The organism is Bacillus sp. F2HM, assembly GCF_019266135.1.
In the GTDB taxonomy this organism is placed as follows: Bacteria; Bacillota; Bacilli; order Bacillales; family Bacillaceae; genus Bacillus; species Bacillus safensis.
The window spans coordinates 115,344-164,480 of sequence record NZ_LRMO01000019.1 but is presented as its reverse complement, the minus strand read 5'-3'; the positions used below and the strand labels follow the sequence as shown (position 1 = coordinate 164,480).

Here is a 49,137-nt window from a genome sequence, read left to right as displayed (position 1 = left end):
CCAGGTTTTGTCCCGTCTTGATCTTTCGGTTCTTCGGTTGTGCCATCATCTGGCTTTGATTCACCTTCAGCAATTTGTAAATCTTTTAGTGAGATAGAAATCACTGATTTGTAATCACTTTTAATCGATTTTGAATGATAATCTTGCTGGAAATTTCGTCCACCTATGATATATATGGTATCCTCAATCGTTACAGCACTTGAACCTACTCTAGCTTCAGGTAAATTGATCGAGCTTCTTTTCACAGAATTCGTTTTAGCATCATAAAACTGTGTGTATGGTGATAATAGACTGGCTCTGTCATCATACTGACCTCCAGCCATGAACAATTTTCCCTGATATGTTGTAAATGCAGCCCCTAGTTGATAAAACTTTAACTGTGATTTTGTTTGTACCCATTGATTTGTTTCAATGTTGTATTCATACACTTGGGAATTTTTGTGATTACTAACTGTTCTTTCTCCACCTGTAGCATAAATTTTGTTGTCAACGACTTCTGACATAGACATACCAGTAAATTGCTGAGGAAACATTTTTAATTGTAGCCATTTATCTGTTTTTGTATCATAACTATAAAAATTATGTTCTTGATAAGGACTTTTATTCGTTGCAAGAATATAAATCTTATCATTTACAACACTTGCACTTATGTCACCTTTTGTCACAGCATAGTATGGTATATTAATCGGTGTTTTTGCCCATGTATCTAATTCTGCATCATAAATATCAATCGTATTTGTGCTATCTTGATATGCTCCTCCAATGACATATACTTTTTTACCTATCGCCACTGCCGTACTATCTGTTCTTTCTCTAGGCATGTCAGCTTTTGAGCTCCACTCATTTTTGTGAGGATCGTACATGTAGGTATTTTTATTACTATATGCCTTTTCACTACTTCCCCCAAAAACAAAAATCTTCCCATCTACTACTGCGGAACTAGAATGAAGTCTCTCTTCCGGTAAGTCTGCTCGCTTCGTCCACCCATTTGTCTCAACTGCATGAGCTTTTAACGGATGGATTGTGACCATCATTAAAATAGTCAAAAGCACTAAAAATAAACCTTTTTTCATCGTTTCTTTCCTCCATATCTTAAATATCCCCCCTTTTATCGACATATTTGTAATAAAATTTAATTTTTATCATTGTACACCAGAACAAATATCCTCAAATTGCACCTGTTATTTACCCTCACACATACATCACCGGTGTCGATATTTTAATAATCTTTCCGCCGCGACGATAAAACCTTGGGACGCGGCGGCTTAAGGTGGCGATGACTTCGTAGTTGATCGTATTGAGCATTTCGGCGATTTCATCGACAGAAATTTCTCCGCCCTTTTGACGACCATATATGACGACTTCTTCGCCTTGCTTTGCTTTCATTTCTCCTAAACTGATCATGGTCATATCCATTGTGACGCGGCCAGCAATCGGCATTCGTTTTCCTCGGAAAAGCATGAATCCTCGATTGGATAAAGCACGTGAGTACCCATCTGCATAACCGATTGGTATGGTTGCTATCACTTCATCAGGTTTTGCTACATAGGTTGCCCCATAGCTGACGGTTCTTGGCTTTGTCACCATTTCCTTCACGAACGCAATCCTTGCTTTTAAACTGAGAGCGGGCTCTAGCTTAACAGCATCTAAACTCTCAATGTATTGCGAAGGGTACAGTCCATATAGCCCGATGCCGAGCCGAATCATATCTGCGCTAAATTCAGGAAACGCGATAGCAGCCGCTGTATTGTTCATATGTACTGTGGGCAGTGTAATGCCTTGTTTTTTTAAGAAACGAAGAAAATCAATAAAAATGCTGTGCTGCAGCAGTGTGAAATCAGGGTCAGGCTCATCCGCAGTGGAGAAATGCGTAAATATTCCATCCCACCTCAGGTTTTCACTCTTTTCAAGCGCCTCCACCACCTCTAACAGCTCTTCCTTTGTCCGTACACCTAATCGTCCCATCCCTGTGTCAACATTGATATGAATCCCAAGGCGATGCTGACTTTCTTCTTCCGCTAAGATCTCATTTGCTTGAACAATCCAGTCTTCTCGAAGGCCGGATAGGTCAATTCTCCAGGCTGCAGCCCTTTTCACACAGTCGAGCGGGGTAAATCCAAGGACCAGAATCGGTGCTTCAATTTTTGCTCTCCGCAATACAATGCCTTCTTCCAAGCTGGCAACCGCAAGCTCTGTCGCACCGCTTTCTAGTGCCTGCCGCGCTACTTCAACTGAACCGTGTCCATAAGCATTCGCCTTTACGACAGCCATGATCTTACTTTTCCTTGGAATATGCGCTTGAATGGCTTCGATATTTCTTTTAATCGCGTCAAGATTGACCTCGATCCAGACTTCCCTGCAAAGCTTTTGCATGTATGTTTCCTCCAGTCATTTCGATATCAATGTTCGTTTTCGTGTCTAGTCTATCTTTATTCATTTTTGAGAAAAACATTCAACCGCAATGATTGAACCAGCCTTGTCTTGATTGACATAAAAAAAGAAACCACCTCAAATGGTGATTTCTTCTTTATGAACAGGCATTTCATTAATCCGCAGATTTCATCATTGAATCAATTTCATGATAAATCTCTTCCAGATTTTCTCGTTCAGTCAAATACTCGGCAGTGCTCTTACAAACAGGCACATCAAATGTCAGAAAGGTGAGCGTGATCGTTGATGATTCCTGATCATTCATAGTTAATCTCAATTCAAGTGTCGAGATCTCTTCATTATTATCAATCTCAACAGATTGTTCAATCGGCACACCATCTTCTAACATGTCAACTTGTTTCAACTCTTTCAAGGAAAGCTCAGTGACTTCAAACTTGAATTTTCGAGATGAGCCGCCAGGTTGGTGTGTAATAAAGCGCATTACCTTTCGCTCATCATCAATCGCAAAGCCTTTATCAACATTTTGTGAAAAAAGGTATGTGGAAGCCTGAAAACCGTCTTCTTGAAAAAGCATCATCATTTTATCTAATAATATGTTTGGATCATTCTTTTCTTTTTGTCTTTGCAGCCTACCCGCTATCCATAAAATGACCATTGCACCGATGATGCTAAAAACCGTTCCCAGCCCATTACCTACATCTACGAAAATAGTAAAGCCTAAAATAGCAACAATAAAAGCGATTACAATGCCTATGATGAATATCACTCCATGCTCCTCCTGTCATGACCCTCATTGTTATATTGGTTTAATCAAGTATAGCATCTGGATTTTGATCGAAAAAAAATCTACTATAGACTAAACAGATACTATATTCATTTCGCTTTTAAATAGAAAGGATTTTTATGATGAACCTCTACACGACAGACGAAATCATTGATGCTCTTTTTAAAGCCTGGTCCTCTCAATCTAGTTCAAAATGGAGTAAAGACAACCCGGCCAATGGACAATGCGGTGTCACTTCTTTAGTCGTCCATGATCTGTTAGGCGGAAAAATAAACAAAACCGCATTACCCAACGGATGGCACTTTTACAACGTAGTGAATGGAACAAGAATCGACTTTACTTCTTCACAATTCTCTGAGGAAATCGTTTATATGGATGTACCTTCAAATCGAGAAGAAGCATTTGAAGATACGAATGAGGATCAATATCGATATTTAAAGGAACGAGTCCTAAAATATTTAAACATATAATATTCATGAAAACAGACCATAAGAGGTCTGTTTTCATTGCAGTTTGATAAAGTGTTTAAAAGATAGGCAGTAAGAATTCACACACCTTATCTTCGCCTTCTTCTTCTTTATATCTCTCCATTATAGGTGCCTGACGCATGTTTAATCGATTGTTTTGGATCATTTGAGGCAATTGTCTCCAAAACAAATTCACTTTTTCAGTTGTATGTGTCACCGTAAACACAGCATACTTTCCTCCTTCAAAATGGCCAGTCTGAACCATTTGATCTTTTGAGAAATCTCTATTTGTCATAAGCATGAGGTCGTATCTGCATTTTTCTGATGGAATTTTTCCAGGATCATCTTGAGGAACACCATATATGCCATATTCCTTTAATTCATCATTTAAATGATGTTGCTTCATCCATTTTTTAAATCTCTTCATCATCTCAAAATTCTCTTTGCTGCCATATGATCCGATATTTCTCATATACACCATTTTCATATTCGTTAACATTTCAATTTTGTAATTCATGATTTCCCTCCAACTCGTATTGGAAGACTGGCCAATCATTCCTTACAAACAACGGTAACATCCTTTAAAATAGAATGCAGTAGGATATTAAAAATAATGTAGTGTATGATGGAAAATACATATGGAGGATTTGCGATCTAGCTCATACATGAAGTAATCTCATTTTCTCCATTAAATATCAATTTTTTTAAATAAAAAAGAACGGACTATAGCCGCTCACTTGTTATTGATTTTCCTTTGAAGATTTAGCACCGAGAAAGACGCCAATTAAATAGATGATTGTTCCAAAAAACAAACCATTTAACAAACTGATAAACAACATCTTACAAACCAGGCCAACATAGTAAGACGCTGGCGTCCCTGGAAACACAGCCATATTGAACAGGCTAATCATAAAGGTTAAAGCAAAGGATATAATGAAAATCCTTCGAAATAATGTTGATTTTAACATTGTCACTTTACTTCCTCCTCAATATCTTTTCTATGGAAAAAATATTCTTTATTCATAGCATATATTCCGTCTTAAAATAAAAAGCCCTTAAGGGGCTTTTTATTTAAGCAGTATAACCGATACTTGCAGTATGACCTCTCCTAGCTTCATCATGACTTGCTGTCACTTCAGATGTAAAATAACCAACAACACTGATAACGCTGATCATCACGAATACAACTGATAACGTTTTAAATTTCATACTGACAGTCCCCCCGCTTCACTTGAGTTTGGAAATAAAGAATTTTCTCATAAAAAAGCATCGCATTGTCTTTATCTCCCATTTCATTATAATATTTTGCAGCGTCTTTTGCTAAATCTTCTAGATCAGGATACATTGACTTTATTTCTAGCAATTCCATTATTTTTTCCAACTGCTCAAAATTGTTCTCAACGTATAGTGATCTTAAAAATTTGAATATCAATAACAGCACATGGTCTTTCAGTTTTTCAGATAGTTCTATACCGTTATTTAAAGCATATATACCTAAATCCTGTTCTTTCTTTTTGAAGTAGGCTTTTGACAACATAATGAGTGGGTCTAAGATTCTATTTAAATGCTCGTATCCCTGTTCTCTAAATGCTCGAATTGAGTCATTAAAATGAATAATTGCTTGTGCTATTTCTTTATTATGAAAATAACTCAACCCTAAATTATAGAGTGCTGATCCTTTTAATCGTTTTGTTGAGTTGTCGGCGGCTTTTTCTAGTGCGTGTTGAAAATGGGGTATTGCTTTTTCGGGGCAGCCCATATCTATATAGTTTAACCCGATCACAAAAGAACATTGTATTTCTCTTACAGTGTATGTATCTTTTTCTCGATAACATTGTATCGCCTGTGCGATATGGTGCATGGACATGTGGGTTTGTTTCATGTGGTAATAGATTTCAGCCATCTTGTAATTGAACTCGGCCCGTTCAATATCGTCGCTGACAAGAGACAGCTTTTTTTCTGCCCGTTTATAGAAGGTAATTGCATTTAGGTATTCATAGTTTTCAAATTCATACATGCCGTAGAAAAAATTGAAGTAATACTCGAGCAATCCTGTTAATTTCTCTTGGTCCCTTTTGATCTTCATTGCGAGCTCCTTGAAGTTGGCCCGCTCTTTCCCATTTTCTAAAGGATTCAAGTAATCAAGCATTAATTTATGTCTGAACTCCATGAGTGAGAAATACAATAATAAATCTTGATTTTCTTCCATATGATCAAGCATTGATTTGATTTCCTCTTTATATGCTTCGGCGTCCGGTACGTTAAATCTTTGAATATGATAATACCATTCATTGATTTTCAAACCGACGTGAGAAGAAAGCACTTTCTCCATCAGCCCTTACCCCTTCCTCTATTTTCCCTATAATGACATATATTATCATTTTATGAACCATTCGACACCGAAAAGAAACCGCAAAAAAGCCCTATAAAGGGCCCGTGAATGATAAGATAAAAAGACTTCTATTCATAAATAAGCACCCAGTATTCCGCCCCAGGTTCTCCTTCTTCTACAACAGCCTTCCAGCCTCTTTTTTGATAAAAAGATAAAGCTTTGTGATTTTCGGAGACACATTTGAGGGTGACCGGTGTTCCCAAAACTTTTATCGCTTGTTTGAGCAGCAGATCGCCAGCCCCTTGACCAGCAGCTTCTGGATGTACAAACAAGAGATGAATAAAACGATCTGGTACATATAGAGAAATGAATCCAAGGATTTTATTGTTCTCCTCAGCTAAGAAAATTTGCTCTTCCTGCGTATCTTGATCAAAATCTTGCAGATTGAGTTCTTCTGTATTGAGCCAGTGAAAGCTCTGGCGCCGTGATTCTAAATAGATTTGTCTTAATTGTGGATAATCGATCGTTTTTGCTTCTCGAATGAGCAATAGAATTCCCCCGTTTTTATTGAAATGTGAAGCAGCATTATTTAACTCGACACTTCTCCTTCTTTTCTACCAAGTTTCATAGATAACTGAACGCCAATCATTAACGAGACGATGACAAGCATTGCCACAATGGAAGCATCAAAATGTCCGCTTAGATCGAAAACCAAGCCAATGAAAAACGGACCGAATCCACCCACAATGTACCCGCCCATCTGCGACATCGCAGACCAGGTTCCGGCTTCCTCCGGAGTACTCGTCTCCATAATCGGGAGCATAAGCGCTAAAGGGAATAATCCACCTGCACCCATACCTAGGAAAATGACGGCTGGCAAGATCGGCATTGGCAGAAGAAGAAAGATAAGGCCAATGAGTTCAGACAGACTGCATAAGATGAGAAATAATTTCGGTTTTCCTAATCGAGTAACGACCGCTGGAACGAGTAGTGCCACCGGTATCTGAATGAGTGTAAATATGGTCAAGAGCATTGCAGCATATTGCGGACTGTTGCCAAAGCTAAGAGCAATCGGTGAAATCCATGCCGTCAAAGAATAAAACATACTGGACATAAAGCCAAAGAACAAGGTGAATTGAATGGCCTTTTTGTTTCTCAACGGCAATTTTAACGGCAACGTTACATGATCACTCTGCTCATTTTTGCGAACTAAACCTATCCATAGAATAAGGGCAATCACCCCTAGAATAGCCCAGCAGGACAATGCAAATGGAAGGTGATGCTGACTGCGCAGATAAATTGGAATGGTGAAGCCGGAAGCGAGCGCTGCACCAATCGTCATCGAAATTGAATACACACTGACGATACCAGGATTTCTCGGGAAATATTTTTTAATGAAACTAGACAATAAAGGACCTGCGAAGCTAATCCCTACCCCTCCAGCAAACGCAGTCATGAGCAGGATAGCAACCGATTGGCTAGTACCACGCAGTGCAGTGGCAATCGTGATCAGAAGAATCGAGAAAAACAGCGTTCTCTCTAAACCAAAACGCCGGCTGAGTATCGTTGCAACGGGAGCAAATATTCCCATACAAAGGACAGGCAAAGTGGTCAAAAGACTTGCTGTCAGTGCGTTTACGCCAAGCTCTGATTGGATCATGCTCATCATGGAAGCCACGGACGTAATGATCGGACGTAAGTTTAAAGCGGCTAAAAATAAAGCGGCTAAATAATATATTTTTTTCATCAATACCCTTCTTTCTCTCTCATCTTGTTAAGGTTACTTTGAGTATAAATCTGCCGCATTCATTGATCAATACAATAAATCGTATTATGATGATAGGAAAAGACTATCATTTATGAAAGGTGGACATATGGATACCCGGCATATTACCTATTTTATGGCTGTATTCAACCATTTGCATTTTACAAAAGCCGCTGAGCAGCTAGGCATATCACAGCCTACACTTAGCCAGCAAATTCGACTGCTTGAAGCAGAAGTTGGGATGCCGCTCTTTGATCGAATCGGCAAAAAGGTCGTTGCTACCGAAGCCGGTTCGCTGCTTTATCAATATGGCATGAAAATGCTTCAAGCTGAAAGAGATGCAAAAAATGCGATGAAAGAACTATTATCGGAAAAACGAGGAACCGTTCGTCTCGCAGTTCTCCCATCAGATCTTGATTTTCAGCTGGTGCCACTTTTTGTAGAATTTAAAACACTTTATCCAGAAACTAATCTGAAGGCATATTCAAATATCTTTGTTCGTGAAGAAGTTCTTTCGCATAAAGTGGATCTCGGCATCGGACTGCGAGGGCCTGCGGATAAGCGTCTCGTTCAAATTCCACTTGGAAGTGAGCCTTACGAATTATTTGTTCATTCAGAAAGTGATTTGGCTCAAAAGAGCGAAGTGTCATTAAAAGAGCTGACTCACCATGCGTTGGTCATGTATCCGAAGGGATATCTAGGAAGGGATTTAGTAGATGACGTATGTAAAGAACAGGGTGTTGAACTGGACACTGCCATGGAGGTTGGGTCCGCGTTTTCGCTATTGCAGCTGGTTGAAGCCGGGATCGGTGCAACCATTCAGCCAAGAGGATTACTAAAACAACATTCGACGTGGCCTAATATTGTTTCGATTCCTATTGCTGATCCAGCACCTGTCCGGCACTTGGAATTAATTTATTATGCAGATCGATTTGTCAGCAAAGCACAGCAGCAGCTATCTGAATGGCTGATAGACTTTTTCAAATCAAGAACAAATTAAAAAGTGAGGTTAACACATGAAGAATGCAAACAACATATTTACAAGAACAAACCGAGTTGTTATTCGCCAATTCGATAGACAGGATATTGAAGCGTTTTATCAATACCGAGCAAATCCCACAATTGCAATATTTCAATCCTGGGAAAACTACACATACGAAGATGCTGAATCATTTGTTCAACATCAATATCGAGTTCATTTATAAAAAAGGAAAATCCAAATCCGTTTTCATTGATCAACTCAAACAGTTTTTCATGAATTAGATTAAAAAAAGCCCTTTTCAGGGTCTTTTTTTGGATTCGGTCTGATTGATTAGCTTTCGTTTGCCAACATGTATGCTGCAGTTTCATGCATATCTTTCAATCCTGATCTCTGTGCGTACTCGGCCACAGTGATCGCACTTGTCGTCAGAAGTTCTATTATATGTTCATCCATTCCTGGCCAAGTTCTCCCGCCTGCTTTTTCATACGCATGGATAAGTTTTGTTAATCCTTCTTTCCCAAAGAGAAGTTGATGCGACAAAAAATCTGCAGATACATCACCAACCCCCACTTCAGACCAATCAATCACACCCGTCACACATTGATTTTCATCAATCAGAATGTGGCCAGGATGCAAATCTCCATGCTTCACTCCCACAAAAGGCGGCCATAAAGAATCTTTAGCTAGCCATTCTTGCCAGCGCTCCCATAAACCGCTGTTAATGGTGTATTGCGATTTGACACGTTCCATTCGCTGTTTCATTGATCCTCTTAATTCATGAGCACTGAGCATCTCCACACCGATCGTTTTAAAAGGCTGTTGATCTAAAGAATGTACATTCGCTAGAACTCTTCCTAATGATTCATAATAAGCTTGCGGTACTTTCGTTTGGTCAAAACTCCACACATATGATTGCTTCTCCACATCAATACTAGCCGCCGGTACCCCCTCTAATTGTTTATAAGCAATCAGACTTTCTGTAAAGATAGACCACTGAGGGACCTGAAATTGAACCTGTTTTCTAATATGATCTAATGTCTTTTTTTCTTGTAAGGTATGTTTCATTGATTCTGGTCTGCGAGGCACTCTTAATATCCATTGATCACCATGTAAATCTTCGACATGCGCGACACGAAAATCAACACCTGATTCATTTATTTTAATGGTATTCTCTGAAATGTCTAATCCGTGATGATTGGCTAACTGCTTTAATTCTAGTCTATTCATATTCATTCCTCCAATTGCTCATTTAGTCATGATCAATAGGCATCAAGAATATCATCACAAAAAACCACAAAAGGCTACTTTATGTGGTCAGAGTAAACAAAGCTAGACTTATGCCATTCTTTGTATTATAAAAACATACAAAAAAGACAGAACAATTATCTGCCTGTCTTCTAGTGAAATTGCATACTTTCCCGCTGAAGATCATTAAAAATGTGCAGACTACCCCGTTTACTCCGTTTGATGAAAACAGAGCCTTTGAACATATGAAATTACTGATTGTTCAAAGTTTGCTGGCGTAATCTTCCTGCATGCATCATCTTTAACCATCCTCCTCTTTATCATATAAAGTTACTATACTTTATTTAAATATGACTTTCAATAAGATTACAAAAAGAAGCCCTTTTCAGGGGCTTTTATTCTTTCACTATCGTTTTTTCACTGGATGAATGTCTTCTCCCAAAAAAGCGGTATTAGGCTCACCACTATTTTCTAGGAACTCCGCTCTTTCTTTCAGCTCTTGATTGATAAGGTCATTTCTTGGCATATCCGGGTTTAACAGAAGGATGGAGTGAATCGTTGTCGCTGCTTCATATAAAACATGTTGATCTTTTATCTGTTTGATGCATTGTTTCATACGATCGAAAAACCATTCAATCTCTTCAATTTCTTCCATCGGATAATGTGCCATTTTAAAGAGATTCTGCTGACGAAGGTCTTGTCTCTCAAAAATTTGTTCAAGCTCTTCTTTACTGACATACAAATCCGAGGATTCCTCATCAATCTCTACTACCTCGACCATCACATCTTCAGCTGTATATAACTGCTCAATAAAATCATCGAAAGTATCCGCCAGCTTAAAATTGACTCCCATTTCTAAATCAAAATAGTGGATAGGGGGGTGTTCCTTCGTTTTTCGATAATCCATTGCGATCCATGTATCTTCCTCTCCGCTGATGATCACAAGTCCCTCCGGCAGCTCCAATTCATCACTTAACTGAAGACTATTCATGATGCCATCATCTTTGGCGATTCCTCTTAAATGGTCAAATTGAACATGATCCTCAGCCCATGAATTCGGCTGTTCCGTTGGGAAAGCATTACGAACTGTAAAACCACCGTTCCATTCTAAAATGAGCTTTTTATATGTATCAGGTAAAGTGACACCAAGTCTTCCCTCTGCTTCACGAATTTGTTCCTCATCTATCTTTTCTAACGTGAAAGGACTCTCTTCTTCTTTCTCCCAGAAAGGTTTCAAAGTGGATGCCTCCCTATATCTATTGAGGTTAGTATAACATTGACCAACTGTTCATTTGCTCATTCTACTTCATAAAAAAACAGACTATTAAAGTCTGTTTTAATCTTGTCTATACGTTTTCAGAGGTTGTATTTCGATCAATCATAGTCGTGTTTCGATTTGATTTTTGATGTTCCTCCATAGTTGTATTCCGAATTGATTTTGTTTCAATGAGTTTCAAAGTTTCTGCTGTTGAAACACTTAACAATACAATGGATACAATGACTAGTAATTTTTTAATAATCATACAGACACTCCCCTTTTTGAATATCATTTTGAGCTTTAAGAGCCTTTCTATAATATTCGACAGCTTTTTCAAAGTCCCCCTTTTTTTCAGAAGATAATCCTATACTTTGAGCAAATGCCTCGACATAGACATATAGTTGCTTTTCCTCAAAATAATCTAGCACTTCTTGAATTGCTTTCTCATTAGCATCTATATAAATCGCTTTTAAAGCTTTAAATAACATCAAACACAACGAATCATTTATCTCTAAGGAGCACTTAAGACCATCTTCTACGAGTGGAGCGGCTTCATCATGTTGACTAGACTTATACAACGACCAGCTTAAACTAAATAGGGTGATTGGTTTTATTTCAATACTTCGTGGTGTAATAATGTCTAAAACTTCTCTGTAGCGTATGATTGCTTCAGTGTACTTTTGTTGTCGATCATATGTATTCGCTATGTTCAATAGAATTTTAGCAATTAACATATTATCGGCGAGCTCTTCTGCTATAGAAAAAGCTGTATTTAGATGCTTTAATGACTTGTCATATCGCTTGAAATCATCATAATTTCCTGCAATAACAATCAAGCTTTGTATTTGGCGAACTTTATATTGTTCATGCTGCTTATAGATGTCTAAGGCTTTTATAATATGATGCATAGAAACATGCGTTTGTTTCATTATATAGTAGGCTTCAGCCACCTTGAAGTGAAACTCCGCTTGCTCAATATCATCGACCACCAATGCGAGCTGCCTTTCAGCGATCTTATAATATTGGATAGCCTGTATGTATTCTTTCTTACTAAACTCATGCATTCCTCTAAAAAAAGCATTATAGAATTGCAGCATACCAGAAAGTTGATGATTTGAATTTTCGATTTTATCAACCAAATCAGAAACAGAAGGCGATCGTTTTTCTGAAGGTTTAATATAATCGAGCATAAGCTGATGTCGAAAACACATCAATTGATAGTAAATGAGCAGGTCTTGATCCTCTTCCATTCGCTCAATTTCTCGTTCTACCTCAGCTTTCAAAATCTCTGCATCAGGTACACTGAATTGCCGAATCATTTTATACCATTCATTTATTTTCACACCTACATGTGAAGAAAGAACTTTCTCCATCCCTTATTCCCCTTCCACTAATTTCCCTTATATTACATTTATTATCACATGTATAAGTTTTCAAGGCACCGAAAAGAAACCGCAAAAAGAACAGTTGAGTAACCGTGATTTTTCATATTTCTTTTCACAACAGAAAAAGCAGACTCTGCAAAAGTCTGCTTTTTTCTAAAAATCAAATGACTACACCTTTTGAAAATTAAGTATACAATGAATCATTTAACCACTCTTCACAATGTTCTATAAGCCACCTCAAATATTCCACATATTGACCGGCATGATAGCCGTCACAAACAGCATGATGTACTTGAATGGCGACTGGCAAGATAATTTTCTCTTCTTCCACCTTAAATTTCCCTAACGTAAATATCGGCAATAAATAAGTTTCATCTGTAGATACATTAAGGTTAAAAGAAGTAAAATCAATCCAAGGCAGGCTTGAAATATTGAACATATTTTCTGGCATATGAGGTTTCGGAAATAGTTTGTTACTTTCGCTATAAGCTTCAATATCAGCTACACAGCTTTTATAAAACCGAGCAAAATTTTCGTCATAAGGCGTCCAAATACTTGAAAATGTCTTTGTTTCTTTATTTAGAATCGTATAACTAGGGTGGAGAAGATCCCAGTGACCAAGTTCATCGTTCACTAGATCCATCCGAAACTCCGGTATTTTTTGCACAGCCCTTGCTAACAAATAAATTTGCACAGGATATACTTTTAGCTTTTTTTCTTTTAATATTGAATGCAATTTCGTGATGTCTAGATTGATCACCAGGCTATATGAGCATCGGGTTACCTTCATATAATGATGAAAGTGCTCTTTTCTCGGATAATTTTCATCTATTTGTTTAAACATTTTTATCTCCTCCTGAATGTAATTTCATGTATTCAGGAGGAGACTTTATCTGTTTTCACCACCACAATCATCCTTTCAAGAGATATGTCATGTTTTTGTCCATTCAAAGTCTACCATGAGTTTTTCCTACGATAAAGTCTTCAGCAACTCTTCGTAAGTCATCTTGCCTAACGTGAACTTTTCTAGTGCTATATATGTTTTCTCCGCTGTGGTATTCATTCTATTATGACATTCATTCACTAACTCATGTTCATTTGGTAATGGTTCATGTATATGTTCTTTTTTTCGAAATGCTTCATAATATCTTATACCAAATATTCTCTGAGACATCGCATTGATGTGAATTCCGTCCGGATTAGGTATAAGGCCTTTCGCAGTAACATAATAACAATTTTCATGATGATGTGCATATTTTTGTAGTTTCTCATTTATCAGTTGATATTCCACACACCCTGCGCCAAATGCTGACTTTCCCAAGAAATCACCCAAACCTCCTATCACAAGTGGAATGTTAGGTACAGATAACTCAGTTCTTAGTTCATGAAATAATCTAAGTATTTTTTCATCGTATTCTTTGTATTTCCCATCTTGGCTGTCACTTTCTCCTTGATGCCATAATATTCCTACCAATTCGCTATTTTCCTTTGCAAATTTAGCTTCACTTATAGCATGACGAAATAATGCTCCATCCGGCGGCCACTCATCAATTGAACTGCCTCCCTCTGCACAAGGAATCAGGCCAATCTTCTCTCCTTCATGATCCTTACACCAAGACTCCGCAAAGGAAGCCGCTAGTCCTACGCCAGCTACCGGCCTATCAAAATGAATGGGCTCAGTCATCATTTGCCATCTACCATTTCGCAGCATCATGATTCTTTCATTATAAATCGGAGGCACTTCATGTTTGAAGCCGCGCCCCGCCATATTTGATTGTCCAATTAGTAAAAATGACTTCATATCTTCCTCCCCCTCGATAAATGGTTTATCAAATATCTATTTACCTGAACGTTATCATTTTACCCTTCTTTATTTTTCATATTTGTCTATTTTTGTCGAAATGATAGTAAACAGGAATTACTTAGTGTAAGATCCTTATGCATCTATCAATCAGGAGGATCTACTATGAAGAAATATTTTGTATTATGTTTTACATGTTTATTATTGTTAACAGCTTGTAGCAATGCAGCATCTACTAAAAAACAGCTCACCACAGACAACGTGATTGAAGCTTTCAAAAGTGCTGGGCTTGAAGCAGAAAAACCAACTGATCTTGAACAAAAAGAGTTTGGAAATATAAGAGAAGAAGGAAAAAGGATTCTCATTCCTTCTTTAGGCGAAAATGCTGGCGGAAGGATTTTTAAATTTGGAAATGAAACTGACCTTAACCAAGCCAAATCTTATTATGATGAGTTAGGAAATGCTGGATCTATGTTCTTCTCTCACACATATTCAAAAGGGAACTTCCTGCTTCAAATGAACGGAGAAATGAAGGATTCTGAGTTTGAAAAATATAAGAAAGTAATGGATGAGGAAATAAAATAGTTTCATATTTTTTTACCGATTGCTTCTTTAATCTTTAACAGAGAAGAGTTCTTTACGATGGTCTCTAATTCAGCTGGATCGAACCGTCATCTCTACCCTGTCAAGGTGAATGACCTCATCCGAAGCAAACAGACCTTCCTTGAAAAAAACTGATTTAATAAGGTTCTATGATGAGCCTTTCTGATAAAAAATGTGCATTTCTGAAGAAAACTGAAAGGGTTCGTCCCCAATCCGTCCCCATAAAAAACAGACCATGCAGGGTCTGTTTTAATTTTGCCTATACGTTTTGAGAAGTTGTGTTTCGATCAGCTGCAATACTGTGCATTCCTGAATATTGGCTTACGTTAAGCTTGTGAAAAAATCATATTCATGTATAATACAATTGATGTATGATACATCAATTGTAGGAGGATGACCTTTTTGAAAAGAGAAGATGCCTTAAAACTAAGAACAGATATTAAGAAAATGATTATAATCACTGGGGTTTTTGAATCTCAAAATTTGCCCAATGGACCATTTGAAAAACCTCTACCAACTTCTCAAATGATGGCGCTAGAGGAACTAGAGGTGGAAAAATTAACTGTTTGGCAACTATCCAATAAACTTAGATTAGAGACTTCAACTGTAAGTAGATTGGTAGATAAGTTAGTAAAAATGGGGCTTGTTTATCGTGAAGTAAATGAAAAAAACAGAAGAGAACTTTTTCTGCACCTCACAGAAAAAGGACACATTACTGTTAATCGCTTAAGAGAGCAATCCCTTACATTTTATCAACGTATCCTCAATAATTTATCAGAATCAGAACAAAAAATAGTTGTGGATGGTTTTGAATTATTTATTGATTCTATTTCTAAGTCTTTTGATTAGAGTGAGGTAAATCATAACCTTTGGAGGATAAAATGAGTTTGGATTTTGAACGTCCTATTATTGAACTAAAAGAGAAATTTGATGAATTAAAGAAAATGATGAAAGAAAGTAATGTAGATTTATCGTCAGAAATTCATTTATTAGAAAAACGTTTAAATAAAATGCAAGATGAAATTTATTCTAATCTTACAGCTTTTCAACGAGTTCAAATTGCAAGACTACGTAACCGGCCCACGACATTGGATTATATACCTTTATTGTTTACAAACTTTTTCGAACTTCATGGTGATCGATTATATGGTGATGATAAAGCAATGATAGGTGGTATTGCAAAATTTAAAGGAATGCCCGTTACGGTTATTGGTCATCAAAGAGGTAGAAGTACAAAGGAAAATATAGAAAGAAATTTTGGAATGGCTCATCCAGAAGGATATAGAAAAGCGCTAAGACTTATGAAACAAGCTGATAAATTTAATCGCCCTATTATTACATTTATTGATACAATAGGTGCCTATCCAGGGAAAGGGTCTGAAGAACGTGGAATTTCTGAAGCGATAGCTCGAAATCTATTTGAAATGGCTACGCTTAAAGTGCCAATTGTTTGTATTGTAATTGGAGAGGCATCAAGTGGTGGAGCTCTTGGCATTAGTGTCGGTAACCATATCCATATGTTAGAGTATTCATGGTACTCGGTAATTTCGCCAGAAGGAGCAGCATCTATCCTATGGAAGGACGCTAAGTATGCTCCAGAAGCTGCTGAACATATGAAAATTTCAGCAAAAGATTTAAAACAGTTAGGAATGATTGATGAAATCATCCCTGAAATGCAAGGTGGAGCACAAAATGATATAAAATCACAGGCACAAATGATTAAATCTGTGATCGAATCATCTCTAAAAAAATTGATACCATTATCCTCAGAAGAGCTTATACAACAGCGATATGAAAAGTATAGACAAATAGAGAATTATAAATGAAAATATTATTACATTTAGGAGGATTCTCGCAAAAAATACTAAATATTTTGTAAGAATCCTCTTAAACTGGATATGCTGATACTATTAAAAGATGTGTGATTAGTATGGAAAGGAAAATTTGTTCAACGGATTATCTTCCATCAATACTTTGAAACGTCGTTATCCCCCTACGAGATGGCGGGCCAAGCCGTCATATATCCCCATACTTTGTTTCTGGTTCTTTTATTGTCTAATGACTCTTTCACATCAAAATTACCTATTTCAACAACCACGATTCATAATGGTCGCACTCCTTAAATACTATTCAAAAAAGAGCTGGACATGCTAGGGCTAAAACACCCTCAGATAGGATTACTCTACCTTTTTTAAGGAAGAATTTAATTGTTTTTCTAAATTAATCTGTCCCATCTTAGGGAATGAACTATAAATTCTTTATGTTATAATTCAATATCAGTTTAAAAATGCCTTTTTTGAACTTTAACAGACGATCCAGATTACATCACAAAAAGCTTTTATAATACGTATTTTTAGGAGGTTAACATTAGTGGACAGTTCCCTCAATGAAATAAAGCTTATCATTCCAACAGGATGTGACAATGCTCCCAGGAAGCAAATAGTCATTGATTTTACAGTAGCTATATTAACGCGGCAGACTGAAGTTATTAAGGAATTTGCGGATGAATCTATTATCTGGTATCAGTTAAAGGATAATACAAAGCTTGAAGGGCGAAATGCCTTAATCTCCACTTTGTACAAAGAGGACAGAGAAATCGTTGGCAACCTTGAAATTTACCAAGTAATAACACACGGGAAATTTGCTTCAATAAATGGTGTGATGTTATTAGCGAATGGTTTAAAAATTGATTTCTGTGATGTATATATTTTTAGTAGTGCTGCAAAGTCTGGAAAGATAAAGGAAATAAAATCATACAGGATTTAAACGTTACTGGTCTATTTATTAGGTGACTCAAAAGGCGTTGCGATACAAATTTCATACGTTTTCATGAAGAAAGATAAAAACAAAAAACTGCTACACAAGGGTTTCAACGATGATTCCGACTGGGCTCGAACCAGCGACCTCTACCCTGTCAAGGTGAATGACCTCATCCGAAGCAAACAGACCTTTCTTGAAAAGACTGATTTATGATGAGCTATTCTGATAAAAAATGTGCATTTCTGAAGAAAACTGAAAGGGTTCGTCCCCAATCCGTCCCCATAAAAAAACAGACCCTTAAAGGTCTGTTTTAATTTAATTCATATCTAATGAGAAGCCTTCATCTGCACATAACTTTGTATTTCAGTTTTTCCCACATATGCTTTAAATAGTGCTGTCTATCCTCTGCCCTTTTATTGGTTACACGTTGAGCAATTCTAGATTCTACCCTTTCCCTTGTATAGAGAATTGCTCAAATTAATCTGATAACGTATTTAATCAGTGTGTGCGATAGCCTTGACTTCAATCAATTGCTCTGGGAAAGCCAGATATGTCACACCAATGAGACTGCCAGCTGGTCGGTGTTGACCTAAGTATTCCTTGAATAGATCTATGACTGTTTCGGAGTGTTCTTGTGGATTTGTTAGAAAAATTTCAACATATGCAATGTTGGATTTCGTAGCTCCCAATTCCACCAATACCCGATCAAGGTTCTCAAATGTTTGCAGAGTCTGAGCTTCAATATTCTCCTTACCAACGAACATACCATTTTTATCGTATGAAAACTGACCTGAAATGTAGATTGTTCCTTTAACGCTATATCCTTGGGTAATACCGTGATCCCATAGATTGTGATTGTAGGTTTTAATATTAGTCATCGTTTTCTCTCCTTTATTTCAAAGTAAAGTAAGTATAAAATGAATATAAATAAAAAAATAGTACGCACTATTTAGATAGCTACTATCAGAAAGGATAGTGTCAATATGAGTATGGCTGATTATAGAAAAACGGGTAATATCCAAGAGACACCTTTTGGATATACATTATCAGTTATAGGAGGCAAATGGAAAATGCTAATTCTGTATCTCCTTTCGGAAAATCAACCCGTTCGCTTTAATGATATGAAAAGGAGACTTGGAACGATTACCTTTAAAACATTGAGTGCACAACTTAAAGATTTGGAGGCAGATGGGATGATTATACGAAAGGAATATCCACAAATCCCCCCTAAAGTGGAATACAGTCTTACAGATAAGGCAGAAACACTTTTACCAATTTTAGAACAGTTATGTGATTGGGGAGAGAAAAATCGAAGTAATTAAATTCTTTTTGTATAGATAATTCAAGTATTGACTATGAAGGGCAATGGAGCTATAGAGAACTTCTAATCTAATGAATACTATAGGAATGAATAGCCCCTATCTATCTTGTCTATACGTTTTGAAATGTTGTATTTCCGTTAACTGTTTCTATTGAAAAAAGCCGTCCCTTTGGACGGCAAAATGATATTCATTTTATTTCATGCTTCCCCAGATAGATCTTTCACCAGTATGGCCTGTCTTTGCATGCTCAAAGCTTATTAAAGGAAACTTGTTTGCATAGCAATTTGTTCTCCTTGATTTACTATAAGTGGATCTTTATTTTTTTCTAAAAATTTAACAATTTGATACAGAACCTCACTAATTTTTTCGTTAATCGGCATATTTTGATTTAATAAGAAAATGCAGAGAATCGTATCAGCTACTTGATAAAGCGCATCTTCATCTTTTGTTTTTTCAATATGATATTGCATCTTTTTAAAAAACCATTCAATTTCGTTCAAATCAACCATCGGGTAATATTGAATTTTATACAGATTACCTTCATCAAGGACGTCCAATTCAAATATGGCTTCAAGTTCTTCTTTACTTAAATGAGCTTCAGGAAGCTCATATTCAGCCTCTACTGCTTCCTCATCAATAGCGTACTCAGCTGTATAAAGCCCCTCAATGAATTCATCAAAGGAATCTGCTAATTTAAAGTCTTCTTCCATCTCAACATCAAAATAATGAATTGCAGGATTCTTTTTCGTTTTTCTATCATCCATTGCTACCCAAGTATGTCCATCCCCGCTAATCAAAACAAGCCCTTCTGGAAGCTCCCACTCTTTTATTAAGTAGCCACTATCCATAATTCCTTCACCTTCTGCAATTCCTAAAAGATGATTAAATTGAATATGATCCTCAGCCCATTAATTAGAGTGAGTGGTTGAAAAAGCATTATGAACTATATAACCACCATTCTGTTCTAATATGAGCTTTTTATATGTATCTGGCAAAGTGACTCCTAGTTTCTTTTCAGCCTTAGCTACTTCTTCTGCGGTGATCTTTTTTAACGTATAGTAACCTTCATCGTCTATTTCCCAAAAAGATTTCAAAGTTTATTTCCTCCTAGTGTCATTTAACAAAACACCTTTCACGAACTTATATTCTATTAAATTGTTTTTGGTGGTGATTGTATGTCTTATCTTGAGTGAAAGATTTATTGAATTATTTATAATATGAGTCGCTTTCGTAAGAATCCAACAATTGATGACCTGAAAAGAAAAACAGGTAAAGACAAGAAGATCGTTAGGCAATCAGTCAAAAACCTCCTGCCAACTGAGAAACAATCTGGCGGATAAAGTTCGTCCCCACCCAAAAGAAACAGAACAAATATTCGTTTTCAGAAAAACAAAAAACCCTTGCTAGGCAAGGGTTTAAACGATGATTCCGACTGGGCTCGAACCAGCGACCTCTACCCTGTCAAGGTAGCGCTCTCCCAGCTGAGCTACGGAATCGGGTTATGTATCAGTTCTGGGCTTTCTGTTACTGACAGTCTCTATTATATAACCATAATAATAAAGCGTCAATGGTTTTGTTTAAAAAAGGTCAAAAAGCCGGCGGCCGTGCCGGCTTTTTTCTCTCCTTCTTTATGATTGGTTCACAAGAACTGGCTTTAACTGATCAAGTGCTTGTTTGAAGTCGCGTTTGAGATCTTCTCCGTTTTCAACTCCGACACTTAAACGAAGCAGCCCATCTGTAATCCCTCTTTTTTCTCTTTCTTCTTTTGGCATAGCCGCATGTGACATTTTGGCTGGGTACGACAGAATGGATTCGACGGCGCCGAGGCTGACGGCGAATACAGGTAATGTGACAGCGTCCACCAATTCTTTGACTGCCGCTTGGTTTTCTAGTTCAAATGAGAGAACCGCTCCTGCTCCGCTTGCTTGCTTGCGCTGAATATCTGCCCCAGGATGATCGTCTAAGCCTGGATAGTATACTTTTTTCACCGCAGGATGTTCTTTGAGGAATGTAGCGAGTTCAAATGCCGTTTGGCTTGCTTTTTCTAATCTCACCTGAAGGGTTTTTAACCCCCTTAACACAAGCCAGCAATCCTGCACGCCAAGGACCGCTCCGAAAGAGTTTTGCAGCGAATAGAGTTCGTCTCCGAGCTTCTCATCTTTCACCACAGCTAAGCCTGACAGCACATCACTATGACCGCTTAAAAATTTCGTTGCGCTGTGCAGAACAACGTCAACACCAAGGTCCAGCGGACGCTGAAGCGCAGGTGTTAAAAACGTATTATCTAAGAACGTCAGACAGCCATGCTCTTTCGCAATCTGTACGACACCTTTAATATCTGTAATGCCTAGTGTTGGATTTGACGGTGTTTCCATGTAAATGACCTTTGTATTCGATTGAATGCCTCTTTTGACTTCATTCAAATCGGTCATGTCCACGAAGGTATGCTCAATTCCAAATCTTGAAAGAACTTGGGTGATCATTCGGAAAGTCCCGCCGTACACATCTCTTGTGACAAGGACGTGATCTCCCTTTGATAATAGAAGAAAAGCGGTCGAAATGGCTGCCATGCCTGATGCAAAGGCAAGCCCTCTCGTTCCTCCTTCCAGCGCTGCAATCGTATCCTCTAATGCTTGACGTGTCGGAGTTCCCGATCTGGAGTAGTCATATTGGCCAAATTCATCGAAGCTGCTTTGATGAAATGTGGATGCATGCTGAATGGGTACACTGACTGCACCTGTTGAACGGTCTGTTTTAAACGCATTATGAACGAGTTGTGTTTCAAGTGTCCAATCGTGTGTGGTCATTTGGCGTGTACCTCCTCTTTTACTTGTGAGAGTGCCTGTTTCAGGTCTGCTTTCAGATCATCTACATGCTCGATGCCAACAGAGAAACGGAGCAGCTTGTTACATACACCGTTTGCAATGCGAATCTCTTCTGGAATATCCATATGCGTTTGTGTCGCAGGATACGTAATGAAGCTTTCGACTCCGCCAAGGCTTTCAGCAAAACAAATCGTTTTCAGCTGCTTCAAAAATGGATTGACCCATTCCTCTTTGGCTACTCGGAATGACAGCATGCCTCCCTTTCCTGGGTAAAGCACATCTTGAATTTCTGGCTGCTTCTCTAAAAACTGTGCCAGCTCCTTCGCATTTGCCTCGTGCTGGCGCATTCTAAGAGCCAGTGTTTTCATTCCTCTCATTAAAAGCCATGAGTCAAATGGTGATAGAACCGCTCCAATCGCGTTTTGATGCTGGAACATGTCTTCAGACAGCTGCTCTCCTTTTGTCACCACAAGCCCGGCAAGAACGTCATTATGTCCGCCTAAATATTTGGTTGCGCTATGAATGACAATGTCCGCTCCAAGCGTAATCGGCTTTTGCAAGACTGGTGTGTAAAAGGTGTTATCGACAATTACCAAAGCGCCATGCTCTTTTGCAATCTTCGCTATTTTTTGAATATCTGCTTCCTGCATCAGTGGATTTGTCGGTGTTTCAATAAAGACCGCTTTTGTGTTTGGCGTGATTTTAGAGCGTAAACAGTCTTCATCTGAAAAATCATCATAAAGAAAACGTAAGCCGTACTTTTTCCATTCGTTTTCAAACAAACGGTATGTACCGCCATATAGGTCTGAAGAGACGATGAGTTCATCTCCGCTTTCAAATAGAGCCATGATCGTTTGAATCGCCGCCATTCCCGAACTGAAGGCAAAACCGGCCGTCCCTTCTTCGAGTGAAGCAATTGCATCCTCTACGAGCTGTCTTGTTGGGTTTTTCGTTCGAATGTAATCAAATCCTGTAGATTCACCTATCCCTCTATGTCTGTATGCTGTCGAAAGATAAACGGGAGGACTGACAGTGCCAGTCACCTCTTCGCTACGGTTTCCAATCTGCGCTAATTTCGTTTCCACATGTTCTGTCATTTGACACCATCCTAAGTAAAAATCTGATTTCAAAACAGAAAATCCCTTCTTCATAAGAAGAAGGGGTTTAATCGCTTCCTCTTATCTTCCAAGCAAAAAAGCTGCTTGCTGGATTTAGCACCTTGGTACATCACATGAAGTGATGCATACCGGTTGCTGAGGTTTCAAAGGGCCAGTCCCTCCACCTCTCACGATAAGAATGTGTTGTCTGTCTGTTCTAATTCTTAATACTGTAACCCATTAAATCTCATTTTTCAAGGGGAAATGTCATGATTAATTAAAATTTTCTGTATTTTATAACAGAATCGATGTTATACGGTTTGATTGCATGTTAGCATATAGGAACAACGCTGTTTTTCATGTTACAATGAATGGAAACGTTTCACTTTATGATGAATTTGGTTAGCTGGAGGAATGGATTATGGTGAAGAAAACAGGAATCATTCAAGAAGAAACCTTACAGTCAAAAGAACTTGGGGCGGACATGACCATTTTGATCTATTTGCCAGTCAATTACTCCCCCCTTTATACATATCATGTCATCATTGCCCAGGATGGTCATGATTATTTCCGCCTAGGCAAAATAGGCAGACAGGCAGAAGAATTGATGCAAAACAAAGAAATGGAACGCTCGATTATCATTGGTGTTCCTTATGAAAATGTCACGGAAAGACGAAACACGTATCATCCAGATGGTACAAAGTTTGAAGCGTATAAACGCTTTTTAGCAAATGAACTGGTCCCTTATATTGATAAACACTATCCAACCTATCAAATTGGATCAGGACGAACGTTTATTGGTGATTCACTGGGTGCGACGATTTCTCTCATGACAGCCATTGATTATCCTTCTTTATTTGGCGGGCTGATTTTGCAGTCCCCTTACGTTGACGAGTCGGTTCTAGAAGCCGTCAAACAGTCAACAGCCCTTTCTCATTATGCCATTATCCATCAAATTGGGCTTGAGGAAACGGCTGTGAAAACAACAGATGGCCAGGTGCTTGATTTTGTTCAGCCGAACGAAGATTTAAAGACCCTTCTTGAACAATCTGGTGCGGATTACTTATTTGAGACATTCGAAGGGGATCATAAATGGACGTTTTGGCAGCCGCTCATTGCGCCTTCGTTAAAAAGAATGCTCCCATATTCGTTAATCAACTGAATTTTGTTATAATAAACAATAATAAATACTTTCTTATTCAGGAGGGAACATGATGAAATACGGAGTTGTTATATTTCCATCAAAAAAATTGCAAGATATTGCGAACTCTTACCGGAAGCGTTATGATCCGAACTATGCACTCATACCGCCTCATTTAACATTAAGAACACCTTTTGAATTAACGGATCTAGAAGCGGCTGAGGTCGTCTCAACGTTAAGAGATTATGCAAAAAATGCTTCTCCTATTACGTTACGTATTAAAAAATTCAGTTCATTCGCTCCTGTAAACAACGTCATTTATATGAAAGTAGAACCGAACGAGGACATCATGGCGCTCAATGAAAGATTGTACGCAGATCCACTTGCTGGTACACCTGAATATGCCTTTGTTCCTCATGTGACAGTCGCTCAAAAACTATCAGATGATGAGCATTCAGACGTACTTGGCACATTAAAGCTGAGAAAGATTGACCATGAAGAAACAGTGGATCGCTTCCACCTTTTATATCAATTAGAGAACGGTTCTTGGACCGTCTATGAAACATTTATTTTAGGAGAAGAGGGTTAAAGACATTTGAAAACAGTCATCGTAACAGAACAAACACAACGAGAAGATGCATATTATGTACGAAAAGAAGTATTCGTAAAAGAACAAGAAGTTCCAGTAGAGATCGAAATAGATGAACTAGAGGACAAAGCCACCCATTTTGTCATTTACAATGATGACAAAAAGCCTCAGGCAGCCGCTAGACTGCGGATCATTGAGGGTTCAAAGGCAAAGCTTGAACGCATTTGTGTGTTAAAAGAGGCGCGCTCCTTCGGCCTTGGCCACAAACTATTAGAGGCGCTAGAAACAGAAGCGATTGCTAATGGAGCAAAAGAAGCGGTTATGCATGCCCAAGTCCAAGCTCTTCCTTTCTACGAAAAGAAAGGCTACAAAGCGGTTTCTGAACCGTTTGAAGAAGCAGGGATCACACATGTCAAAATGACAAAAACGCTGTCTGTTTGACCAAAAGAAAAGCCAGAGCATTCAAGATGCCCTGGCTTTTTCTTTTTCATTATCGTTCGCCACAGGAAGAAAGCGCAATCATTTATATATACGTATTGATATGAATGCCCTTTCCTTCCTCCATAAACATATCTCGTACAAAGCGTTCCCGCTTTTTTTGCTGTACTTTCGTTTCCGCTTCTGTCACTAAGTCCTCTTTTTTCTCCAGCTCTCTGTATATCTTGTCATGAAAGGTGCGAGTAACCTTTGTTACTTTCGCATAGTCTTCTTTATCCTGAGGAGCTGGACGATTGATATATTGAAAATACAGATCCGGCTGAATCGGGGCTATATATCCCATCAAGAACGCCTCCTTTGCTTCTCTTCTATTCTACTATTCCCTAATTATGACTGTTTGAAACACGCCTCATTTGATATGATTAGATGTGTTTCGTTTTAAGATTGATTGACTATTGGAGGACTAGCTTTGAAATGCGCACGACGATATGATCGAACGATCTCATTACATATGTATTCGAGAGAACACTATCAATTCCTCCATGACGAGGGAAAAAAAGGACAATTATTCTGCCCATATTGCGGACAACCGGTCTTTTTTAGATTAAATATACATGATGAACCTGCCTTTATTCATAAGCACATGTCTCAGCAAGAGATATGTGAAAAAGCTGAAGAACAAGCAGATCATCATCAAACGGCTGAACAAGAGGAAAAGACTTCCTATAAAGAACTCGGAGGCTTCCGTTTTCCAACCGGCAAACAGATCATCTCGCAAACGAGCGAATCATATGACTGGCAGGAACCAAGGTCGATTCAATTTAGCGATGCCTTACATTTAGAAGAGAATGAAGAAGTTCATACGATCGACCTCTTCCCGCATATCACCTTTAGCACACCGCAGCTTCAAGCTGTCACACATTTAGATGGTCCGATGCTTGTGCTGGCTGGTGCCGGCAGCGGGAAAACAAGAGTCCTGACGGCTAGAGCGGCTTATCTCATGTCCCATCATCATATTCCTGCTCACCATATTTTACTCGTAACTTTCACCACAAAAGCGAGCAATGAGATGAAAGAAAGGCTGCGTAAGCAATATCAGCTTCATCCTTCACAAGCCAGCCAAGTGGTGACAGGCACCTTCCACAGTCTTTTTTATAAAATGCTGCTTCACGATGACGCAAGCAAATGGAACGGCCAGCATCTGATCAAGTTTGACTGGCAAAAGGAGCAATACATTCGAAAAGCCATTATGAATGAAGGACTTGATGAGAAAGACTACCCTACCGATCAAGTACTGCAATCGATCGGCTATTGGAAAAATGCCTTTTTACCAGGTGAACTTCCTGATTTGAATGATGAAAAGGAAAAACACATGTGGACGATCTATCAATCATATGAACAGCAAAAACGAGATCATCAGCAATTTGACTTTGATGATATGGCGATTGCCTGCTTACATATGCTCACAGAACAGCCAGAACTGCTAAAACGGTATCAAGAACGATTCCAGTATATTTTAGTGGATGAATTTCAGGATATTAATCCAGTGCAATATCAATTAATTCAGCTTTTAGCCGGAGAATCAGAGCAGTTATTTTGTGTAGGGGATGATGATCAAGCCATTTACGCCTTTAGGGGTAGCAATCCTGCTTTCATTCTTGAATTCAAACAGGACTATCCTTCGGCTCAGATCGTCCATTTACATGCGAATTACCGGTCTCACCATACGATTGTCGCAAGTGCTGATGCGATTATTAAGAAAAATCAGCATCGTTATGAGAAGACGTTAAAAGCCGTGCGCGCGGAGAAAATTCCTCCGACGCTCTTCTATCCATATGACGAAGAAGAGGAAGCGACGATGATTGTCGCAGATATTCAGGAGAAAATTAAAAATGGTGCAAAGCCGAATGACTTCTGCGTGCTGTTTCGAACGAATACAGGCGGCCGTGCGATTTATGAACGGCTGCATCAATCGGCGATTCCATATGAGACGGATGCTGGCGTCAAAGCCTTCTACAGCAGACGAATGGTTCGGGTACTCCTCGCCTTTCTTTCCTTAAGTCAGGATGCAGATGATGTGGCCGCCATAAAACAGCTGCTGCCCGTTTTCTTTTTAAAGCAGCAAACCCTGAATACACTAAAGGCACTGACCATCACAGAAGATTGCTCAATGATAGAAGCGCTTGGAAAACTGACAGATATACAGCCGTTTCAACGGAAAAAGCTGCAATCAATTGTTCCTTTGTTCCGAACGTTACGGACGTTAAAGCCATCGGACGCAGTGACATTTATTGAACAAAAAATGGGACTCGGGGATTACTTAAAAAAACGGGTGAACGATACGAATGTACTTGAAAAAGGAGCGGATGATGTACGTGATGTGAAAACAGCCGCCAAACGCTTTGAAACGATTGAAGCCTTTCTCGCACATGCCGAACATATGAAGTCTGCCGAAAAGGAAAAAACAGATGAACCCGGTGTTCAGCTCATGACGATCCACCGCGCAAAGGGACTTGAGTTCCAGACAGTATACATTACTTGTGTGGTCGACGGGGCACTTCCCCATGATTTCTCACTGGATGAACTCAGAAACGGTGATGAAGAAGCGCTGGAAGAAGAGCGCCGTTTATTATACGTTGCTATGACAAGAGCTGAACAATCTCTTTATCTGTCTGTTCCATCATTTAGACGAGGAAAAACGGCTCATCGTTCTCGCTTTTTATATCCTCTTCTAAAGAAAAACCGTGAATTATTTACGCAAAAACAACAGGCCCCCCTTTAAACGGAGAGCCTGTTGTTTATTTTTTGTTGTTCATCATTTTAGAGATTGTATTGAAATCAAGCTTTTCTTTTCCACTTGTAATCGATTGAACGATTTTGTCTTCCATTTCTTTAGGTACACGTTTGTTCGCAAGCTGTGCTACTTTTTTAATGACACCTCGAACGGTATTCTCATCTTTAAAGTTGGCATTTTGCAAAGAACCTGCAAGTTTAAACACATCATTCATATTCACACCGGTTTTGTTTTCTACGCTTTTAAAGAATTTATTATCCATTCATTTGCCTCCTCTTTGTGGAGTAATCACCTTACTATATGAAAATAGGCGAGATATGTGCCTATCCTAAAGCCTTGTTTGACCAAAGAGAAAGGAAAGCAAAAGGCTTCCCCCTTGCTTCCCTCACCTTCTTACTTTTTAGTAGTTAAAGAAAGAAGCACCAACGATGATTAAAAGGATGAAAAGCACAACGACAAGAACAAATGTTGATCCATATCCGCCGCCGTAGCCACCACCGTAGCCGCCGCAAGAACCGCCACCGTAACCGTAACTCATATATAAGCACCTCCTCTTCTCCCTTACAAAGTATGAAAAATGAAAGAAATGGTTTGGACGATCACATAAAAAAGTGCGGAATTTTTATTTCTGCTGTTTAAAGATGTAATCTGCCTCTCTATGACGCACCATGAATGCTTCTGTTTCCTTCGCAAAAGCATCCATCTTCACGCCAAATGCTTTTAAGTGCTCCTCAAGATCATTCGCTTTATCCGTTAGATCCAATTCAGCCTTCTCGTGCGCTTGTTCTTTCCCATCATGAGGTTTAGTGAACAAGGAACCGATTAATTGTTCGAATGCATCCATTCTGGTCACCCCTTCTCTCTTACATATGCATCACTCAAAAAAAGGGCAACAAAAAAACCGGATAAATCCGGCTTTTGTTTTTCTCTTCTATTGAGGTTTCTTTTTGTTTCCACAGCCGCAGCCTGTTTTCTTGATTTTCTTCGTATATACAGATTGTTGATTTGACTGCGCTGGATAACCTTGAAGCGTATGTGACGGCGTTTCGTTTGGTTTCATCGCAACCCTTCCTTTCCTATTCCATGATAGTATATGCATTTGTTGAAAGCGTGTCTGATCAGAATGCCTGTTTATTTCACAAGCTTTGAGACGACCGCTTCAATGATGCCTGCTGCTGCGGCAATCGCTAATAGTAAATTAAGCCACATACTAATGACAGGAAAAAGTATGTATATCAGAAGTAAGGCAGCAGTGCACCATATGCCAGTACACCAATAACAGCTTAACAGTTCTCCAACCCAAGACCGCAGTCCTTCCCCTTTAATGATGATATATGTTTCGACCTCACCTTGTTCGTTTACCTCTTCCTGTTCTTCATGAAATAGACGGCGGAAAGGGGCCGTAATGGTATCAAACACAATCAGTCTCGTCAGTCTAAAGGATGCGAGGGCAAACACGACAAATGACAAAGCACCGCTCAGAAGCCTCCACCTCCTTCTTTCTTCTTTTTCCGTCCTTTCTTTATATATGCAAGAAAAAAGACCGTCATGATGAATCGAGCGGAAATAAAATTGGGTTGTACTTTTTCACACTTTCCGATTCCACCTTGAGTCCTTCCTGCATTAAATAATGTATAGATAAGAAAGGAGTGAAAGTATTGTCTATTGAAGAAAGTGCTGAAATATTATATACACAACTGTTAAACGAATTAATCAGCAATTATGATGATTTCATTGAAATCAAAGATTCCGAAAATGTCACAATTCATAAAACAGATGTAACAGCTGCACTCTCCCTTCAAGCGACCGTAACGACAATCATTACTCTTTTAATCCAAATTCTTGTACCAGACGATGAATTGGCTGCTGACATCACAGACCAGCTTTTAGCTGTGCAACAAGTGGAAGTCCAAAAGAAAACTGTGATTCAAATCATCAACTGCTATAACATTACGATTACATTATCAGATGCATCCATTATGAACTCCGTCCAAATTCTCACTCAAACATTGAATGTGCTCTTAGTTGAAGCCGGCATTCTTTGACCCTTTCTTTTTCTAATGACGTATGAAAGAGGTGAAATCATCGTGGCTGAAGAGAACGAAAAAAAGGAGTTTCAAATCAATACTGATATTGATCCATTAACAAGTCTTCTTGTAAGTGATGTGTTAAACAAAAACAATATCACTGATGATCAGAAAGCAAATATCTCAGATGATCAAAGAAGAATGATTTTGAAATTAGTGGAGGACTTGCAAAAGAAAGCAAATGATTTCGTAGAACAGCAGCAGGAGAAAAAAAGGCAGGCTGAGGCAGCAAAACAGCCGGAACAAGAGCCTGAACCAAAAGTACGTCCAAAACGAAATTCACTTCGAAATCGTATTCAGCAGCGCCGTGATGCGCAGCGTAATAACGATTAAATAAAAATGGGTTGCCTGCTAGGGTAAATGCCCGAGACAAAACCACGCATTCCAGCATTTAATAAAGTAAACGGAAGGAGGAATAGAAATGGATTCTAAACCATATTCTTGGGTCGCTCTAGATCGTAACTGTACACACCACGGACACCACGGACACCACAGATACCACGACGATTGCAACTATGAAAGAAAAGCACTTTGTGACGATTATTATGATGACGAAGATGTCTTACAAGATTTGGATCAAGTAAGCTTCACAAAGCAGACATCTGAAGAAGTCATTATCGTCAGAGACTCTTGTGACATTAATGTCTCTTCTGTTGATGCACAGGTTGCAGCATCTATCCAAGTAGCGATTCAAACAGCGATCATCACGATTACAAATATCTCAATCGCAGACGGTGATTTGGCAGACCGCGTCACGCAGGATCTCTTACAAGCTGCTACTCACAAACAAACAAACCGCCAAAAACTTGTCATCGAAAATTCAAGAAACGTTACAGTATCTACAATCGATGCGGACATCTCTATCGCAATCCAAACACTTACTCAAACACTTGTTGCGACAATCGTTGCAATCGGTATCCTCTAATGTCCAAAAGCAGAGCGAAAAGCTCTGCTTTTCCTTTTATCAAAATACATCAAATATAAATGGTCATTTACCCACACCAACTAGCGGGCGCATACATATGTTGTTAAGGACTAAAGTCAAATACCTTGTTAAAGGAGCTGAAATCCATGAGCTGCGGAAAACACCATGGCCGACATGATGAAAACTGTGTATGCGATGCGGTTGATAAGATTTTAGCAGAGCAGGAAGCTGTAGAAGATAAATGTCCTACGAGCTGCTACAGTAATTTATTAAGCCCAACAGTTTCTGGAAAAGATACGATTCCGTTTTTACTTTTTGATAAAAAGGGCGGGTTGTTCTCTACTTTCGGAAACATCGGAGGATTCGTTGACGATTGCCAATGCTTCGAATCTATTTTCTTCCGGGTCGAAAAATTACACGACTGCTGTGCTACGTTATCTGTATTAAGACCTGTTGATGTACACGGACATACGCTAAGCGTGTGTCACCCTTGTGACCCTGACTTCTTTGGTCTAGAAAAAACGGACTTTTGTATTGAGGTTGATCTAAACTGCTTCTGCGCAATCCAATGCTTAAACCCAGAGCTTGTCGACAGAGTCATGCCATCAAAAGATAAAAAGCATCATCACCACGGCTAAATCAACAGGCCGCTCATCTAACTTGTCATGAGTCAAAGCATCCCCTTCCTCACGAAAGACAGCCAATGATGCGGAGCAGTCAGCATAAGAAGCGGCCGCTTCCGCATTGGTTAAAAGTAGATGCACGAGCCGGCAAAGATAGCTTGAAGATGATGACAGTGCTCAAACACTCAAACAAATTTCCTAGTATAGGAGGGTTGAATATGAGCCGCAATCATTCATGGAGCTGTGTAACAGAGGCTGTTGAAAACATTAGCGACTTGCAAAATGCTGTCAAAGAAGATTGCCCGACCAGCTGTTACAGCAATCTCCTTTCTCCATCACATTCATTAGGTGACACTGTCCCGTTTGTTCTCTTTACATCCAAATCAAAACCATTCGTCGCATTCGGAAACGTCGGAGAAGTAGATGCAGGCCCTTGCTTCAGCACTGCATTTTTCAGAGTCGAACATATCTGTGATCACTGTGCAACACTCAGCTTGCTTATCGCATTTGACAAAGACCGTCATATTTTAGATTTTACAGATAAAGATTCCTTATGTGATGTGTTCCGATTAGAAAAATCGAAGTATTGTGTTGAAGTAGACCTTGACTGCTTTTGCGCAATCGAGTGTCTAAACCCAAGACTCATCAATCGTAACTGCTAATAAAAAAAGTCCCTAAATGGGACTTTTTTTATTAGTTAAAAACCTAGCGGGTGAATGGAAGAAATCTCAGCAATCGCTAATTCAACTGGATTTCCCCCGCCTGCTGTACGAATGATCACTGTATCATCTTTTCGATCCATGATGATTCCTCTATATGTTTTACCATCAGCTTCAATCAGACAAAGAGCCCTTGGCATATTATGAGGCAGTCTTGTGAGAAAATCGACTTTTTCATCAATACTCATCTGACTTAAAGGCTTTTTCACTCGTTTTCTTCTTGGTTCTTCTTTTGTTTCATGAAAGACACCTTCTGGCTGGTTTCCCTCTTCTTCTTGAGACTCTCGCTTTTGTATGAGCTCTGGTTCTTGTGGGATCTCTTGTTCCTGCGCTGGCTCGGCTTCTTCTGTGATCTCTTGTTCCTGTTCAGGCTCGGCTTCTTGTGGGATCTCTTGTTCTTCTGTAAACTCAACTTCTTGTGTCATATCTCGTTCATGTTGAAGTTTAGGCGGCTCGGCTTCTTTTTTATGCTCTATTTCTTGAGCTGCAGGCTCCTCCTGCGTGCTTTCTTCGATCACGTCTTTTGCAGTGGTCTCACTTTCTGGCTGTTTTTCTGATTTCTTTCGCTTTCTCACAATATTTTGCATGGCCGGCTTTGATTCATGATAGCTCGGCTGAACAATATACATCAGCGGCTTTTGATTCTCATCACCTTTATTTGACATACTAATCCCTCCCGAATGATTCATTCCTTATATATATGAACGGAGGCCTTAAATCAGAAGAAAAATAAAAAAACAGCATACCCTTCATCGGTATGCTGCAAGTCATGTATTCGTTTAACGGGCAATGATATGGAAGCCGGAATCAACATGCAGATTCTCACCTGTCATGCCGCGAGATAGATCACTGAATAAGAATAGAGCGGTATCGCCAACTTCTTCAGGAGTTGTTGTACGGCGAAGTGGTGCGCGCTCTTCAATATCCTTCAGAATGGTATTAAAGCCGCTGATGCCCTTTGCAGATAACGTACGAATTGGACCAGCAGAAATACTGTTCACGCGGATGCCTTCTGCGCCTAAATCAGCTGCTAAATATTTCACACTTGCTTCAAGTGATGCTTTTGCTACACCCATTACGTTGTAGTTTGATACAACACGTTCTCCGCCTAGGTATGTAAGCGTCACAATGCTTCCACCCTCTGTCATCAATGGACGTGCTGCTTTTGCTACAGCAGTTAATGAGTATGCACTAATGTTGTGCGCCAAAAGGAAACCTTCACGGTTCGTGTTCAAGTATTCGCCAACAAGCTCTTCCTTGTTTGCAAATGCAATGGCATGCGCAACGCCATGAATGACTTGTACTTTTTCTTTAATTGCAGCAAAACATTTTTCGATTTCTTCATCACTTGTCACATCACATGGAAGAATGATTGAATCATCACGCTCAAGTGTGCTTGCCAGCTCTTTTACCGATTCAGCAAGACGATCTCCAACATAAGTAAAAATCAAACGAGCTCCAGCTTCATGAAGTGAGCGGGCAATTCCCCAAGCGATGCTTCGTTTATTGGCAACACCCATCACCACGATATTACGGCCTTCTAAAGAAAAGTTCATATGTAATAAAGCCTCCTATTTTTTCAAGACATAGTATTAGTACCTGATCATAATATTATCACAGATCATAAGAGAATGACAATTTCCGCTGAAAGAAAGTTTCATTTTCGCGAAAAAACCGTCTTCATAAGTGAAGACGGTTCGATTTCTTTATCGTTTGATTCTGTTTTGCTGATAAGCAAAATGGTTCGTAGGTCCGTGTCCAGCTCCAATACGCAAAGGGAATTTAATGGCTTCATGAACAAAGGTTTCTGCTGTTTCAAAGGCTTCCTGCATCGAATATCCTTTCGCAATTTCAGCTGTTAATGCTGCTGCAAACGTGCAGCCTGTGCCATGTGTATGCGGTGTATCAATATGTTCATTTGTGACTTCAATAAAGCCTTTTCCATCATACAGCAGATCTGTAATCATCCCATCAGATGGCCCATGGCCGCCTTTGATCACGACATGTTTCGTACCGAGCTCATAAAGGCGCTCCGCTGCCAGATAGCGGTCCTTTTTCGTCTGAATTTGTATCCCTGTCAGTACTTCTGCTTCAGGAAGATTCGGCGTTACTGCATAGCTGACAGGCAGCAAGTGTGTTTTCATCGCAGAGACCGCATCTTCATTTAATAAAGAGGCCCCTCCTTTTGCGATCATGACTGGATCTACAATCAGCTTCATATCATATTGAACCGTTTTTTCAGCTACAATCTTGATCATGTCTGCACTCCACAGCATCCCTGTTTTGACGGCATCTGGCGGTAAGTCTTCTGCCACTGCATCTATTTGACGCTCTAACGCCTCAATTGAAAGCGGGTATATCCCATGAACACCTAGTGTGTTTTGCGCAGTAATCGCTGTGATCGCAGACATTCCGTACACACCGAGCTCCTGAAAAGTTTTCAAATCTGCCTGAATGCCTGCTCCGCCGCCAGAATCAGAACCCGCGATTGTGAATGCTTTTTTGATCGTCATTTCTTCACACCTCTCATTAGCCAATCCATTGATGATAAATGGTTCTTGCTTTGGCAATATCATTTGTACCATGAACAAGCGCTCTGCCATCTTTAAATAAGACAAGCTTAAACTCATCCTTTTGACACGAAAGCAAATATGGATTTTCAAGCACATCCATTCCTGCTTTCTTTAACCGAAGAGCTACTTCATGTAAAGGCGGCGGTGTTTCTGCTGCACTGCGGATTTGTACCGTATTGCGGCCGCATAGTACATCTGCCTTCGCTCTCTTGTCATATGAAAGAAATGGATAGGTCTTCAGTCCACAGCTTGGACATTGCTTCTTCTTTAAAGACGCGGCCGACCGAATGTCAGACCGTTCATTTTTCCATAAATCGAAGGATTTTAAAATTGGCGTCACTTGATGTCCTGTTAAATATTTAAGTGCATCTGCCACTTGATATGCCGCCACCTGCTGCACAACTGGACTAATGATACCTGCTGTATCACATGTCATGCCTTGTGCGGGCAAATGTTCAAGCAGACAGTGTAAACACGGCGTCTCACCAGGGATCACTGTGAATTGAATGCCGTAACTTGCTACACAGGCCCCATAAAGGAACGGTATTTGATGTTTGACAGCGGCATCATTTGCTATCATTCTTACCTCAAAATTATCCGCTGCATCGACAATGATTGAAACCTCTCTGACAAGTTCGTCAATATTGTGAGCAGTCACATCGATTACGATTCCTTTGATGTGCACGTCACTGTTTACTTGCTTGAGTCTTTTTTCAGCCGCCACAGCTTTTGGCAGTCGATCCTTCACGTCTTGCTCCGTGTAAAGCTGCTGACGCTGAAGGTTGCTCCATTCAATATAATCTCGGTCCAAAATGGTGACAGATCCAACGCCGGCACGAACGAGCATTTCAGCACTTGCGGTTCCAAGTGCCCCCGCTCCAATAATGATCGCCTTTGAGTCATTTAGCCGCTTTTGCCCCTCTGTTCCGATTGGCTGAAAAAGCTCTTGGCGTGAATAACGAGTGCTCAAAATGACGGCATTCCTTCCTGTGGACTGCTCGCTGTCCCATAGTTTTTTAGCGGAATACGTCCTGCCTCATAGCCTAGTCTTCCTGATTCAATCGCCAGTTTCATTGCTTTTGCCATTTTCACAGGATCCTTTGCACCAGAGACAGCGGTATTTAGTAATACAGCGTCTGCTCCAAGCTCCATCGCATAAGCTGCATCCTTCGGAGAACCTACGCCAGCATCAATAATGACCGGCACCTTCGCCTGCTCAATAATAAATGAGAGATTCAAAGGATTTAGTAAGCCTTGGCCTGAACCAATTGGTGAAGCACCTGGCATGATGGCATGGACACCGAGTTCTTCTAATTTTCTTGCCAGCACCACATCATCAGATGTATATGGCAGCACGATAAATCCTTCCTCGAGCAGCATTTCAGATGCTTTTAATGTTTCAACTGGATCTGGCAAAAGAGACCTTGAACAGCCAATGACTTCTACCTTGATCATGTCACAAAGTCCAGAAGCCTTTGCTAAACGGGCAATACGCACTGCCTCTTCTGCTGTACTTGCTCCAGCTGTATTCGGAAGCAGCGTATATTTTGATAAATCAAGCTGCTCCAAAAAATTAGGCTGAGATGCTTCGAATATGTTCATTCTTCTGACAGCAAAGGTTAAAATTTCGGCTTCCGATACGTTCACCGCTTCTTTTTGAACCTCAAATGATGGGTACTTTCCTGTTCCGAGTAATAGTCTTGATGTGAATGTTTTTCCGCCAATGTGCAGCATTGGATCATCCTCCTCCTACGAAATGAACGATTTCAATCGTGTCATTTGGTTGAATTTCTACTTGTTGAAACGCTTCTTTATCAATGATTTCATGGTTCTTTTCAACGATCACCACACGGTTTTCAAGCTGATAGGCTGATAGCAGATCATAGATCGTTCCATTCTCTTGATCGAAATCAACGATTCTGCCATTCAATTGAATCTTCATACGAATAGTGCCTCCTTTCGTCCAATACGAAACGCGTGTAGCCATTCCTCTTTGACCGGTTCGTCTAATATCAGGTCACGAATGATTTCTCCAGTAATCGGCGCAAGTAAAATGCCATTCCTGTAATGCCCTGCAGCAAAAAGAATACGCTTGTCTTCTGGATGTCTTCCGATATAGGGATGCCGATCGTTTGTCGCCGGACGAAGGCCTGCCCAGCACTCTTCAATCGGCATCTCCTTAATAGAAGGCATAAGCTGAGACGCCTTTTGAATCACAGCTTCCATGCCGCCAAGCGTTGGAACAGCCTGCCACTCGTTTGGCTTCATTGTTGCGCCGATAACAAGCTTTCCGCTATCTCGCTGAACGATATAACAATGATCATGATAAATGGTGTGTGCGAGCGCCGGACCATTATTCCATACAGACACACATTCCCCTTTTACTGGATAAAGAGAATGCGATAATCCGAGTTCTTCAAAAAAACGGCCAGACCATACACCACTTGCGATTGTCAAATCATCACATGTGAATGTGCCCTTCGTTGTTCTGACAGTTAACGCTTCTTTGCCCCGCTTCACATCGATAACAGGTGTACACTCTTTCACATCTGCTCCGTACCGGACCGCCGCCTGCCATAAAGCCCTGCATACAGCGTAAGGCTCCACATGCACATCCTCTTCAATCAAACCTGCTCCCAGCATGTGATCTGTAACTTGAGGCATACATTTTTTTACGCTGCTAGCGTCAAGCCATTTAAATGTAGACAAATGCTGCATCCGGCAAAGGGCTTGTTTCTCTTCTTCTGTAAAGGCGACCTTCATGATACCGCCCGCTGAAGTTCGAATATCAATGCCTGATTCATGCAGAAGATCGACTTTTAATTTTTCATACAATGCCTGGCTTGCTCTGCCTGCCTGAAAGAAAACATCCTCATGACCCTCTCCTTCAGCATGTGCACCGAGCATCCCGGCAGCCGCACTTGTCGTTTGCTTCCCTATCTCACTCGCTTCAAATAAGACCACCTGTTTTCCTGCTTTTGCAAGGTGATAGGCGATGGAGACCCCTATGATTCCACCACCAATGATTGCAACGTCATAATGCTTTTTCATAAGGATTCTCCTTTACCTTTTCAGAAAATGCTTGTGCCATCATACGCGGCTGATGATGAGCAAAAATCCCAGACATGACAGCAATTCCTTTCACATTTGCTTGTTTCAATTCTGGAACTCGTTCTGGGGTCACCCCGCCGATGGCCATCACTGGAATCGTTAGTGCAGAAGTCAGTTCTTTCACAAGCTGTACACCTCTTGCCTGAAGTCCTGGTTTACAAGAGGTAGCATATATGTGCCCAAACATGACATACTCTGCTCCATTTTTCTCTGCTGCTTTCGCTTCTTCTATCGAATGGACAGATACTCCCGCATGAAGGTGAGGAAATTTTTTTCGCAGCTCTTTTGGCGAAAAGCTGTGGCCCGGGAGATGCACCCTGTGAATATTGGTAAGCAGTGCAACGTCTACTCGGTCATTGATCACGAGCTTTTCTTTCGGCACACCTTCTAAAAGGAGATTCTTCACGAGATCAACAAGCTCACTTGCTGTTTTAGACCGTTCCCGAATATGAATAAAATCCACTTCAGACGCTATGGCTTTTATTTGTTTGATCAGTTCACCCGCAGAAAGGGAATCATTTGTCACTGCGTGGAGTTCCATTTGCACCAACCCCATCTAAGCAAGCTGTTTGCCACAATTCTTTTTGATACGCCATCTCCCAAAAGTGATATTCGTAATAGCTTGAAATCACAAAATTTTCTTTCATATTGGCGCGTACATGTTCTGGTGCTTTTTCTGCTAGTTCCTCAAAGCGGTTCACCTGTTCGAAAACGAGTTCCTTAAACCAATCGCCTCCGTATGTCAAAATCCATTCTTGGTAAATTGGATGGTCAGGTGTTGTTTGTTTCAGCTTTTCACCTACCTCATAATAGAGCCAGTAACACGGTAATAACGCGGCTAAAATCTCTTCAAACCGTCCACTTTTTACAGATCGGTACATATGAGAGGTATACGCATAAGCAGTGGGAGAAGGCTTAAAGTTCTCAATGGCTTCATCAGAAATTTGCAGAAGCTCTGTAAATTTCCTATGCAGCGACAGCTCTGCTTCATACGTGCCCTGGGCATGATACGCCATTCTGCCCGTCGTATGTAAGTCCTCACTCATCGCCGCTCCATATGCCTGCACCTTTGCAAAATGAGTTAAATAATAAGAATCCTGCATCACGTAATAGGTGAAACGATCGAGTGAAAGTGTTCCATCTCCAATCCCTTTGACAAAAGGATGTGTAAAGCTTCCATTCCACCATGTTGCTGCAGCCTCTTTACATTCTGTTGAAAACGTCATGTTCCTCTCCTCCTGTTTTTCCATATAAAAAAGCCACTTTCCGCGTGGAAAGTGGCTTGGAATTTGTAAAAAGCATAGTCAAAAACCGCACCACTTCCCTACGCAGGTATGAACCTGTTCAGGTAATGAGGGTCTAAAAGTCGACACTTTTATCTCAGCCCTTTTAAAGGACTCCCCTAGTGGATCAAATATATGATGTTGTACCTCTATCTTAATCAGGAATTGTTCATTGGTCAAGGGTTCATTGTCATTCTAATTGGGCTCTTAGTCCTGCCACATACTCCCGGGAGCCCGATACAAGCACACGGTCGCCGCTTCTAAGTGTCGTATCTCCATGCGGTACTAAGCTGTCTACCCCTCTGAAAATCCGAACAAATACCAAATCACCGGTAAAAGGAAATTCTCTCAGCATGACATTATGATAACGATGATTGTTCATTTGAATTTGATACAAAGAAGAATCCTCATTTGTTAGCAATCGAATCGCATCAGGTGCTTCAATCAAAGCTCTTAGCACCGTTTTAGATGAAAGGAAAGTAGAAAACGTATCAATACCTGCTTCCTTCAAAGTCAGCTCTGCCTCAGCTTTATTGACACTTGCAATGACTTGTTTTGCTCCTTCTTCTTTTGCAAATAAAGCAATTTCCTTATTTTTCGTCTCACTGCCTGTTGCGACGACAAGGACATCCTCTTGGCCGACGCCTGCCTTTCTTAGCGTCTCATCGTCGTATTGTTCTATTGATTCGACTTCAAAGATAGAGTCTGCCAGCAGTGCTTCCTTATTTTCTTGAAACACATGCAAAATCCGAATGTCATATTCATCCTGATGCAAATCAAGTGTGACAGGTAAAGTCAGCTGATTTGCGCCAATAAAGGTCACACGCTTCTTATGGCTCGCCGCTTGTTCTTTTTTAAAGAGCGCTTTAAACCAAACAGGTGTTAAAATACTCGTTAGCACAGCAACTAAAATCAGCGCTCCAGACATTTTATGATCAATGACACCGAGCCGCTCACCAATCGTTGCAGCTGCAATGACGAGTGATAGCGTTGAAGTTAATAAAAAGCCGGAGCCAATGACCTTTTTCATGTCATACCATTTTTTCAAATAAAGAATCGGGATGAGTTTACTCATAAGCAATGCAATAAACAGCAGCGGAATCATGATCATAATCGTTGGGTCCTTAAACAGTGCCCATATATTCAGATCCACTCCGACCATTACAAAAAAGATAGGGATTAAAAATCCGTAGCCAAATGAGTCCAGCTGCTGAACGAGCTCTTTATTTGGCGAAAGAAGGGACACAAGCACGCCAGCTAAAAACGCCCCTAGAATATTTTCAGCCCCGAGTGATTCAGATAAGGCAACTAAGACTATAATGAGAGTAAAGATTGCCCTTGTCCCAATTTGCACGGTTCCTTTTGACATCGACTGAAAAATTGACTTTGTCTTAAATACGCGGCCAAATAAATAAAGAAGAATGCCTGCGGCAAATAATAAGAGCAGAAGCCACATGTTCCCTGTTCCATCTCCATAAATGGAGGAAAACACTGCAAGTAAAATCATCGTGACCAAATCAGCAATGACAGCTACAAGCAGAATGATTTGACCGATATTCGTCTGCATCAACTTTTCCTCTTTTAAGGTTGGAACCACTACGCCTAATGAGATGGTAGAGATAATGAGCGTCATTAAAAAGGCATTTTGGACAAACCCTGCGAGTACAAACGCATAGGACAGAATAAAAGAAATACAAAATACCCCAAGAAAAATAATGGTGGCTGCTTTAAATGTATTTGGTTCTTTTAAACCATTTGGAAGTTCTCGTGCTTTCTTCTTTGACTCAAAAGAAGAAAAATCTATTTCAAGTCCACTTAAAAACATCAGAAAAATAAAACCGAGCATGGATAATGTATCTAACCACGCATCATGTTCGACAACCAATTGAAAACCGCTTTTTCCAATGATGAGCCCCATGATGATTTCAGCTACAACGACAGGAATGGTCAGCTTAAATCGGTGCAATAAAATAGGGGTGAAAAAGGCGACAATAATCACGACAACGAGTGATGAAACAGATGTATGCTCCATTGGCTAAAGCCTCCTAACATTCATGTTTAATTTTATAAGTCTTACGTTAAAGCATTGATTCTAACAATTGCCTAAATGAAATGAAAGCCATTCGTTATATTTTCTAAAATTCAAACTTCTTTATATCCGACGAATGGATGAAAAAAATCAGGAGGAAACCTTATGAAATTTGATATCATTGGCGATATCCACGGCTGCTACGAAGAGCTGCTTACCCTCATACACAAACTAGGATACGAACTCAAACAGGGATTACCCGTCCATCCTGATAAGAGAACGCTGGCCCTTGTCGGTGATTTAACAGATCGAGGGCCTCAGTCAGTAGACGTCATGCGATTTGTCATTCATGCCTATTCACACGGCGCAATCCGCTATGTGCCTGGCAACCATTGCTTTAAGCTTTATCGCTATTTAAAAGGAAATCCCGTCAAATTGCTTCATGGCATCGAAACGACAGTGAACGAAATAAAAAAACTGCCAATTCATGAACAAAACAAATTGTCACATGAATTTAGGCAGTTATTCGAGAAGGCTCCGCTTTATGATGTCCTCATTCCTGATGAGCTGATCATTGCACATGCAGCGATGAAGGAAAAGGATATTGGGAAAAAGCCGAATAAACAGATGCGGTCCTATCTATTATTTGGTGCCGTCACAGGAGAAACATGGCCAGATGGACGGCCTGTTCGCAAGGACTGGGCAAAGGAGTATCACGGAAAACCGTGGATTGTGTACGGTCATACACCTGTGAAAGAGCCTCGAATCGTTGGCAGAACCGTCAATATTGATACAGGCTGCGTATTTGGCAACAAGCTGTCTGCCCTCACATACCCTGAGCTTAAAACGGTATCCGTTCCTTCATCCATGCCTTATGATGAGTCAAGATTTCAGCATTTCACATCATAAAAAAACCGGCCCTGCGCTGCAGGTGACCGGGTTTCTCTTGTTAAAAAAGCAATGATTTCATATCATCAGGAAGCGGAGCTGAAAATGTCATTTGCTCACCTGTCATCGGGTGAGGAAACACAAGTGTTTCACTATGCAGTGCCTGCCGGTCTATCCGCTCGGCCGTTCCGCCATACAGCGTATCTCCGATAAGCGGATGCCCAAGAAATTGCATATGCACACGAATTTGATGTGTTCTCCCGGTTTCAAGCGTGAGAGACACATCCGACATATTCAACTCAGCGATTACCGCTCGCACGGTATAATGCGTCACTGCCTCCTGCCCAGTATCATCAACCATCCGCTCGATGATACTATCCCCTTTTCGGGCAATTTTTGCAGCGATGGTTCCATGTTTTTCTGTGATCATGCCATGTGTAAACGCTCTGTATGTGCGCTTAACCGCTCCACTCTTTTGCGCCTTTGATAAAAGGCTATGGGCATAGCGATGCTTTGCCACAAGCATGACGCCAGATGTATCACGATCAAGGCGGTTCACCAAATGAACCGTATGCCGAACAGACTGCTTAGCATAATGGTGCAGTAATCCATTCGCAATACTGTGCTCGGGGTGCTCCCGAGAAGGGATCGATGGAATATACGGCCTTTTATTCAGCACAAGGACATGCTCGTCCTCAAATATAATATCTAGCGGAATCGGTGCAGGCTTCAGCCCTTCACTCACTTTTTCCTCGGGAAATAAAATGGTGAGCCTGTCCCCTTCATGCAGCTCATATCTCACGGTAACATGCTCTCCATTGATGAGGAGGTCACCGCCATCAAACTTAATATCCGTCAGCATTCTTTTCGAAATGCCAAGATCAATTAAATATTCCTTTAAAAGCAGCCCTTCTTCTTTGGCTGTCATGGTTTTGTTTAACGTAAAGTATTCCAGCGGGAACAACCTCTTTCTTATTCTCCTTTTCCGATAAAGGAATCTTGCACCCTTTTCCAAAACGGAAACGGTCTAAATCTAGCAAAACGGACATTCTCATCTGCCACCCGGCATTGAATGGATTTGACGTCTTTATGGAGCAGCGTCAAATGATCAATGGTCACCTGAAAATCGACATCATTTCTCGGCTTAATCACACAAGTATGGTGGTCAGGCAAAATAAGCGGTGAACCGACCGTCCGAAACACTCTGTTGTTGATTGAAGCCATTTCTGCCAGCTGAATGGCTCTAATGGAAGGATGAATAATGGCGCCTCCAAGTGCCTTATTATAGGCCGTACTGCCTGATGGAGTAGACAAACAAAGGCCGTCACCTCTGAATGTTTCAAACAGCTGGCCTCTGATTTCAACATCTGCCACAAGTGTCCCTTCCATGCTTTTAATCGTACATTCATTCATTGCTAAATATTTCTCTTCTCTGCCGCCGTCGTTGTATCTGACAATGACCTCTAAGATCGGATATTCCACAATATGATAAGGCGTTTTTGCAATGGCTAAGACGAGCTTTTCAATTTCACTCGGCACCCAGTCAGCATAGAAGCCAAGATGACCTGTATGAACACCGACAAAGGCTGTTTCATTCAGACGGCTGCTGTAGCGGTGAAAGGCATAAAGAAGGGTGCCGTCTCCACCAACCGTAATGACAAGATCCGGCTCCTCTTCATTTAGTTCCATACCAAAATCCAATAAGTAGGTCTGAATTTTACTTTTGAGCGTGTCAGATACAGAATTCCCTTTTGAAGAAACTGCAAATTTCATGAATCCTTCTCCTTTTTCACCTTGCTGCTATGAGAGGGCAGCATCATATTTGATCAAACTGGCTCAGCTGTCGTTTTTCTTTTTCCGGGAAAATGCCACTTGTGCTTCTTGAATTTCCCCTCTAATTTCGGACATTTCTTCATCGAGACGAGATGCTGCCTCAGATGCTCTTTGAAGGCGCAGCTTGACCTTCTCCGGGATATTCCCACTATATTTATAATTCAGAGAATGCTCAATGGTCGCCCAAAAGTTCATCGCAAGCGTACGAATTTGGATTTCGACAAGGAGCTGCTTCTCTCCGTTGATCGTTTGCAGCGGATATAACACAACAAGGTGGTAAGAGCGGTATCCGCTTTCTTTATGTTCTGCAATATAGTCGCGTTTATCTACAACCACAAAATCTTTACGTGACTGGAGCATTTTTTTCACGACTTGTATATCTTCTACAAACTGGCACATAATGCGAAGTCCAGCAATATCCTGCATCGTTTCAATCTCATGCATCGGGATGTTTTTACGCTTTGCCTTTTCTAATATGCTGGCAACGGGTTTCACTCGGCCTGTGACAAATTCTACTGGTGAATGGTCATCCTCGAATTCATACAGCTTTCGAATGCCTTTTAGTTTCACTTTTAATTCTTCGACTGCTTGTTTATACGGTGCGAGGAATTGATCCCATTGTTTTTTGTCCATGAAACTTCCCCCAATTCCATATACCTAATTATTTCAGAGGAATGTGCTTTTCACTTTCTCTTCCATATCTCCGTAATTGGCATTGTCTTTAATATTGTCGATTAAATAATGTAATTCCTGTTGAAGCTGAATGAGTTCCAGCGAATATTCATCCGATGCCAAATAGACAGGGATGTCACGATTCATTGCTTCTTTTAACGGAGCCCATGTATGTTCCCCTAAAATAAGATACGAAAAGGACTCCTCGGTTTCAAGTATGTAAACGAACGCAAAGTGATCAGAATCAACAAGCATTTGTCCTGATGCTTTTGCTTTTTGGATTTGCTCTTCTGACTGGATTGTCAAAATCAGCCTGTCTTCTTTTAAAGTTGCTTCTGTGATTTCAATTCTGTTTTGCATCATGATCTCCTTTACAACAAAGTACAGCTTTATTTTATCATATCAAGTTCAATATTGATAAACCGAACTTTTGGAGAAAATCCTGTTTTTCTCTTTTAAATGATTCTTTCCCATGATTCTTCATTCTTTTTGATCCACACCTAAAGAAAATAAAGAGAAAAAACAGTCTTTTACATGGTGAACACACTTCATGTACAATAATCATATTTCCTCTAAATGAAAGGTTGATGTCAAAATGGCACAGGAAATTGAAATAGAACTAAAACAATTATTAATGAAAGAAGAATTTGAACAGCTGAAACACCATTTTCAATTGAAGGATGCGGATTTCCACAAGCAAACCAACTATTATTTTGATACACCTCAATTTGATATAAAATCTCAATTGGCTGCATTAAGAATGAGAGAAAAAAGCGGTCAATGGGTGCTCACATTAAAGGAGCCGCACGAAATAGGCTTGCTTGAAACCCACCAAACGATTGCTCCCCCATCACAACTTAACGATTTTGAGCTGCCAGAAGGTGAAGTTGCGGACAGATTAGACCACCTGAACATTCAAAAGGATCAAATTGTGTACTTTGGTTCACTTGAAACGTCAAGAGCAGAAAAAATGATCCAAGAAGGCTTAATTGTTTTGGATCACAGCCGATATTTAACAGTAGAGGACTATGAACTTGAATTTGAAGTGAGCGACCTGGAAATCGGACAAGCCGCTTTCTCCGCATTGCTCCGCAAATTTCATATCCCAGTACGAAACACGAAAAACAAAGTCGTTCGTTTTTATGAAGAAAAAATGAAATCACAGAATAGATGAATTCCTTGAAGGAGGAACATGATGAACGTTAATCAACTTCAATCCTTTATGCAGCTTCAAGCGCTTAAAACGTTACAAACAGATCCAGCACAAACGCAAATGTCTGCCGGTCAAGAATCAAATGCCCAAGCTTCATTTCAATCGCTGCTGCAAGATTTTTTAGGCGGATCAGAATTATCACGTCTCCCGCTATCCATTTCTGCTTTTATGGGCACGGACCCATCAACGGCTCCGAACACGCAATATGCGCGTACAAACCCATATTTATCTGCGATTGCCGGCAGTGATCAGCTTCCAGCTCAATCTTTGTATGGAAATGACAATCAATTAAATACAGCGAACGGCATTGGAAATGTCTTAAACAACAGCTACACACCGCCGCTTCAAAAGGCTGTCTCCAGCGGCTCATCATCAAATGAGATTAATCAAATCGTGTCACAAATGGCTCAAAAGCATGGCGTTCCTGAAAAGCTGATTCACGCGGTCATCAAGCAGGAATCCGGCTATCGCACAAATGCTGTCAGCCATGCAGGTGCGCTTGGTCTCATGCAGCTCATGCCATCTACGGCTAAGTCACTTGGTGTAAATAATGCCTTTGATGCGGCCCAAAACATTGAAGGCGGAACGAAGTATATAAAACAAATGCTCCAAAAATATAACGGAAATATCTCACTCGCCTTAGCTGCCTATAATGCAGGTTCAGGAAATGTAGATAAATACGGGGGCATTCCTCCATTTAAAGAAACACAAAATTATGTAAAGAAAATCACAGCTCAATATTTCGCTTAAACCGAAGAGAATAACCTCTTCGGTTTTTTGTATGTCGCTTTTCCCCCTTTTTTGACTGAATGTGTTATGATATGGTCAATTGATCACGGAACCCACCCCACTCTTTATTTAGAGCAGACCAAAGCTGTTTGTTTGTGGAATTGAGATGAGGTTGTTAAAATAAGTACAAGAATAGAAACAATAAAATAGAACAAACTGAATATCACTTTTGAAATAAATGAAATGCGCAATAGGGTGAGTCATCCTATTAACTACGAGTAAAAGGAGTAGTCAACATGGTACAATCGTTTAACGCACCTTACGAAGCGGTTGGAGAGGAACTTCTATCGCAACTTGTTGATACTTTTTATGAAAATGTAAAGTGTCATCCTTTGCTTCATCCTATTTTCCCGGATGACTTAAAAGAAACAGCAAGAAAACAAAAACAGTTTTTAACGCAATATTTAGGCGGACCACCGCTCTATACAGAGGAGCATGGCCACCCAATGCTGCGGGCGAGACATCTCCCTTTTCCGATTACTGAGGAGCGGGCGGACGCATGGCTTGAATGCATGGAGGATGCAATGGATCAAGTAGGACTAACCGGCGATATTCGTGACTTTTTATTTGAACGGCTTTCTCTGACGGCTCGTCATATGGTCAACCAAACACCTGAAAAGGATGGACGATCTTGAGCTGCAATTCGCACGATCAATATTTCTCACACTGTCACGGACATCCTCAAAAGCCGATTGAAATCTATGTATTCATTGATCCTCTAAGCCCAGACTGCTGGTTATTAGAGCCATCCATTAAAAAATTGAAAATGAAATATGGCCGTTTTTTCACTTTACGAACAGTAACAAGTTCTAGTATTAATGCATTGAATCGGAAAAGAAAGAAGCATTTACTGACTGAAGCATGGGGGAAATTTGCCACTAAAACGCAGACCAAAAAAGAACAAATGCTGTCTGAACAAATTGTGACATCACCCTACCTCGCCTCACTCGCACTAAAAGCAGCGGAGCTTCAGGGCAGAAAATGCGGAATGAAATTTTTGCGTCTCATTCAAGAATCACTTTTTTGCCATCAGCAAGATGTCACAAGTGAGCAGGTGCTGATAGAAAATGCAAAAAGTGCTGGTCTGGACATCGAGGAATTCCAGCGCGACATTCATTCTCAAAGTGCGGTGAAAGCACTACAATGTGATATGAAAATTGCAGCTGAAATGGATGTATCTGAGCTTCCGACCTTCGCCTTTTTTAATACCGTAAATGGAGATGAAGGATTAAAAATTTCAGGTGCCTACTCTTATGATATATACGAGGAAATCCTTTTTGAAATGATTGGTGAAAAACCAACACCATCAGAACGGCCTCCAATTGAATGGTTTATTGCATACTTTCAATTTGCATCCGCAAAAGAGATAGCCGTTGTTTATGACCTGACGCTTGAAGAAGTTGAACGAGAAATGAAGAAGCTGGCTTTCGCTCAAAAGGTAGAACGTGTACAAGTGCAGCAAGAAATGTTTTGGCGCTATAAAGAGAATGACAACCATACAGATCTTGATGTATATCGCTGTGAAAATGAACATGGGTGCTGACCCATGTTTTTTCTTTACTTCAAAAAGGAATATTTGTTCTATTTATAGACACGAAGAAACCGCGCCGGGATAAGCGCGGTTTCACTATGTCTTAACGACAACAAAGGGGATGGGAGAAATTTTTCACGGTCAAACAAAGGGGTAATGTTTGTATGTGATTAATTTCACATCTGTAGTATATCAAATTTTGTCGACTTATGACAACAGATATACTATATGTTCATATTTTTGTCACAAAACATAAGAGGGTTGTCACTTTCATATAGTAAAAGTAACAAAAAAATGGGGGGATCTGCATGCGCAGCACAACTATTGGACTTGTTGCCATTGGCTTATGTTTCTTTTTAAATATATTAGGCTTAATGAAAATGCTTCCTCTTTATTTGACGTCTCCACTCTTATTTGCTGCGATTCTTTTTACGCTTTATCGAATGAATCACCGTAAGACCTTTAGAGGTTTTAAAGGTTGATCATTAAAAAGGATTGGCCTCTACATCTGAAGAGGTCTTTTTTATGAGAAAAAAACTCCTGTCAAAAGATGAGCTGGCACTCACACGTCTGACAGAAGTCTTTTCATTACTCACCTGTTTTGGAGATGAGCTCTTCCATTTCTTTTAGTTTCTCTTCAAACAATTGGCATGCTGCTTCAATTGGTTCTTTAGAAGCCATATCAACACCAGCTTTTTTCAGCACATTGATTGGATAATCAGAGCTTCCTGCTTTAAGGAAATCTGTATAGCGCTCTACCGCTGGTTTTCCTTCTTGTAAGATTTGCTTGCTTAATGCCTGCGCCGCACTATAGCCTGTCGCATATTGATACACATAATAGTTGTAATAGAAATGAGGAATTCTCGTCCACTCTAATCCAAT

The 49,137-nt window shown here is 40.0% G+C and carries 61 protein-coding genes, 1 tRNA gene, 1 pseudogene and 2 riboswitches (1 of these 65 cut by a window edge); of the genes and pseudogenes, 22 read left to right on the top strand and 41 right to left on the bottom strand.

Annotated features, from left to right (window positions below):
- From AWT60_RS13150 to AWT60_RS13140, 3 genes are all read right to left on the bottom strand, one after another.
- Window positions 1-1,073, bottom strand: a 1,073-nt coding sequence (locus AWT60_RS13150) for a Kelch repeat-containing protein (RefSeq protein ID WP_218677352.1), incomplete at its 3' end; no start/stop codon positions are given.
- 118 nt (window positions 1,074-1,191) lie between these two features.
- Window positions 1,192-2,373 (bottom strand): alanine racemase, encoded by a 1,182-nt coding sequence (alr, locus tag AWT60_RS13145; protein WP_076840897.1) that lies wholly within the window; start codon window positions 2,371-2,373, stop codon window positions 1,192-1,194.
- Window positions 2,374-2,545: 172 nt separating this feature from the next.
- The gene (locus AWT60_RS13140) at window positions 2,546-3,157 is read right to left on the bottom strand and encodes a GlsB/YeaQ/YmgE family stress response membrane protein (protein WP_076840896.1); all 612 of its coding nucleotides are present in this window, start codon (window positions 3,155-3,157) and stop codon (window positions 2,546-2,548) included.
- A gap of 140 nt (window positions 3,158-3,297) precedes the next feature.
- Here AWT60_RS13140 and AWT60_RS13135 point away from each other — a divergent pair, with 140 nt between their 5' ends.
- On the top strand, window positions 3,298-3,645 hold the full coding sequence (locus AWT60_RS13135; protein ID WP_087975684.1) for a YunG family protein: 348 nt from the start codon (window positions 3,298-3,300) through the stop codon (window positions 3,643-3,645).
- A 55-nt stretch (window positions 3,646-3,700) separates the two neighbouring features.
- On the opposite strand, the gene AWT60_RS13130 is transcribed toward AWT60_RS13135, so the two are convergent.
- The 6 genes from AWT60_RS13130 to AWT60_RS13105 form a co-directional block, all read right to left on the bottom strand.
- The gene (locus AWT60_RS13130; protein ID WP_218677351.1) at window positions 3,701-4,159 is read right to left on the bottom strand and encodes a GyrI-like domain-containing protein; all 459 of its coding nucleotides are present in this window, start codon (window positions 4,157-4,159) and stop codon (window positions 3,701-3,703) included.
- A gap of 223 nt (window positions 4,160-4,382) precedes the next feature.
- Window positions 4,383-4,616, bottom strand: coding sequence for a hypothetical protein (locus AWT60_RS13125; protein WP_041105908.1), 234 nt, complete (start codon window positions 4,614-4,616; stop codon window positions 4,383-4,385).
- 97 nt (window positions 4,617-4,713) lie between these two features.
- Window positions 4,714-4,851 carry a hypothetical protein gene (locus AWT60_RS13120; protein WP_012009633.1) on the bottom strand — a complete coding sequence of 46 codons (138 nt, stop codon included), beginning with the start codon at window positions 4,849-4,851 and terminating at the stop codon, window positions 4,714-4,716.
- Window positions 4,841-5,974: a Rap family tetratricopeptide repeat protein gene (locus AWT60_RS13115; protein ID WP_218677350.1), complete on the bottom strand. Its 1,134-nt coding sequence runs from the start codon at window positions 5,972-5,974 to the stop codon at window positions 4,841-4,843. The genes AWT60_RS13120 and AWT60_RS13115 overlap by 11 nt, the downstream gene beginning before the upstream one ends.
- A gap of 128 nt (window positions 5,975-6,102) precedes the next feature.
- Window positions 6,103-6,522: a GNAT family N-acetyltransferase gene (locus AWT60_RS13110; RefSeq protein ID WP_087977363.1), complete on the bottom strand. Its 420-nt coding sequence runs from the start codon at window positions 6,520-6,522 to the stop codon at window positions 6,103-6,105.
- A gap of 41 nt (window positions 6,523-6,563) precedes the next feature.
- A complete protein-coding gene (locus AWT60_RS13105) occupies window positions 6,564-7,721 on the bottom strand; it encodes an MFS transporter (RefSeq protein ID WP_087975574.1) in 1,158 nt (385 codons plus the stop codon).
- 127 nt (window positions 7,722-7,848) lie between these two features.
- Between AWT60_RS13105 and AWT60_RS13100 the strand changes: the two genes are divergently transcribed.
- Window positions 7,849-8,739 (top strand): LysR family transcriptional regulator, encoded by an 891-nt coding sequence (locus AWT60_RS13100; protein WP_041105904.1) that lies wholly within the window; start codon window positions 7,849-7,851, stop codon window positions 8,737-8,739.
- 59 nt (window positions 8,740-8,798) lie between these two features.
- Here the strand turns inward: AWT60_RS13100 and AWT60_RS13095 are convergent, their stop codons facing one another.
- From AWT60_RS13095 to AWT60_RS13070, 6 genes are all read right to left on the bottom strand, one after another.
- Window positions 8,799-9,089 carry a hypothetical protein gene (locus AWT60_RS13095; RefSeq protein WP_218677348.1) on the bottom strand — a complete coding sequence of 97 codons (291 nt, stop codon included), beginning with the start codon at window positions 9,087-9,089 and terminating at the stop codon, window positions 8,799-8,801.
- On the bottom strand, window positions 9,052-9,948 hold the full coding sequence (locus AWT60_RS13090; RefSeq protein ID WP_218677347.1) for a macrolide 2'-phosphotransferase: 897 nt from the start codon (window positions 9,946-9,948) through the stop codon (window positions 9,052-9,054). Before AWT60_RS13090 ends, AWT60_RS13095 begins: the two co-directional genes overlap by 38 nt.
- Window positions 9,949-10,372: 424 nt before the next feature.
- Complete coding sequence (locus AWT60_RS13085; RefSeq protein ID WP_218677346.1) at window positions 10,373-11,203, bottom strand: SMI1/KNR4 family protein; 831 nt, start codon at window positions 11,201-11,203, stop codon at window positions 10,373-10,375.
- Between the two features lie 275 nt (window positions 11,204-11,478).
- The gene (locus AWT60_RS13080; protein ID WP_218677345.1) at window positions 11,479-12,597 is read right to left on the bottom strand and encodes a Rap family tetratricopeptide repeat protein; all 1,119 of its coding nucleotides are present in this window, start codon (window positions 12,595-12,597) and stop codon (window positions 11,479-11,481) included.
- 196 nt (window positions 12,598-12,793) lie between these two features.
- Window positions 12,794-13,453 carry a type A chloramphenicol O-acetyltransferase gene (gene catA, locus AWT60_RS13075; protein WP_218677344.1) on the bottom strand — a complete coding sequence of 220 codons (660 nt, stop codon included), beginning with the start codon at window positions 13,451-13,453 and terminating at the stop codon, window positions 12,794-12,796.
- Window positions 13,454-13,579: 126 nt separating this feature from the next.
- On the bottom strand, window positions 13,580-14,410 hold the full coding sequence (locus tag AWT60_RS13070; protein ID WP_218677343.1) for a sialate O-acetylesterase: 831 nt from the start codon (window positions 14,408-14,410) through the stop codon (window positions 13,580-13,582).
- Between the two features lie 165 nt (window positions 14,411-14,575).
- Between AWT60_RS13070 and AWT60_RS13065 the strand changes: the two genes are divergently transcribed.
- The 4 genes from AWT60_RS13065 to AWT60_RS13050 all read left to right on the top strand — a co-directional run bounded on the left by AWT60_RS13065 (window position 14,576) and on the right by AWT60_RS13050 (window position 17,779).
- A complete protein-coding gene (locus AWT60_RS13065) occupies window positions 14,576-14,995 on the top strand; it encodes a stress protein (RefSeq protein WP_076840885.1) in 420 nt (139 codons plus the stop codon).
- Window positions 14,996-15,415: 420 nt separating this feature from the next.
- Window positions 15,416-15,862: a MarR family winged helix-turn-helix transcriptional regulator gene (locus AWT60_RS13060; protein ID WP_041105892.1), complete on the top strand. Its 447-nt coding sequence runs from the start codon at window positions 15,416-15,418 to the stop codon at window positions 15,860-15,862.
- Between the two features lie 32 nt (window positions 15,863-15,894).
- Window positions 15,895-16,839: an acetyl-CoA carboxylase carboxyltransferase subunit alpha gene (locus AWT60_RS13055; protein WP_041105891.1), complete on the top strand. Its 945-nt coding sequence runs from the start codon at window positions 15,895-15,897 to the stop codon at window positions 16,837-16,839.
- A gap of 544 nt (window positions 16,840-17,383) precedes the next feature.
- A complete protein-coding gene (locus tag AWT60_RS13050) occupies window positions 17,384-17,779 on the top strand; it encodes a hypothetical protein (protein WP_218677342.1) in 396 nt (131 codons plus the stop codon).
- A gap of 488 nt (window positions 17,780-18,267) precedes the next feature.
- Here the strand turns inward: AWT60_RS13050 and AWT60_RS13045 are convergent, their stop codons facing one another.
- Window positions 18,268-18,651 (bottom strand): RidA family protein, encoded by a 384-nt coding sequence (locus AWT60_RS13045; protein WP_061109701.1) that lies wholly within the window; start codon window positions 18,649-18,651, stop codon window positions 18,268-18,270.
- A gap of 105 nt (window positions 18,652-18,756) precedes the next feature.
- Between AWT60_RS13045 and AWT60_RS13040 the strand changes: the two genes are divergently transcribed.
- The gene (locus tag AWT60_RS13040) at window positions 18,757-19,095 is read left to right on the top strand and encodes a winged helix-turn-helix transcriptional regulator (protein WP_218677341.1); all 339 of its coding nucleotides are present in this window, start codon (window positions 18,757-18,759) and stop codon (window positions 19,093-19,095) included.
- 257 nt (window positions 19,096-19,352) lie between these two features.
- On the opposite strand, the pseudogene AWT60_RS13035 reads toward AWT60_RS13040, so the two are convergent.
- From AWT60_RS13035 to AWT60_RS13020, 4 genes and pseudogenes are all read right to left on the bottom strand, one after another.
- A pseudogene (locus AWT60_RS13035) lies at window positions 19,353-20,189 on the bottom strand (SMI1/KNR4 family protein).
- A 329-nt stretch (window positions 20,190-20,518) separates the two neighbouring features.
- A tRNA-Val gene (locus AWT60_RS13030) sits at window positions 20,519-20,591 on the bottom strand.
- A gap of 132 nt (window positions 20,592-20,723) precedes the next feature.
- Window positions 20,724-21,902, bottom strand: coding sequence for a cystathionine beta-lyase (gene metC, locus AWT60_RS13025; RefSeq protein WP_218677340.1), 1,179 nt, complete (start codon window positions 21,900-21,902; stop codon window positions 20,724-20,726).
- Window positions 21,899-23,017, bottom strand: a complete 1,119-nt coding sequence (locus AWT60_RS13020; RefSeq protein WP_125586482.1) for a methionine biosynthesis PLP-dependent protein — start codon at window positions 23,015-23,017, stop codon at window positions 21,899-21,901. The genes metC and AWT60_RS13020 overlap by 4 nt, the downstream gene beginning before the upstream one ends.
- Window positions 23,018-23,095: 78 nt before the next feature.
- Window positions 23,096-23,217, bottom strand: a riboswitch (SAM riboswitch).
- A gap of 221 nt (window positions 23,218-23,438) precedes the next feature.
- On the opposite strand from AWT60_RS13020, the gene AWT60_RS13015 reads away from it, so the two are divergent.
- The 3 genes from AWT60_RS13015 to AWT60_RS13005 are packed head-to-tail and all read left to right on the top strand — an operon-like array spanning window position 23,439 to window position 25,188.
- Window positions 23,439-24,179 (top strand): alpha/beta hydrolase, encoded by a 741-nt coding sequence (locus AWT60_RS13015; protein ID WP_034282018.1) that lies wholly within the window; start codon window positions 23,439-23,441, stop codon window positions 24,177-24,179.
- A 52-nt stretch (window positions 24,180-24,231) separates the two neighbouring features.
- A complete protein-coding gene (locus AWT60_RS13010) occupies window positions 24,232-24,747 on the top strand; it encodes a YjcG family protein (RefSeq protein ID WP_024426454.1) in 516 nt (171 codons plus the stop codon).
- Window positions 24,748-24,753: 6 nt separating this feature from the next.
- The gene (locus tag AWT60_RS13005; protein WP_075622833.1) at window positions 24,754-25,188 is read left to right on the top strand and encodes a GNAT family N-acetyltransferase; all 435 of its coding nucleotides are present in this window, start codon (window positions 24,754-24,756) and stop codon (window positions 25,186-25,188) included.
- An 82-nt stretch (window positions 25,189-25,270) separates the two neighbouring features.
- Here AWT60_RS13005 and AWT60_RS13000 read toward each other — a convergent pair whose 3' ends face one another.
- The gene (locus AWT60_RS13000) at window positions 25,271-25,528 is read right to left on the bottom strand and encodes a hypothetical protein (protein ID WP_024425007.1); all 258 of its coding nucleotides are present in this window, start codon (window positions 25,526-25,528) and stop codon (window positions 25,271-25,273) included.
- Between the two features lie 126 nt (window positions 25,529-25,654).
- Here AWT60_RS13000 and AWT60_RS12995 point away from each other — a divergent pair, with 126 nt between their 5' ends.
- Entirely contained in the window at window positions 25,655-27,967 is a 2,313-nt protein-coding gene (locus AWT60_RS12995) for an ATP-dependent helicase (RefSeq protein ID WP_218677339.1), read from the top strand.
- Between the two features lie 16 nt (window positions 27,968-27,983).
- On the opposite strand, the gene spoVIF is transcribed toward AWT60_RS12995, so the two are convergent.
- From spoVIF to AWT60_RS12975, 5 genes are all read right to left on the bottom strand, one after another.
- Entirely contained in the window at window positions 27,984-28,241 is a 258-nt protein-coding gene (spoVIF, locus tag AWT60_RS12990) for a sporulation-specific transcription regulator SpoVIF (RefSeq protein ID WP_034282022.1), read from the bottom strand.
- A gap of 138 nt (window positions 28,242-28,379) precedes the next feature.
- On the bottom strand, window positions 28,380-28,517 hold the full coding sequence (locus tag AWT60_RS12985; protein ID WP_024426457.1) for a YjcZ family sporulation protein: 138 nt from the start codon (window positions 28,515-28,517) through the stop codon (window positions 28,380-28,382).
- 84 nt (window positions 28,518-28,601) lie between these two features.
- Window positions 28,602-28,823: a hypothetical protein gene (locus AWT60_RS12980; RefSeq protein WP_041110165.1), complete on the bottom strand. Its 222-nt coding sequence runs from the start codon at window positions 28,821-28,823 to the stop codon at window positions 28,602-28,604.
- 87 nt (window positions 28,824-28,910) lie between these two features.
- Window positions 28,911-29,039 carry a hypothetical protein gene (locus tag AWT60_RS18535; protein ID WP_255290946.1) on the bottom strand — a complete coding sequence of 43 codons (129 nt, stop codon included), beginning with the start codon at window positions 29,037-29,039 and terminating at the stop codon, window positions 28,911-28,913.
- Between the two features lie 71 nt (window positions 29,040-29,110).
- Entirely contained in the window at window positions 29,111-29,461 is a 351-nt protein-coding gene (locus AWT60_RS12975; protein ID WP_024426459.1) for a DUF1360 domain-containing protein, read from the bottom strand.
- Between the two features lie 167 nt (window positions 29,462-29,628).
- On the opposite strand from AWT60_RS12975, the gene AWT60_RS12970 reads away from it, so the two are divergent.
- The 5 genes from AWT60_RS12970 to AWT60_RS12950 all read left to right on the top strand — a co-directional run bounded on the left by AWT60_RS12970 (window position 29,629) and on the right by AWT60_RS12950 (window position 32,276).
- The gene (locus tag AWT60_RS12970) at window positions 29,629-30,024 is read left to right on the top strand and encodes a spore coat protein (protein ID WP_224426357.1); all 396 of its coding nucleotides are present in this window, start codon (window positions 29,629-29,631) and stop codon (window positions 30,022-30,024) included.
- Between the two features lie 42 nt (window positions 30,025-30,066).
- On the top strand, window positions 30,067-30,399 hold the full coding sequence (locus AWT60_RS12965; protein WP_041110161.1) for a hypothetical protein: 333 nt from the start codon (window positions 30,067-30,069) through the stop codon (window positions 30,397-30,399).
- A gap of 88 nt (window positions 30,400-30,487) precedes the next feature.
- A complete protein-coding gene (locus AWT60_RS12960; RefSeq protein ID WP_073979836.1) occupies window positions 30,488-30,991 on the top strand; it encodes a spore coat protein in 504 nt (167 codons plus the stop codon).
- A 146-nt stretch (window positions 30,992-31,137) separates the two neighbouring features.
- Window positions 31,138-31,629 (top strand): CotY/CotZ family spore coat protein, encoded by a 492-nt coding sequence (locus tag AWT60_RS12955; RefSeq protein ID WP_003211658.1) that lies wholly within the window; start codon window positions 31,138-31,140, stop codon window positions 31,627-31,629.
- Between the two features lie 203 nt (window positions 31,630-31,832).
- Window positions 31,833-32,276, top strand: coding sequence for a CotY/CotZ family spore coat protein (locus AWT60_RS12950; RefSeq protein WP_024426462.1), 444 nt, complete (start codon window positions 31,833-31,835; stop codon window positions 32,274-32,276).
- Between the two features lie 35 nt (window positions 32,277-32,311).
- Here the strand turns inward: AWT60_RS12950 and AWT60_RS12945 are convergent, their stop codons facing one another.
- The 10 genes from AWT60_RS12945 to AWT60_RS12900 all read right to left on the bottom strand — a co-directional run bounded on the left by AWT60_RS12945 (window position 32,312) and on the right by AWT60_RS12900 (window position 41,332).
- On the bottom strand, window positions 32,312-32,998 hold the full coding sequence (locus AWT60_RS12945) for a CotO family spore coat protein (protein ID WP_218677338.1): 687 nt from the start codon (window positions 32,996-32,998) through the stop codon (window positions 32,312-32,314).
- A 114-nt stretch (window positions 32,999-33,112) separates the two neighbouring features.
- Window positions 33,113-33,889, bottom strand: a complete 777-nt coding sequence (gene fabI / locus AWT60_RS12940) for an enoyl-ACP reductase FabI (protein WP_024425017.1) — start codon at window positions 33,887-33,889, stop codon at window positions 33,113-33,115.
- Between the two features lie 150 nt (window positions 33,890-34,039).
- Window positions 34,040-34,846 (bottom strand): bifunctional hydroxymethylpyrimidine kinase/phosphomethylpyrimidine kinase, encoded by an 807-nt coding sequence (thiD, locus tag AWT60_RS12935; RefSeq protein ID WP_218677337.1) that lies wholly within the window; start codon window positions 34,844-34,846, stop codon window positions 34,040-34,042.
- Between the two features lie 16 nt (window positions 34,847-34,862).
- The gene (locus AWT60_RS12930) at window positions 34,863-35,876 is read right to left on the bottom strand and encodes a thiazole biosynthesis adenylyltransferase ThiF (RefSeq protein ID WP_218677336.1); all 1,014 of its coding nucleotides are present in this window, start codon (window positions 35,874-35,876) and stop codon (window positions 34,863-34,865) included.
- Window positions 35,873-36,640: a thiazole synthase gene (locus tag AWT60_RS12925; protein ID WP_025093416.1), complete on the bottom strand. Its 768-nt coding sequence runs from the start codon at window positions 36,638-36,640 to the stop codon at window positions 35,873-35,875. Before AWT60_RS12925 ends, AWT60_RS12930 begins: the two co-directional genes overlap by 4 nt.
- A 4-nt stretch (window positions 36,641-36,644) precedes the next feature.
- Window positions 36,645-36,848 carry a sulfur carrier protein ThiS gene (thiS, locus tag AWT60_RS12920; RefSeq protein WP_024426466.1) on the bottom strand — a complete coding sequence of 68 codons (204 nt, stop codon included), beginning with the start codon at window positions 36,846-36,848 and terminating at the stop codon, window positions 36,645-36,647.
- A complete protein-coding gene (thiO, locus tag AWT60_RS12915) occupies window positions 36,845-37,957 on the bottom strand; it encodes a glycine oxidase ThiO (protein WP_098676821.1) in 1,113 nt (370 codons plus the stop codon). Before thiO ends, thiS begins: the two co-directional genes overlap by 4 nt.
- Window positions 37,941-38,558 carry a thiazole tautomerase TenI gene (tenI, locus tag AWT60_RS12910; RefSeq protein ID WP_197203159.1) on the bottom strand — a complete coding sequence of 206 codons (618 nt, stop codon included), beginning with the start codon at window positions 38,556-38,558 and terminating at the stop codon, window positions 37,941-37,943. Before tenI ends, thiO begins: the two co-directional genes overlap by 17 nt.
- Complete coding sequence (gene tenA, locus AWT60_RS12905) at window positions 38,533-39,243, bottom strand: thiaminase II (RefSeq protein WP_218677335.1); 711 nt, start codon at window positions 39,241-39,243, stop codon at window positions 38,533-38,535. Before tenA ends, tenI begins: the two co-directional genes overlap by 26 nt.
- Before the next feature lie 78 nt (window positions 39,244-39,321).
- A riboswitch (TPP riboswitch) is annotated at window positions 39,322-39,431 on the bottom strand.
- Window positions 39,432-39,490: 59 nt separating this feature from the next.
- The gene (locus AWT60_RS12900) at window positions 39,491-41,332 is read right to left on the bottom strand and encodes a monovalent cation:proton antiporter family protein (protein ID WP_218677334.1); all 1,842 of its coding nucleotides are present in this window, start codon (window positions 41,330-41,332) and stop codon (window positions 39,491-39,493) included.
- Window positions 41,333-41,494: 162 nt separating this feature from the next.
- On the opposite strand from AWT60_RS12900, the gene prpE reads away from it, so the two are divergent.
- The gene (gene prpE / locus AWT60_RS12895) at window positions 41,495-42,238 is read left to right on the top strand and encodes a bis(5'-nucleosyl)-tetraphosphatase PrpE (protein WP_218677333.1); all 744 of its coding nucleotides are present in this window, start codon (window positions 41,495-41,497) and stop codon (window positions 42,236-42,238) included.
- A gap of 40 nt (window positions 42,239-42,278) precedes the next feature.
- On the opposite strand, the gene AWT60_RS12890 is transcribed toward prpE, so the two are convergent.
- The 4 genes from AWT60_RS12890 to AWT60_RS12875 form a co-directional block, all read right to left on the bottom strand.
- Window positions 42,279-43,172: an RluA family pseudouridine synthase gene (locus tag AWT60_RS12890; protein ID WP_218677353.1), complete on the bottom strand. Its 894-nt coding sequence runs from the start codon at window positions 43,170-43,172 to the stop codon at window positions 42,279-42,281.
- A gap of 17 nt (window positions 43,173-43,189) precedes the next feature.
- Window positions 43,190-43,990, bottom strand: coding sequence for an NAD kinase (locus tag AWT60_RS12885; RefSeq protein WP_041089854.1), 801 nt, complete (start codon window positions 43,988-43,990; stop codon window positions 43,190-43,192).
- Between the two features lie 63 nt (window positions 43,991-44,053).
- Window positions 44,054-44,683 carry a GTP diphosphokinase gene (yjbM, locus tag AWT60_RS12880; protein WP_039177834.1) on the bottom strand — a complete coding sequence of 210 codons (630 nt, stop codon included), beginning with the start codon at window positions 44,681-44,683 and terminating at the stop codon, window positions 44,054-44,056.
- Window positions 44,684-44,716: 33 nt separating this feature from the next.
- Window positions 44,717-45,082, bottom strand: coding sequence for a UPF0738 family protein (locus AWT60_RS12875; protein ID WP_024425029.1), 366 nt, complete (start codon window positions 45,080-45,082; stop codon window positions 44,717-44,719).
- A gap of 235 nt (window positions 45,083-45,317) precedes the next feature.
- Here AWT60_RS12875 and AWT60_RS12870 point away from each other — a divergent pair, with 235 nt between their 5' ends.
- From AWT60_RS12870 to AWT60_RS12850, 5 genes are all read left to right on the top strand, one after another.
- The gene (locus tag AWT60_RS12870; protein ID WP_218677332.1) at window positions 45,318-45,896 is read left to right on the top strand and encodes a CYTH domain-containing protein; all 579 of its coding nucleotides are present in this window, start codon (window positions 45,318-45,320) and stop codon (window positions 45,894-45,896) included.
- Between the two features lie 21 nt (window positions 45,897-45,917).
- The gene (locus tag AWT60_RS12865; RefSeq protein WP_218677331.1) at window positions 45,918-46,685 is read left to right on the top strand and encodes a lytic transglycosylase domain-containing protein; all 768 of its coding nucleotides are present in this window, start codon (window positions 45,918-45,920) and stop codon (window positions 46,683-46,685) included.
- Window positions 46,686-46,960: 275 nt separating this feature from the next.
- Window positions 46,961-47,359 carry a globin domain-containing protein gene (locus AWT60_RS12860; RefSeq protein WP_008355333.1) on the top strand — a complete coding sequence of 133 codons (399 nt, stop codon included), beginning with the start codon at window positions 46,961-46,963 and terminating at the stop codon, window positions 47,357-47,359.
- Window positions 47,356-48,267 (top strand): ClpXP adapter SpxH family protein, encoded by a 912-nt coding sequence (locus AWT60_RS12855; protein ID WP_039177830.1) that lies wholly within the window; start codon window positions 47,356-47,358, stop codon window positions 48,265-48,267. The genes AWT60_RS12860 and AWT60_RS12855 overlap by 4 nt, the downstream gene beginning before the upstream one ends.
- A gap of 296 nt (window positions 48,268-48,563) precedes the next feature.
- Window positions 48,564-48,737 (top strand): hypothetical protein, encoded by a 174-nt coding sequence (locus AWT60_RS12850; protein WP_039177829.1) that lies wholly within the window; start codon window positions 48,564-48,566, stop codon window positions 48,735-48,737.
- Between the two features lie 106 nt (window positions 48,738-48,843).
- On the opposite strand, the gene pepF is transcribed toward AWT60_RS12850, so the two are convergent.
- A protein-coding gene (gene pepF, locus AWT60_RS12845) for an oligoendopeptidase F (protein ID WP_281733681.1) crosses the window boundary here: on the bottom strand, window positions 48,844-49,137 show its end. The gene runs 1,533 nt beyond the window's last position; the window shows 294 of its 1,827 coding nt (coding positions 1,534-1,827); its start codon lies off the right edge, out of view; it ends in the stop codon at window positions 48,844-48,846.

Excerpts from the sequence above, each read along its gene's own strand:
- spoVIF (WP_034282022.1), bottom strand. The coding sequence starts at position 28,241 with ATGGATAATAAATTCTTTAAAAGCGTAGAAAACAAAACCGGTGTGAAT.
- AWT60_RS13105 (WP_087975574.1), bottom strand. The coding sequence starts at position 7,721 with ATGAAAAAAATATATTATTTAGCCGCTTTATTTTTAGCCGCTTTAAAC.
- prpE (WP_218677333.1), top strand. The coding sequence starts at position 41,495 with ATGAAATTTGATATCATTGGCGATATCCACGGCTGCTACGAAGAGCTG.
- AWT60_RS12885 (WP_041089854.1), bottom strand. The coding sequence starts at position 43,990 with ATGAAATTTGCAGTTTCTTCAAAAGGGAATTCTGTATCTGACACGCTC.
- AWT60_RS12860 (WP_008355333.1), top strand. The coding sequence starts at position 46,961 with ATGGTACAATCGTTTAACGCACCTTACGAAGCGGTTGGAGAGGAACTT.
- AWT60_RS13070 (WP_218677343.1), bottom strand. The coding sequence starts at position 14,410 with ATGAAGTCATTTTTACTAATTGGACAATCAAATATGGCGGGGCGCGGC.
- AWT60_RS13020 (WP_125586482.1), bottom strand. The coding sequence starts at position 23,017 with ATGACAGAACATGTGGAAACGAAATTAGCGCAGATTGGAAACCGTAGC.
- AWT60_RS13010 (WP_024426454.1), top strand. The coding sequence starts at position 24,232 with ATGAAATACGGAGTTGTTATATTTCCATCAAAAAAATTGCAAGATATT.
- AWT60_RS13120 (WP_012009633.1), bottom strand. The coding sequence starts at position 4,851 with ATGAAATTTAAAACGTTATCAGTTGTATTCGTGATGATCAGCGTTATC.
- thiD (WP_218677337.1), bottom strand. The coding sequence starts at position 34,846 with ATGACGATCAAAAAAGCATTCACAATCGCGGGTTCTGATTCTGGCGGC.
- AWT60_RS13040 (WP_218677341.1), top strand. The coding sequence starts at position 18,757 with ATGAGTATGGCTGATTATAGAAAAACGGGTAATATCCAAGAGACACCT.
- AWT60_RS12950 (WP_024426462.1), top strand. The coding sequence starts at position 31,833 with ATGAGCCGCAATCATTCATGGAGCTGTGTAACAGAGGCTGTTGAAAAC.
- AWT60_RS13045 (WP_061109701.1), bottom strand. The coding sequence starts at position 18,651 with ATGACTAATATTAAAACCTACAATCACAATCTATGGGATCACGGTATT.
- AWT60_RS12875 (WP_024425029.1), bottom strand. The coding sequence starts at position 45,082 with ATGCAAAACAGAATTGAAATCACAGAAGCAACTTTAAAAGAAGACAGG.
- catA (WP_218677344.1), bottom strand. The coding sequence starts at position 13,453 with ATGTTTAAACAAATAGATGAAAATTATCCGAGAAAAGAGCACTTTCAT.
- AWT60_RS13090 (WP_218677347.1), bottom strand. The coding sequence starts at position 9,948 with ATGAATAGACTAGAATTAAAGCAGTTAGCCAATCATCACGGATTAGAC.
- AWT60_RS12850 (WP_039177829.1), top strand. The coding sequence starts at position 48,564 with ATGCGCAGCACAACTATTGGACTTGTTGCCATTGGCTTATGTTTCTTT.
- AWT60_RS12980 (WP_041110165.1), bottom strand. The coding sequence starts at position 28,823 with ATGGATGCATTCGAACAATTAATCGGTTCCTTGTTCACTAAACCTCAT.
- metC (WP_218677340.1), bottom strand. The coding sequence starts at position 21,902 with ATGACCACACACGATTGGACACTTGAAACACAACTCGTTCATAATGCG.
- AWT60_RS13055 (WP_041105891.1), top strand. The coding sequence starts at position 15,895 with ATGAGTTTGGATTTTGAACGTCCTATTATTGAACTAAAAGAGAAATTT.
- AWT60_RS12900 (WP_218677334.1), bottom strand. The coding sequence starts at position 41,332 with ATGGAGCATACATCTGTTTCATCACTCGTTGTCGTGATTATTGTCGCC.
- AWT60_RS13080 (WP_218677345.1), bottom strand. The coding sequence starts at position 12,597 with ATGGAGAAAGTTCTTTCTTCACATGTAGGTGTGAAAATAAATGAATGG.
- tenI (WP_197203159.1), bottom strand. The coding sequence starts at position 38,558 with ATGGAACTCCACGCAGTGACAAATGATTCCCTTTCTGCGGGTGAACTG.
- tenA (WP_218677335.1), bottom strand. The coding sequence starts at position 39,243 with ATGACGTTTTCAACAGAATGTAAAGAGGCTGCAGCAACATGGTGGAAT.
- AWT60_RS13115 (WP_218677350.1), bottom strand. The coding sequence starts at position 5,974 with ATGGAGAAAGTGCTTTCTTCTCACGTCGGTTTGAAAATCAATGAATGG.
- AWT60_RS13095 (WP_218677348.1), bottom strand. The coding sequence starts at position 9,089 with ATGAAACTGCAGCATACATGTTGGCAAACGAAAGCTAATCAATCAGAC.
- AWT60_RS13000 (WP_024425007.1), bottom strand. The coding sequence starts at position 25,528 with ATGGGATATATAGCCCCGATTCAGCCGGATCTGTATTTTCAATATATC.
- AWT60_RS18535 (WP_255290946.1), bottom strand. The coding sequence starts at position 29,039 with ATGAAACCAAACGAAACGCCGTCACATACGCTTCAAGGTTATCCAGCG.
- AWT60_RS12870 (WP_218677332.1), top strand. The coding sequence starts at position 45,318 with ATGGCACAGGAAATTGAAATAGAACTAAAACAATTATTAATGAAAGAA.
- thiO (WP_098676821.1), bottom strand. The coding sequence starts at position 37,957 with ATGAAAAAGCATTATGACGTTGCAATCATTGGTGGTGGAATCATAGGG.
- AWT60_RS12985 (WP_024426457.1), bottom strand. The coding sequence starts at position 28,517 with ATGAGTTACGGTTACGGTGGCGGTTCTTGCGGCGGCTACGGTGGTGGC.
- yjbM (WP_039177834.1), bottom strand. The coding sequence starts at position 44,683 with ATGGACAAAAAACAATGGGATCAATTCCTCGCACCGTATAAACAAGCA.
- AWT60_RS12960 (WP_073979836.1), top strand. The coding sequence starts at position 30,488 with ATGGATTCTAAACCATATTCTTGGGTCGCTCTAGATCGTAACTGTACA.
- AWT60_RS13065 (WP_076840885.1), top strand. The coding sequence starts at position 14,576 with ATGAAGAAATATTTTGTATTATGTTTTACATGTTTATTATTGTTAACA.
- AWT60_RS12865 (WP_218677331.1), top strand. The coding sequence starts at position 45,918 with ATGAACGTTAATCAACTTCAATCCTTTATGCAGCTTCAAGCGCTTAAA.
- fabI (WP_024425017.1), bottom strand. The coding sequence starts at position 33,889 with ATGAACTTTTCTTTAGAAGGCCGTAATATCGTGGTGATGGGTGTTGCC.
- AWT60_RS12945 (WP_218677338.1), bottom strand. The coding sequence starts at position 32,998 with ATGTCAAATAAAGGTGATGAGAATCAAAAGCCGCTGATGTATATTGTT.
- AWT60_RS12925 (WP_025093416.1), bottom strand. The coding sequence starts at position 36,640 with ATGCTGCACATTGGCGGAAAAACATTCACATCAAGACTATTACTCGGA.
- thiS (WP_024426466.1), bottom strand. The coding sequence starts at position 36,848 with ATGAAGATTCAATTGAATGGCAGAATCGTTGATTTCGATCAAGAGAAT.
- AWT60_RS13100 (WP_041105904.1), top strand. The coding sequence starts at position 7,849 with ATGGATACCCGGCATATTACCTATTTTATGGCTGTATTCAACCATTTG.
- AWT60_RS13130 (WP_218677351.1), bottom strand. The coding sequence starts at position 4,159 with ATGAATTACAAAATTGAAATGTTAACGAATATGAAAATGGTGTATATG.
- AWT60_RS13015 (WP_034282018.1), top strand. The coding sequence starts at position 23,439 with ATGGTGAAGAAAACAGGAATCATTCAAGAAGAAACCTTACAGTCAAAA.
- AWT60_RS13135 (WP_087975684.1), top strand. The coding sequence starts at position 3,298 with ATGAACCTCTACACGACAGACGAAATCATTGATGCTCTTTTTAAAGCC.
- AWT60_RS12955 (WP_003211658.1), top strand. The coding sequence starts at position 31,138 with ATGAGCTGCGGAAAACACCATGGCCGACATGATGAAAACTGTGTATGC.
- alr (WP_076840897.1), bottom strand. The coding sequence starts at position 2,373 with ATGCAAAAGCTTTGCAGGGAAGTCTGGATCGAGGTCAATCTTGACGCG.